Source organism: Bacillus suaedaesalsae (assembly GCF_016890225.1).
GTDB lineage: Bacteria > Bacillota > Bacilli > Bacillales > SA4 > Bacillus_BS > Bacillus_BS suaedaesalsae.
This window is the reverse complement of sequence record NZ_JAFELM010000022.1, coordinates 1-57,671: the sequence shown is the minus strand read 5'-3', so window position 1 is coordinate 57,671 and position 57,671 is coordinate 1. Positions and strand designations below refer to the sequence as shown.

Annotated in this window: 57 protein-coding genes; 16 read left to right on the top strand and 41 right to left on the bottom strand. The window is 36.3% G+C overall.

Annotation, left to right across the window (positions count from 1 at the left end; translation table 11 throughout):
• Positions 1-334: 334 nt before the first annotated feature.
• The 8 genes from JR050_RS07325 to JR050_RS07290 all read right to left on the bottom strand — a co-directional run bounded on the left by JR050_RS07325 (position 335) and on the right by JR050_RS07290 (position 11,224).
• Complete coding sequence (locus JR050_RS07325; RefSeq protein WP_204202866.1) at positions 335-727, bottom strand: FxsA family protein; 393 nt, start codon at positions 725-727, stop codon at positions 335-337.
• A 77-nt stretch (positions 728-804) separates the two neighbouring features.
• Positions 805-2,559, bottom strand: a complete 1,755-nt coding sequence (pyk, locus tag JR050_RS07320; protein ID WP_204202865.1) for a pyruvate kinase — start codon at positions 2,557-2,559, stop codon at positions 805-807.
• Between the two features lie 208 nt (positions 2,560-2,767).
• A complete protein-coding gene (gene pfkA / locus JR050_RS07315) occupies positions 2,768-3,727 on the bottom strand; it encodes a 6-phosphofructokinase (protein WP_204202864.1) in 960 nt (319 codons plus the stop codon).
• 208 nt (positions 3,728-3,935) lie between these two features.
• Positions 3,936-4,913: an acetyl-CoA carboxylase carboxyl transferase subunit alpha gene (gene accA / locus JR050_RS07310; protein WP_204202863.1), complete on the bottom strand. Its 978-nt coding sequence runs from the start codon at positions 4,911-4,913 to the stop codon at positions 3,936-3,938.
• A complete protein-coding gene (gene accD / locus JR050_RS07305) occupies positions 4,907-5,770 on the bottom strand; it encodes an acetyl-CoA carboxylase, carboxyltransferase subunit beta (protein WP_204202862.1) in 864 nt (287 codons plus the stop codon). The genes accA and accD overlap by 7 nt, the downstream gene beginning before the upstream one ends.
• Before the next feature lie 139 nt (positions 5,771-5,909).
• Positions 5,910-6,521 carry a FadR/GntR family transcriptional regulator gene (locus tag JR050_RS07300; RefSeq protein ID WP_346726721.1) on the bottom strand — a complete coding sequence of 204 codons (612 nt, stop codon included), beginning with the start codon at positions 6,519-6,521 and terminating at the stop codon, positions 5,910-5,912.
• A gap of 5 nt (positions 6,522-6,526) precedes the next feature.
• Positions 6,527-7,768, bottom strand: a complete 1,242-nt coding sequence (gene ystJ, locus JR050_RS07295) for an NADP-dependent malic enzyme (protein ID WP_204202860.1) — start codon at positions 7,766-7,768, stop codon at positions 6,527-6,529.
• A gap of 102 nt (positions 7,769-7,870) precedes the next feature.
• Positions 7,871-11,224, bottom strand: a complete 3,354-nt coding sequence (locus tag JR050_RS07290) for a DNA polymerase III subunit alpha (RefSeq protein ID WP_204202859.1) — start codon at positions 11,222-11,224, stop codon at positions 7,871-7,873.
• 167 nt (positions 11,225-11,391) lie between these two features.
• On the opposite strand from JR050_RS07290, the gene JR050_RS07285 reads away from it, so the two are divergent.
• From JR050_RS07285 to JR050_RS07275, 3 genes are all read left to right on the top strand, one after another.
• Positions 11,392-11,733 carry a YtrH family sporulation protein gene (locus tag JR050_RS07285; RefSeq protein ID WP_204202858.1) on the top strand — a complete coding sequence of 114 codons (342 nt, stop codon included), beginning with the start codon at positions 11,392-11,394 and terminating at the stop codon, positions 11,731-11,733.
• The gene (gene ytrI / locus JR050_RS07280; RefSeq protein ID WP_204202857.1) at positions 11,730-12,254 is read left to right on the top strand and encodes a sporulation membrane protein YtrI; all 525 of its coding nucleotides are present in this window, start codon (positions 11,730-11,732) and stop codon (positions 12,252-12,254) included. The genes JR050_RS07285 and ytrI overlap by 4 nt, the downstream gene beginning before the upstream one ends.
• Before the next feature lie 98 nt (positions 12,255-12,352).
• Positions 12,353-12,547: a YtzJ family protein gene (locus JR050_RS07275; RefSeq protein ID WP_239454191.1), complete on the top strand. Its 195-nt coding sequence runs from the start codon at positions 12,353-12,355 to the stop codon at positions 12,545-12,547.
• Positions 12,548-12,919: 372 nt separating this feature from the next.
• Here JR050_RS07275 and JR050_RS07270 read toward each other — a convergent pair whose 3' ends face one another.
• Positions 12,920-13,864, bottom strand: coding sequence for a DHH family phosphoesterase (locus JR050_RS07270; RefSeq protein ID WP_204202856.1), 945 nt, complete (start codon positions 13,862-13,864; stop codon positions 12,920-12,922).
• Positions 13,865-14,004: 140 nt separating this feature from the next.
• On the opposite strand from JR050_RS07270, the gene JR050_RS07265 reads away from it, so the two are divergent.
• Positions 14,005-14,304 carry a YtpI family protein gene (locus JR050_RS07265; protein ID WP_204202855.1) on the top strand — a complete coding sequence of 100 codons (300 nt, stop codon included), beginning with the start codon at positions 14,005-14,007 and terminating at the stop codon, positions 14,302-14,304.
• 231 nt (positions 14,305-14,535) lie between these two features.
• On the opposite strand, the gene JR050_RS07260 is transcribed toward JR050_RS07265, so the two are convergent.
• The 3 genes from JR050_RS07260 to JR050_RS07250 form a co-directional block, all read right to left on the bottom strand.
• Positions 14,536-15,849, bottom strand: coding sequence for a DRTGG domain-containing protein (locus JR050_RS07260; RefSeq protein ID WP_204202854.1), 1,314 nt, complete (start codon positions 15,847-15,849; stop codon positions 14,536-14,538).
• Between the two features lie 73 nt (positions 15,850-15,922).
• Positions 15,923-16,165, bottom strand: a complete 243-nt coding sequence (locus JR050_RS07255) for a hypothetical protein (RefSeq protein WP_204202850.1) — start codon at positions 16,163-16,165, stop codon at positions 15,923-15,925.
• A gap of 89 nt (positions 16,166-16,254) precedes the next feature.
• Positions 16,255-16,932 carry a metal-dependent hydrolase gene (locus JR050_RS07250; RefSeq protein WP_204202848.1) on the bottom strand — a complete coding sequence of 226 codons (678 nt, stop codon included), beginning with the start codon at positions 16,930-16,932 and terminating at the stop codon, positions 16,255-16,257.
• 209 nt (positions 16,933-17,141) lie between these two features.
• Between JR050_RS07250 and JR050_RS07245 the strand changes: the two genes are divergently transcribed.
• Positions 17,142-18,239, top strand: a complete 1,098-nt coding sequence (locus JR050_RS07245) for a M24 family metallopeptidase (protein ID WP_204202847.1) — start codon at positions 17,142-17,144, stop codon at positions 18,237-18,239.
• Positions 18,240-18,418: 179 nt separating this feature from the next.
• On the opposite strand, the gene ald is transcribed toward JR050_RS07245, so the two are convergent.
• Both ald and JR050_RS07235 read right to left on the bottom strand, forming a co-directional pair.
• Positions 18,419-19,540: an alanine dehydrogenase gene (gene ald / locus JR050_RS07240; protein WP_204202845.1), complete on the bottom strand. Its 1,122-nt coding sequence runs from the start codon at positions 19,538-19,540 to the stop codon at positions 18,419-18,421.
• Between the two features lie 245 nt (positions 19,541-19,785).
• The gene (locus JR050_RS07235; protein ID WP_204202844.1) at positions 19,786-20,175 is read right to left on the bottom strand and encodes a hypothetical protein; all 390 of its coding nucleotides are present in this window, start codon (positions 20,173-20,175) and stop codon (positions 19,786-19,788) included.
• Positions 20,176-20,317: 142 nt separating this feature from the next.
• On the opposite strand from JR050_RS07235, the gene JR050_RS07230 reads away from it, so the two are divergent.
• Both JR050_RS07230 and JR050_RS07225 read left to right on the top strand, forming a co-directional pair.
• A complete protein-coding gene (locus tag JR050_RS07230) occupies positions 20,318-21,664 on the top strand; it encodes a purine-cytosine permease family protein (RefSeq protein WP_204202842.1) in 1,347 nt (448 codons plus the stop codon).
• Between the two features lie 33 nt (positions 21,665-21,697).
• Positions 21,698-22,459: a hypothetical protein gene (locus tag JR050_RS07225; protein WP_204202841.1), complete on the top strand. Its 762-nt coding sequence runs from the start codon at positions 21,698-21,700 to the stop codon at positions 22,457-22,459.
• A gap of 433 nt (positions 22,460-22,892) precedes the next feature.
• On the opposite strand, the gene JR050_RS07220 is transcribed toward JR050_RS07225, so the two are convergent.
• Complete coding sequence (locus JR050_RS07220; RefSeq protein ID WP_204202912.1) at positions 22,893-23,369, bottom strand: GNAT family N-acetyltransferase; 477 nt, start codon at positions 23,367-23,369, stop codon at positions 22,893-22,895.
• A gap of 420 nt (positions 23,370-23,789) precedes the next feature.
• Between JR050_RS07220 and JR050_RS07215 the strand changes: the two genes are divergently transcribed.
• The 3 genes from JR050_RS07215 (at position 23,790) to JR050_RS07205 (ending at position 25,987) form a co-directional block, all read left to right on the top strand.
• Complete coding sequence (locus JR050_RS07215; protein WP_204202840.1) at positions 23,790-24,407, top strand: DUF47 domain-containing protein; 618 nt, start codon at positions 23,790-23,792, stop codon at positions 24,405-24,407.
• Between the two features lie 11 nt (positions 24,408-24,418).
• On the top strand, positions 24,419-25,417 hold the full coding sequence (locus JR050_RS07210; protein ID WP_204202839.1) for an inorganic phosphate transporter: 999 nt from the start codon (positions 24,419-24,421) through the stop codon (positions 25,415-25,417).
• A gap of 300 nt (positions 25,418-25,717) precedes the next feature.
• Positions 25,718-25,987, top strand: coding sequence for a hypothetical protein (locus tag JR050_RS07205; protein ID WP_204202837.1), 270 nt, complete (start codon positions 25,718-25,720; stop codon positions 25,985-25,987).
• 54 nt (positions 25,988-26,041) lie between these two features.
• On the opposite strand, the gene JR050_RS07200 is transcribed toward JR050_RS07205, so the two are convergent.
• Positions 26,042-26,191: a hypothetical protein gene (locus JR050_RS07200; RefSeq protein ID WP_204202835.1), complete on the bottom strand. Its 150-nt coding sequence runs from the start codon at positions 26,189-26,191 to the stop codon at positions 26,042-26,044.
• Positions 26,192-26,323: 132 nt separating this feature from the next.
• Here JR050_RS07200 and JR050_RS07195 point away from each other — a divergent pair, with 132 nt between their 5' ends.
• A complete protein-coding gene (locus JR050_RS07195) occupies positions 26,324-26,638 on the top strand; it encodes a hypothetical protein (RefSeq protein WP_204202834.1) in 315 nt (104 codons plus the stop codon).
• Positions 26,639-26,718: 80 nt separating this feature from the next.
• Here JR050_RS07195 and JR050_RS07190 read toward each other — a convergent pair whose 3' ends face one another.
• The 9 genes from JR050_RS07190 to sppA all read right to left on the bottom strand — a co-directional run bounded on the left by JR050_RS07190 (position 26,719) and on the right by sppA (position 34,704).
• Positions 26,719-27,225, bottom strand: coding sequence for a MogA/MoaB family molybdenum cofactor biosynthesis protein (locus JR050_RS07190; protein WP_204202833.1), 507 nt, complete (start codon positions 27,223-27,225; stop codon positions 26,719-26,721).
• The gene (locus JR050_RS07185) at positions 27,212-28,057 is read right to left on the bottom strand and encodes an EcsC family protein (protein ID WP_204202832.1); all 846 of its coding nucleotides are present in this window, start codon (positions 28,055-28,057) and stop codon (positions 27,212-27,214) included. Before JR050_RS07185 ends, JR050_RS07190 begins: the two co-directional genes overlap by 14 nt.
• Before the next feature lie 166 nt (positions 28,058-28,223).
• The gene (locus JR050_RS07180; protein ID WP_204202831.1) at positions 28,224-29,414 is read right to left on the bottom strand and encodes an acetate kinase; all 1,191 of its coding nucleotides are present in this window, start codon (positions 29,412-29,414) and stop codon (positions 28,224-28,226) included.
• A gap of 307 nt (positions 29,415-29,721) precedes the next feature.
• Positions 29,722-30,720 (bottom strand): class I SAM-dependent methyltransferase, encoded by a 999-nt coding sequence (locus JR050_RS07175; protein WP_204202830.1) that lies wholly within the window; start codon positions 30,718-30,720, stop codon positions 29,722-29,724.
• 174 nt (positions 30,721-30,894) lie between these two features.
• Positions 30,895-31,395, bottom strand: a complete 501-nt coding sequence (tpx, locus tag JR050_RS07170; RefSeq protein ID WP_204202829.1) for a thiol peroxidase — start codon at positions 31,393-31,395, stop codon at positions 30,895-30,897.
• Between the two features lie 554 nt (positions 31,396-31,949).
• Positions 31,950-32,408 (bottom strand): GerW family sporulation protein, encoded by a 459-nt coding sequence (gene ytfJ, locus JR050_RS07165; RefSeq protein ID WP_204202828.1) that lies wholly within the window; start codon positions 32,406-32,408, stop codon positions 31,950-31,952.
• Between the two features lie 12 nt (positions 32,409-32,420).
• The gene (locus JR050_RS07160; protein ID WP_204202827.1) at positions 32,421-33,092 is read right to left on the bottom strand and encodes a DUF2953 domain-containing protein; all 672 of its coding nucleotides are present in this window, start codon (positions 33,090-33,092) and stop codon (positions 32,421-32,423) included.
• A gap of 91 nt (positions 33,093-33,183) precedes the next feature.
• Positions 33,184-33,687, bottom strand: coding sequence for an RDD family protein (locus tag JR050_RS07155; protein ID WP_204202826.1), 504 nt, complete (start codon positions 33,685-33,687; stop codon positions 33,184-33,186).
• A 9-nt stretch (positions 33,688-33,696) separates the two neighbouring features.
• Entirely contained in the window at positions 33,697-34,704 is a 1,008-nt protein-coding gene (sppA, locus tag JR050_RS07150) for a signal peptide peptidase SppA (RefSeq protein WP_204202825.1), read from the bottom strand.
• Between the two features lie 135 nt (positions 34,705-34,839).
• On the opposite strand from sppA, the gene JR050_RS07145 reads away from it, so the two are divergent.
• Positions 34,840-35,643 (top strand): NAD kinase, encoded by an 804-nt coding sequence (locus JR050_RS07145; RefSeq protein WP_204202824.1) that lies wholly within the window; start codon positions 34,840-34,842, stop codon positions 35,641-35,643.
• 344 nt (positions 35,644-35,987) lie between these two features.
• On the opposite strand, the gene JR050_RS07140 is transcribed toward JR050_RS07145, so the two are convergent.
• Positions 35,988-36,503 carry a GNAT family N-acetyltransferase gene (locus JR050_RS07140; RefSeq protein ID WP_204202823.1) on the bottom strand — a complete coding sequence of 172 codons (516 nt, stop codon included), beginning with the start codon at positions 36,501-36,503 and terminating at the stop codon, positions 35,988-35,990.
• A 276-nt stretch (positions 36,504-36,779) separates the two neighbouring features.
• Here JR050_RS07140 and JR050_RS07135 point away from each other — a divergent pair, with 276 nt between their 5' ends.
• The gene (locus tag JR050_RS07135) at positions 36,780-38,696 is read left to right on the top strand and encodes a heavy metal translocating P-type ATPase (RefSeq protein ID WP_204202822.1); all 1,917 of its coding nucleotides are present in this window, start codon (positions 36,780-36,782) and stop codon (positions 38,694-38,696) included.
• A 512-nt stretch (positions 38,697-39,208) separates the two neighbouring features.
• Here JR050_RS07135 and deoD read toward each other — a convergent pair.
• From deoD to JR050_RS07115, 4 genes are all read right to left on the bottom strand, one after another.
• On the bottom strand, positions 39,209-39,913 hold the full coding sequence (gene deoD, locus JR050_RS07130; RefSeq protein WP_204202821.1) for a purine-nucleoside phosphorylase: 705 nt from the start codon (positions 39,911-39,913) through the stop codon (positions 39,209-39,211).
• Positions 39,914-40,049: 136 nt separating this feature from the next.
• Positions 40,050-40,232: an SE1832 family protein gene (locus JR050_RS07125; protein WP_430392867.1), complete on the bottom strand. Its 183-nt coding sequence runs from the start codon at positions 40,230-40,232 to the stop codon at positions 40,050-40,052.
• 140 nt (positions 40,233-40,372) lie between these two features.
• On the bottom strand, positions 40,373-41,593 hold the full coding sequence (locus JR050_RS07120; protein WP_204202820.1) for an eIF2A family protein: 1,221 nt from the start codon (positions 41,591-41,593) through the stop codon (positions 40,373-40,375).
• Positions 41,594-41,819: 226 nt separating this feature from the next.
• A complete protein-coding gene (locus JR050_RS07115) occupies positions 41,820-42,500 on the bottom strand; it encodes an MgtC/SapB family protein (RefSeq protein ID WP_204202910.1) in 681 nt (226 codons plus the stop codon).
• Positions 42,501-42,672: 172 nt separating this feature from the next.
• On the opposite strand from JR050_RS07115, the gene JR050_RS07110 reads away from it, so the two are divergent.
• Positions 42,673-43,674, top strand: coding sequence for a DoxX family membrane protein (locus tag JR050_RS07110; RefSeq protein ID WP_204202819.1), 1,002 nt, complete (start codon positions 42,673-42,675; stop codon positions 43,672-43,674).
• A gap of 46 nt (positions 43,675-43,720) precedes the next feature.
• On the opposite strand, the gene JR050_RS07105 is transcribed toward JR050_RS07110, so the two are convergent.
• The 9 genes from JR050_RS07105 to ezrA all read right to left on the bottom strand — a co-directional run bounded on the left by JR050_RS07105 (position 43,721) and on the right by ezrA (position 53,438).
• A complete protein-coding gene (locus JR050_RS07105) occupies positions 43,721-44,491 on the bottom strand; it encodes an alpha/beta hydrolase (protein ID WP_204202818.1) in 771 nt (256 codons plus the stop codon).
• 2 nt (positions 44,492-44,493) lie between these two features.
• On the bottom strand, positions 44,494-45,591 hold the full coding sequence (locus JR050_RS07100) for a threonine aldolase family protein (RefSeq protein WP_346726720.1): 1,098 nt from the start codon (positions 45,589-45,591) through the stop codon (positions 44,494-44,496).
• A 185-nt stretch (positions 45,592-45,776) separates the two neighbouring features.
• On the bottom strand, positions 45,777-46,496 hold the full coding sequence (locus JR050_RS07095; protein ID WP_204202816.1) for a YebC/PmpR family DNA-binding transcriptional regulator: 720 nt from the start codon (positions 46,494-46,496) through the stop codon (positions 45,777-45,779).
• Between the two features lie 61 nt (positions 46,497-46,557).
• A complete protein-coding gene (locus JR050_RS07090; RefSeq protein ID WP_204202815.1) occupies positions 46,558-47,064 on the bottom strand; it encodes a GNAT family N-acetyltransferase in 507 nt (168 codons plus the stop codon).
• Positions 47,065-47,219: 155 nt separating this feature from the next.
• The gene (gene mbcS / locus JR050_RS07085; protein ID WP_204202814.1) at positions 47,220-48,803 is read right to left on the bottom strand and encodes an acyl-CoA synthetase MbcS; all 1,584 of its coding nucleotides are present in this window, start codon (positions 48,801-48,803) and stop codon (positions 47,220-47,222) included.
• Positions 48,804-48,977: 174 nt separating this feature from the next.
• The gene (locus JR050_RS07080) at positions 48,978-49,184 is read right to left on the bottom strand and encodes an alpha/beta-type small acid-soluble spore protein (protein ID WP_204202813.1); all 207 of its coding nucleotides are present in this window, start codon (positions 49,182-49,184) and stop codon (positions 48,978-48,980) included.
• Between the two features lie 93 nt (positions 49,185-49,277).
• Complete coding sequence (thiI, locus tag JR050_RS07075; RefSeq protein WP_204202812.1) at positions 49,278-50,486, bottom strand: tRNA uracil 4-sulfurtransferase ThiI; 1,209 nt, start codon at positions 50,484-50,486, stop codon at positions 49,278-49,280.
• A 5-nt stretch (positions 50,487-50,491) separates the two neighbouring features.
• A complete protein-coding gene (locus tag JR050_RS07070; protein ID WP_204202811.1) occupies positions 50,492-51,634 on the bottom strand; it encodes a cysteine desulfurase family protein in 1,143 nt (380 codons plus the stop codon).
• A gap of 106 nt (positions 51,635-51,740) precedes the next feature.
• Positions 51,741-53,438: a septation ring formation regulator EzrA gene (ezrA, locus tag JR050_RS07065; RefSeq protein WP_204202810.1), complete on the bottom strand. Its 1,698-nt coding sequence runs from the start codon at positions 53,436-53,438 to the stop codon at positions 51,741-51,743.
• 174 nt (positions 53,439-53,612) lie between these two features.
• Between ezrA and hisJ the strand changes: the two genes are divergently transcribed.
• Positions 53,613-54,458, top strand: coding sequence for a histidinol-phosphatase HisJ (hisJ, locus tag JR050_RS07060; protein WP_204202809.1), 846 nt, complete (start codon positions 53,613-53,615; stop codon positions 54,456-54,458).
• Here the strand turns inward: hisJ and refZ are convergent.
• On the bottom strand, positions 54,425-55,063 hold the full coding sequence (gene refZ / locus JR050_RS07055) for a forespore capture DNA-binding protein RefZ (protein WP_204202808.1): 639 nt from the start codon (positions 55,061-55,063) through the stop codon (positions 54,425-54,427). The two genes, hisJ and refZ, sit on opposite strands and share 34 nt — an antisense overlap.
• Positions 55,064-55,264: 201 nt before the next feature.
• Here refZ and JR050_RS07050 point away from each other — a divergent pair, with 201 nt between their 5' ends.
• Positions 55,265-55,696 (top strand): GAF domain-containing protein, encoded by a 432-nt coding sequence (locus JR050_RS07050; RefSeq protein ID WP_204202909.1) that lies wholly within the window; start codon positions 55,265-55,267, stop codon positions 55,694-55,696.
• A 739-nt stretch (positions 55,697-56,435) separates the two neighbouring features.
• Here the strand turns inward: JR050_RS07050 and JR050_RS07045 are convergent.
• Complete coding sequence (locus tag JR050_RS07045) at positions 56,436-57,554, bottom strand: IS110 family RNA-guided transposase (protein WP_204201818.1); 1,119 nt, start codon at positions 57,552-57,554, stop codon at positions 56,436-56,438.
• Between the last annotated feature and the right edge of the window lie 117 nt (positions 57,555-57,671).

The following is a 57,671-nucleotide window of genomic DNA, read 5'->3' as shown; positions in this document are numbered from 1 at the left end:
TCTAAAACGGGGTGAATTCAGTATCATTTTTACTTTTTTATTGTTAAAGTAGACTATAATTTCGCAAAAACATAGTATTTTTCCAACGATTGCAAACGATATTCAATGGAATATACTTAATTCGGCGAAATCATTAAACTTTCCGGCGATTTTTCACATTTATTCGGCGAAATTAAATTTATATTCGGCGAATTCTCTGTATTTCGCTTAATTATCTTTCTTTTCCAACAACACTTTACTCTAATTCAACGAAATATTAATAATTCAACGACTCAACTCTCATTCTCCCTTTTAAAATAGCCCTAACAAAAAAAGCCCCAAAAGGCTTTTTAAATCATCGGCGTATAATCGTAACAGTACGGCGATCCATATAATCACGAATCCATTTTAAAATATACGGCTTCACTACTTTTCGAGAAGCAGGAAAAAGCAAGATAAACCCTATTGTATCTGTGATAAATCCAGGGGTAAGAAGTAATACGCCACCTACTAAAATACATAGGCCATCGATAATTGCTTCTCCTGGCATTTGACCACGGGACATTTGATATCTTACTTGCTCGATGGCACGAATTCCTTGATTTTTTGCTAACCACGCTCCAATAACACCTGTAGCGATGATTAACAATATTGTAGGAATCGGTCCTATTGTTTTACCAGCCATTATTAATATACCAATTTCAAGTGCAGGAACAATTATAATAAATGCGAGTAATAGTCGAAACATCACGTACCTCCGTTCAAAAGAAAATAGAGAAGGGCATGTCCCCTTCTCTACAATATATCATATTTTTTGTTTAGTTATTACAGAACGCTTGCGTGTCCGCTATAAATTGTGCCCCGTGAAGCATCAACTGTCACGTCTTGACCATCCTTTAAGATGCTTGTTGCATCTTCTACTCCAACAATTACAGGAATACCTAGACTTAATCCTACGACTGCTGCGTGACTTGTTAAGCCACCTTCTTCCACAATTAGAGCGACAGCCCTTTCGAGTGCTGCCATCATATCACGGTCTGTACTGTTTGTTACGAGAATGTTGCCTTCTTTCATTTTCTCGTTTGCTTCCGCTCCGCTGTTTGCAACGACAACTTTACCGAATGCAGTTTTTCTGCCTATACCTTGACCTTTTGTGATGATGTCTCCTACTACATGTACCTTCATTAAGTTCGTAGTACCCGTTTCGCCTACTGGAACACCAGCTGTTATGACAATTAGGTCACCGTGTGTAATGAGACCAGTATTCATTGCTTGTTGAACTGAAAGCTCAAGCATTTCATCTGTTGTGCTTGCTTCTTCCCCAAGCTGCGCCATTACTCCCCAAACTAGAGAAAGACGACGTTGTACACCAGAATCAGATGTTACTGCAATGATTGGTGCCTTCGGACGATATTTGGAAATCATGCGTGCTGTATGTCCACTTTCTGTTGGTGTAACAATTGCTGACGCATCTAAGTTCAATGCTGTATGAGCAACAGACTGACCAATCGCATCCGTAATGGTGTTACCGCTAATTTTGCTTCTATTTTGTAATATTTCTTTGTATTGAAGTGCTTGCTCTGCTCGTGTTGCAATATTATTCATTGTTTTCACAGATTCCACTGGATAGCTTCCTGCAGCCGTTTCACCTGAGAGCATAATTGCATCAGTTCCATCAAAGATGGCATTAGCCACGTCACTTGCTTCTGCTCTAGTTGGGCGTGGGTTACGTTGCATAGAGTCTAACATTTGAGTAGCCGTAATAACTGACTTACCTAGTGCATTACACTTTTTAATTAGTTCTTTCTGTACTAACGGTACTTCCTCAGCAGGAATTTCAACACCAAGGTCACCACGCGCAACCATAAGACCGTCTGAAACTTCTAGAATTTCATCAATATTGTCTACACCTTCTTGGTTCTCGATCTTAGGAATAATGGCAATATGGGATGCCTTGTTTTCCTCAAGAAGCTCCCGAATTTCAAGAACATCAGATGCACGACGAACGAAAGATGCTGCGATGAAATCAACACCTTGCTGAATACCAAAGCGGATATCGTTTGCATCCTTTTCGGTCATACCTGGAAGTTTCACTTTCACATTTGGAACGTTAACTCCCTTTTTGTTTTTGATCGTTCCGCTATTTAAAATCTTTGTTTGAATATCAGTATCTGTCTTTCCAATAACCTCTAATTCAATTAGTCCGTCATCTAATAGGATTTTTGATCCTACATGGACATCATCAATTAGTCCGTGATATGTAACTGAAAATCTTTCTGCTGTTCCCACAACTTCTTGCATCGAAATGGATACTTCTTTTCCTGCTACTAATTCAGCCGTTCCGTTTTCGAATGTATTCGTACGAATTTCAGGACCTTTTGTATCTAGAAGGATGGCAACCGTTTTCCCTGTTTGTTTTGAAGCTTCTCTAATATTTTGGATTCTAGCACCATGCTCCTCATAATCACCATGAGAAAAGTTCAATCTCGCTACATTCATTCCTGATTCTATTAATTGAGTAAGCTTTTCAACTGTTTCACTTGCTGGACCTATCGTACAAACAATTTTTGTTTTACGCATGTTTACACTTCCCTTTACCTATTGTTATTACTTATATATCTAAAATTGTGGCTATTTTCGCATAGATTGTGATTTTCGAATTCGAGAAACACGTAAAGATTAAGGATTCGGGGCACCTTTTCGTCAATGAAAAGAATATTTCAATTGTATTGACCTATTAAAGATACACGAAATTTGATTTAATAGCAGCAAAGTTTACGAAAAGAGCCTATATTGATAACTCTTCTGATAATTTGTACATGGACAGATCCAATGTGTGCCTTTGGGAAAGTGCTTCTGAAATCGAAAAATCGACAAGCTTGTTTTCTTTTATTCCAACTGCTCTACCTTTTTTTCCATCTAATAGAAGCTCCACTGAATATGCACCTAATCGACTAGCTAACACACGGTCTGATACTGTTGGTGATCCCCCGCGTTGGATATGTCCGAGAACACTAACGCGTGTTTCTAAATTCGTCGCTTCTTTAATTTGTTTTCCAATTTCAACACCACTACCTACACCTTCAGCTACTACAATAATACTATGACGTTTCCCACGATCATGACCTCTTTTTAGCCTTCCAATCACGTCTTCCATGTCAACTGTAGCCTCAGGAATGAGAATTGTTTCAGCACCTCCAGCTAAACCTGACCAAAGTGCTATATCTCCTGCATGACGTCCCATTACTTCAATAATATATGTACGTTCATGAGACGTTGCCGTGTCCCGAATTTTATCTATTGCATCAATTACAGTATTTATTGCTGTATCAAAACCAATTGTAAAATCAGTACCTGGTATATCATTGTCAATTGTCCCTGGAACACCGACACAAGGGAAGCCATGCTCTGTTAGTTTTTCTGCACCACGGTATGAGCCATCTCCGCCGATAACAACTAAACCTTCTATCCCATGCTTATTAAGCTGTTCGATTCCTTTTTTCTGACCTTCCAATGTCTTGAACTCTTCAGAGCGAGCAGAATATAAAAATGTTCCACCACGATGAATAATATCTCCTACTGAACCAAGCTCAAGTTTTTTTATTTGACCAGTCATTAATCCTGTATATCCTTGGTAAATTCCATACACTTCTACATCATGGAAGATTGCCTTTCTAACTACTGCACGAATCGCCGCATTCATTCCAGGAGAATCTCCACCACTTGTTAAAACTCCTATTTTTTTCATTCCTTCACCTCATCACTTATTCATTCGCTATTTTGATATGTTTTATAAATGTTTTGTGAAAAATCTATCCTAGACATTATGTATAGTATGTGAAATTGGTTATATCTTTCATTCCACCGTAACTAAAATAACACGTAAAAATAGTGAAAACAATAGACAAAAATAGCGAAAACGTGCACCTCCCAAGGGATTAGAGGTGCACGTTTCCTTATTTCAAGCCAATGGTATCGTTTTCAAAGGTAAATTTTCCGATTTTTTTGTATTTTTCATATCGGTGTTCTACTAGTTGTTTTTTGTCATATTCCATTAGTTCTTTTAAAGATTGAAGTAAAAATTGATCGACTAAATTTGTTTGTTCAACAAGGTCTCGATGTGCTCCACCTCTTACTTCAGGAATAATATCATCGATAACGCCTAATTCCTTTAAGTCAGGTGCAGTAATTTTCATCGTATCAGCTGCTTTTTTTGCTAGTCCTGCATCTTTCCATAATAAAGCTGCCGCTCCCTCTGGAGAGATAACTGAATACCACGAGTTCTCAAGCATAAGGACATGATTTCCAAGTCCTATTGCCAGTGCCCCTCCACTTGCGCCTTCACCGATAACGATACAAATAACTGGCACAGTTAAGCCAGCCATCTCAAATAAGTTTTTTGCGATAGCCTCTCCTTGCCCTCTTTCTTCAGCTGTTTTTCCTGGAAAAGCACCTTTCGTATCAAGGAAACAAATAATAGGGCGATTGAATTTCTCTGCCTGCTTCATTAAACGTAATGCCTTACGATATCCTTCAGGGTGTGGCATTCCGAAGTTACGACGAAGATTCTCCTTTGTATCTCGACCACGTTGATGCCCAATAACTGTAACAGGTAATCCATGGTATTTAGCAATACCTGATACAATTGCTTCATCATCCCCATAGTAACGATCACCGTGACACTCAAAGAAGTTCGTAAATAAATACTTAATATAATCAAGAGTTGTCGGGCGTTCAGGATGTCTCGCAATTTGAACTCGATCCCACGGGCCTAGGTTGCTGTATATTTCATTTTCTAGTTTTTCTAATCGCTTTTCTAATTTTTCAATTTCACTAGATAAATCAACATCTGCATTTTTTGTAAACTCACGAAGCTCTGCAATTTTGGATTTTAATTGGTTAACTGGACGCTCAAATTCTAATTCTCCTAGCATTCTAGTTTCCCTCCCAGCCCGTGAATAGCTACAATATTACTTAGTACTTCTCTCATTTCTAAACGACTGACTACTGCATCTAGCTGACCGTGTTTTAATAAAAATTCAGCAGTTTGGAAGTCCTCCGGTAAATCTTCACGAATTGTTTGCTCAATAATTCTTCTACCTGCAAAACCGATTAATGCTCCTGGTTCAGCAAAGTTGTAATCCCCAACGGATGCGAAACTAGCTGTAACTCCACCAGTTGTCGGATGTGTCATCACTGAAATATATAGAAGTCCTTCATCACTAAATCTTTTTAACACTGCACTGATTTTTGCCATTTGCATTAAACTTAATACACCTTCTTGCATCCTAGCACCACCTGATGCTGTAAAAACAATAAAAGGAACACGTAATTCCATTGCATGTTCGATAGCTCTAGTAATCTTTTCTCCTACAGCTGAACCCATACTAGCCATACGGAAAGAAGCATCCATCACGGCAATTACAATTTTATTTCCATCAATTTCTCCTTCACCTGTCAGAACAGCTTCGTTTAAGCCCGTTTTCTTTCTGTCCTTCTCTAGCTTCTCTAGATAATCAGGGAAACCTAATGGGTTTTCGGAGATCATTTGTCTATCATATTCCTGGAATGTACCTTCATCTAATAAGCTATCGATTCTCTCAAACGCAGTCATCGGATAATGGTAGCTACAGTTCAAGCATACTCGAATGTTCTTTACTAACTCTTTTGTATACATGATTTTCTTACATTTTGGACACTTTGACATAATTCCTTCTGGTACATCTTGTTTACTTTGTTCAGAAGGTATCGTTGCGTACTTCTTCTTTTTTGTAAATAAATCTTTTAACAAAATTAAACCTCCCTTATCCATGATGGAAAGCTTCTTCTTAGATGTATTCAATCATTCATATAATTGTTGTCCTATACACTTTACTTAAAATGTCAGGAAGATGGTGTAAAAATTTGTCGTTTGTAATTCGACAAATAATTCATTCGTACATTTTCTGTATTTGTTGGAATGCTAGATTTAAATTCTTTTCTTCAAATGCAGAAAGTAAATTTTCATATATTTCAAGATCCAGTTTATTCTCTAATGGCAATGATGCAATATAGTACTCAGATAATAGCAGCCATATCTTTAATAAAAGGCGATTGTTAGTTGCTAGAAAAATACTTTTCATAAACTCCTTATCACAATGTTCAGGAGCACACTCTATTAAAATTCTAAGTTTCTTTATATGTTCAGTTGTGATTCTTGCCATTGCTAAAGTAATTGCCTGTTCTTCAATGACTCTTTTCGTCTCAACTAAATCGTCCTTCGCTCTTCCAGTTTGAAGAATAAAGCCACCGATTAATTCAACAAGATGGTGACCTCCGAAATCTTTTACGAAGGTCCCCTCTCCTCTTCTTGTTTCAATTAATCCTAAAAGTTCAAGTGCTCTCAAAGCCTCTCTTACAGATGACCGTCCAAAATTTAACCGATCAGCAAGTTCGCGTTCAGATGGTATTTTATCACCAGTTGTTAATTGATCATTTGCGATAATATTTTGTATTTGTTTTATGGTCTCAATATATACCTTAGATTGTGGTTCATTCACCACGTTATTCACTCGCCTTTTCCGATAATAGCCAGATCCCTTGTTTTTTGAGCAACTACTTCTGGATCCATTTGAATTCTCGCTACCCCTGTTTCCATTGCTGCTTTTGCAACTGCTGCAGCAACTGCTGGTGCAACACGTGGATCAAATGGAGCTGGAATTACATAGTCAGCAGTAAGTTCATTTTCAGTAATTAGACTAGCAATTGCTTCAACCGCTGCAATTTTCATCTGTTCATTAATGTGTGTCGCCCTAACGTCTAAAGCACCTCTGAATATACCCGGGAAAGCTAGTACGTTGTTCACCTGATTAGGGAAATCAGATCTACCTGTACCAATAACTTTTGCTCCTGCTTCCTTCGCATCCACTGGCATGATTTCAGGATTCGGATTTGCCATTGCAAATATTATAGGATCAGGGTTCATTTCTTTAATCATTTCCTTCGTTAATGCACCCTCAACTGATACACCAATGAACACATCTGCACCTTTCATTACATCAACTAGTGATCCTTCAATTTTCTCACGATTTGTATAGGAAGCGACTTCTTCCTTCACACTATTCATACCAAAAGTACGGCCTTCATAGATGGAGCCTTTTGAATCACACATAATAATATCTCTAACGCCATAACGATATAAAAGTTTTATAATGGCAATCCCGGCTGCTCCCGCACCATTGGCAACAACTTTAATTTCAGACATTGATTTCCCAACCAATTTTAATGCGTTCACTAGACCTGCAACGGTTACAATAGCAGTTCCATGTTGATCATCATGGAAGATTGGAATGTTTGTTTCTTTTTTAAGACGTTCCTCAATAACAAAACAATTTGGTGCTGCGATATCCTCTAAGTTCACTCCACCAAAAGTTGGTTCAAGGAGTTTCACAGTTTCAATAATTTTCTCTATATCAGTCGTATTAAGACATATTGGGAAAGCATCTACACCCGCAAAGCTCTTAAACAACACAGCCTTTCCTTCCATTACTGGCAGAGCAGCTTCAGGTCCGATATTCCCAAGCCCTAATACAGCAGTTCCGTCCGAAACTACCGCAACCATGTTGCCCTTCATCGTATATTCGTAAACTTTATTCTTATCATCATAAATAGCTTTACAAGGCTCTGCTACTCCTGGAGAATAGGCTAAGCTTAAATCCTTTGCATTACGTACTGGGATCTTAGATTGTGATTCTAATTTTCCTTGATGGATTCTATGGATATGTAATGCTTCTTCCTTTAATGTTGACATTCTATTGTTCACTCTCCTAAAAATTGTTACCAGGTCTCAAAGTGGTCTGACCACGGTAACTATTTTACAATCATATCAAAAATTTAAAAGTTGTAAAGAACTTTATCGTGATTTTAGTACAACATTCTTCTCCCCTATCACGTCACGAATTTTGCTCATACATTGTTCTGTAGGCGTTACATGAAAGTTTTTAGGAAGTTTAATTGTTTTTTGATTTTCTTCATAATACATTACAACTTCAGTATCACCATGATGCTGTGATAATAACTGTTTTAATGTAAACAAAGTTTCTGAATTCTCGTATTTCGGCTCAATTTTAATAAATAACACCTGTTCTACATACGTTTCCTTCAATTCATCCATCGTTTTTGCATTCTGAACTACAAATTGAACAGAATTATTTCTCGTTTCAAATTTCCCTTCTAACAAAACGACATTACCTGCTTTTAAAATTTTGAAATATTCTCTGTGTTTATTTGGAAAGACCGTTGCTTCTATTTCACCACTTTCATCACTAATGACGAGAAACGACATTTGTTCTCCTTTTTTCGTACGTATCGTTCTTTCATTTGTTATGAGTGCGACTATATGGACCTTCTTACTAAGATAGCTCCCAGCCCCGTCCTGAATCGTAATGGGTTTGTAGCTTCTCCAATATTTTTCATAGGCAGTAGTTGGGTGGCTTGATAAATAAAAACCAATTGCCTCTTTTTCAAATTTCAGCTTATCTTCTGCTTTTAGTGGCTCCACTTGTATATATTGAGGCTTAAGTAAGAGTTCTTCATCAAAGGAAAAATCAATCTGGTCTTCACTTTCAGGCTTAACGAGCTCTGCATAATCAAGAGCCACATCAATACTTGCTATTAACGTAGAACGTTCTTCTTTAAACTCATCAAAGCAACCAGCAAATATTAATGATTCAAGTGTCTTTCGATTTGTGCTTGTTCTTGTGCAGAACTCAAAAAGGTCTTGAAAAGGTCCTTCTTTCCTACTTGCCGAAATTTTACGCAATGTTTGAGCACCCACATTCTTTATCGCAGCTAAGCTGAACCTGATTGCACCATTTTGAACGAGAAAGGCAAAGTGACTTTTATTGATAGAAGGTGGCAGTACATCAATGCCCTTCCCCTTCGTTTCTCGAACATACCCTGCAACTTTGTCTTCATTTCCTATCACACTTGTTAATAGCGCTGCCATGAAAAAGATTGGAAAATTCGCCTTTAAATAGGCAAGATGATAGGCTACTAAACTATAAGCAACAGCATGACTTCTGTTGAAGCCGTAATTTGCAAATCGAACGATTAAATCATATACCTCATGTGCTACAGCTTCGTTATAGCCTCTTCTAATGCAGCCATCTACAAAGTGTTTACGCTCGGAATCTAGAACATCCTTTTTCTTTTTACTCACAGCTCTTCGTAGTAAATCTGCTTCTCCTAGAGAGAAACCTGCCATTTTCGACGCAATCTGCATAATTTGTTCTTGATATACAATAACGCCGTTTGTTGGCTTTAAAATCTCCTCAAGGTGTGGATGAAGGTACGTTACCTTAGAAGGATCTTGTTTATTTTCGATATAAGTGGGGATATTTTCCATTGGACCTGGTCTATACAGAGCATTCACAGCTACTATATCTTCAAAGTGTGTCGGCTTTAATCGTTTCAACACACTTCTCATCCCAGAGGATTCTAGTTGGAAAACACCTGTCGTGTCACCTTTACTTAAAAGACTAAATGTTTTCTGATCATCTAAGGGTACATCTTCTAGATTAATCGTCAGCTTTTTTTCATAACTAATCATTTCTAAAATTCTCTTGAGTATCGTTAAGTTACGTAAGCCTAAAAAGTCCATTTTTAAAAGACCAATTTCTTCTAATATATCCATTGAATATTGTGTCAAATATACACCTTGTCCACCATCTTGAATTGGAACAATGTCTGTAAGAGGTATGTCACTAATAATCACACCAGCAGCATGTGTCGATGTATGTCTCGGAAGACCTTCAAGCTTTTGCGCAACATCAAACACTTTTTTAATAATAGTAGATTCATCTATATGCTTTCTAAGTGCTTGTGATTCCTGATAGGCTTCAGATAGTGTAATTCCAAGTCTGGATGGAACTTTTCTAGCAATCGCATCTGATTCTTGGGGCGAAACTCCTAATACTCTTCCAACATCACGAAGAACTGCTTTGGTAGATAACGTACCGAACGTAATAATTTGGGCTACATGAATAGCACCATATTTCTGTGATACATACTGAATCATTTCATCTCTTCGATCGTCCGGGAAATCAATATCAATATCAGGCATTGATATTCTTTCTGGATTTAAGAATCTTTCAAATAATAAATTGGATGGAACAGGATCGACATTTGTTATACCAAGTACAAAGGAAACAAGAGATCCTGCTGCAGACCCACGGCCAGGTCCTGTTAATATTCCTTGATCATGAGCATATTTCATAAAATCCCAAACAATTAAAAAGTAATCACTAAAGCCCATCTGCTTTATAATGGTTAGTTCGTATGAAAGACGCTCTAGGTACTGAGTGTTCTCTAGTTTTCTATTCCTCAAACCTTCATGGCAAAGTTCTTCTAGATAAACGTGTGCATCCTTTGTGCTTGGGACTGGATACTTTGGTAATAACTTTTGTCCAAACTCTATAGAAATATTACACTTGTCTGCTATCGTTTTTGTGTTGTGTAATGCAGATTCGTATCCCTTAAATTGGATTCCCATTTGTTCTTTAGATTTCAAGAAAAACTCTTCACTTGGAAGCTTCTCTCGAGTCATATCTGATAGCTTTGTTCCATTCTTGATTGCTAACAAGCACTCTTGAACGAAAGCATCTTCTTTATATATGTAATGAACATCATTTGTCGCCACAAGTTCAATTCCCAGACTTTTATTCCATTCTATCAATACATTTCTAATAGTATTCTCACCTTGTAAACCATGATTCTGAATGGAAAAGTAAAACTCATTATGGAAAATTTGTTTGTATTCTAACGCAACTGCTTTCGCCTTTTTATGTTCATCCTGTAAGATGAGCTGTTCAATTTCTCCTTTAATACCTGGAGATATCGCAATAATCCCATCACTATAGGCCCGTAACCATTTCTTTACGATCGCATCACGATTCATTGTTAGTGCTGTACTGCTAATCTTAATTAAATTTTTATAGCCTTTGTTATTTCTCGCTAGTAAAACTAATGGATAACTTACTTTTTGTTCCTCATCTTGATAGACAGAAATCGTTAAACCGATAATCGGTTTAATTCCCTTTGCTTTACATGCTTTATAAAACGGAATTGCACCGTATAAATTATTAACATCCGTGATCGCTAATGCTTGAAAGCCTAAATCGGCTCCTCTTTGTACAAGTTCCTCGATTTTACAGCTACTAGATAATAGACTGTATGCACTCTTCACTTGGAGGTGAATAAATTCCATGTTTTCCCCACCTTCCTTCTATAGATAAACGCATGGTTCTTCTTCCTTAACCGATTGTTTGTTCGTTTCCTTCTATCTCTCATTATAGTTAAGCAATAATCGCAAATCAAAACATACTTATGAAAGTCTGTCCATATAATTGATAATAAGAGAAAGGGTGACAACAAATGGGTGTTAAAGTAGGATTTATTGAGTATTTTTTCACAAGTTATTTTATTGCTCTGGGAGTTATTCTTGGTGGATGTATTTTAGGTGGATTAGGTGCGTTTTTCATAGGAAATGCCCCGCTACTTACGATGTATCGTTTAGCAGGAAACTTAAAAATTTGGGCAATCGTTGCAGCTATAGGTGGTTCATTTGATGTTTTTTATAGTTTTGAACAAGGGATTTTCCAGGCAAATACTAGAGGTATTATCAAACAGATTTTTGTTATATGCTCCGCAACCGGAGGAGCTCAAACAGGTGCATTAATCATTTATTGGTTAACTCAGGAGAATCCAGATATATGAGAATTCCACCTTATTATGAAAAAGGCAGTTGGCAGCGTTTCTTTGCAGGTTGTGTCTTTGGTGCCATCTTCAGCTGGATAGCCTTTGCTTATATGTTTGGTGTTTACCAAGACACTCAAATTAAGCATATTTCGAAACAGGCACAGGAGATTAAAAATCTAAGTGAAGACATAGAAATATGGAAAGAGGACTATAAAAAGCTAAATGAAGAAAACCAAAAAGGTTTAACTCTACAAGAAGTAAAAGTAAAGCTTATAAACGCAGAAAAATATAAATTTGATGGGTTACGAGAGCTTACGCTTGAATCAGAGGCTCGAAAGGATATAAGTCATTTAATCGCAAAAGAAATATCGATGATATACGAGAGTAAGGAACTTATTCGAAAAACAATAGAAAATAAAACATTTACAATCGACGAAAAGGACTACCAGCTTGAAGTACGTGGAATTTACTTACTTTATACTGAGTTAGAGGTTCAAGTATCAATGAAGTTCAAAGATGATAAATCCAGGGAATTGTGAACAATTTATTATATTATTCAGAATCGTTAGCAATTCTCTTCCTTAGCGTATACAATAAGATGAGGCAATATATCACGCATGTTAAGGAGGGAACGATTGTGATTATTAATCGGAAACAATTAGTACGTGAAAAGGTTCAGCAAGTAATTGCCGGTTATTCTGCATATGCAGAAACAAAAGAAGTAGCCTTAATGCTTAAAAAGGAACTTCAATTATTAAATATTGATGTTCACGAAGATATTACGAATATGGGTTCTTGGTTTATCCCAGTTAAATCCGAAGTTATTAATTAAGGCTAAAATTTTCCCGCAAATTTCCTACAATAATACATCATTTATCATTCATTTTTTACTTCCTCAAGTTGAAGGACATAAACTAATTTGTTGAAAACTAAGCAACTACCGAGTCCTTAGAACTTGGGAACTGCTTAGTTTTTTATTTAGTCAGTTTTCGCATACTATGTTGTTTTAAGGTCGGTATTTTTCGTTCCATTTCGCTACAGACACTTGCTTTCCGCGGGGAGAAAGTCGAGCCTCCTCGGCTTCGCCTGTGGGGTCTCGACTTTTTCTCCACTTCCCGCAGGTTTCAAGTGTCTTTCGCTCCATTGCACTAAAGAAATTTAAATTATATCCAAAAGCAACAATCTTTACGAAAACAGCCAATATTTATCTTTCTATTGGATCGCAAAGTTGTTCAAGATCTGCCATTACTTCTTCTGCTTCTTCCCAAGAATAGATAGAAGCACCCGCAGCCATAGGATGACCTCCACCTCGATATTTCGCTGCAATCTTATTGATAACTGGCCCTTTGGAACGGAGTCTTACACGAATTTGATCTTCTTCCTCTACAAAGAATACCCATGCCTTAATACCACTAATACTTCCTAAAGAACCAACTAGCCCAGAGGCAACACTTGGTGTAACATTGTATTTTCCAAGTATATCTTTCTTAATTACCATAGATCCAACGCCGTTTGGTGAAAGTGTAAAGTTTTGTAGAACGTAGCCACTTAAATGGGCTACATTAACCTTTGTCGTATACAAGTTCTCATAGATGGAGGTGAAATCAAATCCATATTCCACTAATTCACCTGCATATTTGAACGTATGAACATTCGTGCTAGGAAATAAAAACCTTCCAGTATCTCCTACAATTCCTGCATAAATCAGTCTTGCACCCTCTTGATTCAATGTTAACCCTTTATCTTTACCGTATAAATAAAATTCATAGATCATTTCACTTGCTGAACTTGCATTTGTATTAACCCAAAGTATGTCTCCATACGGATCTTCATTTGGATGGTGATCTATTTTTATTAGTAAACTTCCTAAGTGGTATCTGTTATCACAAATTCTTTCTTTATTTGCTGTATCACAAACAATTACTAATGCACCCTCATACATATCATCCGTGACAGTGTCCATCGTTTTTAAAAATGATAGTGATTCTTCTTCCTTACCAACAACATATATGGATTTCTTCGGATAAGACTCCTTTAGAATCTCAGCCAAACCAACTTGTGAACCGTAAGCATCCGGATCTGGTCTTACATGTCGATGAATGATAATCGTATCAAATCGCTCTATTGCCTCTAAAATTTGTTCTTTCATTTACGTCACCTTTTTCTAATTATTACCTTTATTTAAACATAAAGTGCCACTCTTGGAAAAGCAATCGAATAGCTAAAGTGGAAATTACTCAAAAAAAGCTATACAATAGGTTCTGTAAGTCAATTAACTGGAGGAATTATATGCCGATATTTGTTATTATCATCATTTTGTCATTAGCGTTTTATGTATATACAAAAATTAAATATGTACGTGTAAAAGAAGCGATGCATCGTAAGTGGATTTCTGCAAAATCAAGTATCTCTTTAGGTGTTTTCGTTGTTGCATTCTCCCTAAATCAAATGATTATGCAAACAACAACAGTATCTTTGATCATAGGAATAATCCTTCTATTAGTTGGTTGCGGCAGCATTTGGGCTGGTATTAAATCCTATAAATATTATTTACCAAGAGTAATAGAAGAAGCAGAAAATAAAGCATAAATATAAACTTTTCTCCATAGATATGTGTTTTTTGAACAAGCCTTGGTGCTACGGGAGCCTCCGTCGCTATGCTCCTGCATGAGTCTCACCTGTCTCGCTTCTCCCGCAGAAGTCTCGCACCTTCCATTACAATCACATATAACTAAAATCAACAATGTACTTTAACAGAGCCAAATAGCAAAAAACAGGTGTGATACCTAGGTAATAGTACTATCACACCTGTTTTTTATTTTATCGATCGATTAATTGAACCATCATCATCGCTTTCCCTACAATTACTCCATTATTGTATATCGCTACGTCTACTTTACCGAACTTCCGACCTACCTCTAGTACGGTTGGCTTGATCACCATAATACTCTCTAACTGGACAGGTTTAATAAAGTAGATTGTAATATTTTCTACAACTAATTCACCTTTTTTATACGACCTAAGAGCACGACTTCCCCCTTCTGTTACAAGTGTGGTAAATACTCCATATGAAATCGTACCAATATGATTTGTCATTTGTGGTGTTACTTCACATTGGTACACCATTTCTCCTGAAGAATCCATCGTTTCTATGAACTGATTGATGACACTATCATCGATTGTTTGTCCTACCTGTGGTTGTCTTTGAATGACTTGCAGTGCTTTTAGGACATCCTGACGACTAATAATTCCTTTTAGCTTTTGATATTCATCGGTAACTGGAAGAACTTCAATTCCTTCCCAAATCATCATATGAGCTGCTGAAGCTACCGACGTTTTTTCATTAACTGTCATCGGATTTTTCGTCATAATCTTCTCAATGAGAGTAGAACGGTCCACTCCTAATACATCCTTCCCTGTAACCATACCATGCACTTTAAAATTATGATCAACAACTGGGAATCGACTATGTTTTGTTTCACCATTATTCTCATACCATGTATCTACTGTATCATCCATCTTTAAATACACAGTTTCTTCAATTGGCGTTAAAATATCCTCAACAACCACAATTTCTTTCTTTATTAATTGGTCATAAATGGCACGGTTAATCATTGTTGCAACTGTAAAGGTGTCGTAGCTTGTGGAGATAATCGGCAACTTCACTTCATCCGCAAGTTTCTTTACCTCATCATCAGTATCAAAACCACCAGTTATAAGTACTGCAGCCCCTGCTTCTAATGCTAATTGATGAGCATTGGTTCGATTCCCGACAATCAATAGATTGCCAGCACCTGTATATTTCATCATCGCTTCAAGTTTCATTGCACCGATGACGAACTTATTTAACGTTTTGTGAAGACCTTCTCTACCTCCTAAAACAGTACCGTCTACAATGTTAACAACTTCTGCATATGTAAGCTTTTCTATATTTTCTTTTTTCTTTTTCTCAATACGAATTGTTCCTACTCGCTCAATACTACTAACATATCCTTTGTTTTCTGCTTCTTTGATTGCACGGTAGGCAGTTCCTTCACTCACATTTAATTCTTTTGCAATTTGCCTTACAGAAATTTTATGCCCTACTTCTAAATCATCAATATATTGTAAAATCTGTTCATGTTTCGTACTCAAAGATCATCCACCCTTACTTTTTCCTACGTGCCTAAATGGTTATACCTATTATAAGGGTGAATGACCGTCTGTTTCAATGCTCCGCTACAAACTTGCGAACTTTTCGGGCACGTTCCAGGCGTAATTGGATTTTTTTCTTCTTCTTTTCACTATAAAGGAACCCCGCTAAGTTCCCACCAATAACGAAAAAGGCAAGTAGAAACCAGGAAAAAGCAAAGACTCCATCAATACCTGAAAAGTGAATCGTTAGCCTTGGAACAGCGTAATATAACATCACTGCACAGATTAGTAAGCATAGTATTAATCGATTTCTCATTTCCATCCCTCCAGAGCTTGTTCCATAAATATGTATGCTCCGAATCAAAAAAAAGAAGCAAATGAACGAAACATTTGCCTCAAGAAACACTATAATTCTATTGCTTCACCTGGAGTTAAAACTTTACCAATTCCAGATGGTAAACTACCAACAAACACTTCAGGGTCCTGGCTAATAACAGGGAATGTGTTGTAATGAATAGGTACAACAGTTTTTGCGTTTAGCCATTTTGCAGCCAGTAGGGCGTCTTCTGGTCCCATTGTGAAATTGTCTCCAATTGGAATAAATGCTACATCTATTTGATTTAATTCCCCTATGAGTTTCATATCAGAAAATAAAGCTGTATCACCTGCATGATAAATTATCTTTCCTTCAATTGTTAAAAGGATCCCACTAGGCATACCTGTGTAAATAAATTGCCCATCTTCTTCATAAGCTGAACCATGAAATGCAGGAGTGAGTTTTACTTTTCCAAAATCAAATTGATGAGCACCTCCAATATGCATTGGGTGAACATTTAACCCCTTCCACCCTAAAAATTCCGCCAATTCAAATGGTGCCACAACAAGTGAATGATTTTTCTTCGCAATAGAGAAAGTATCTCCTACGTGGTCATTATGTCCATGAGTAAGTAAAATCACATCTGCTTTCACTTCATCTGCTACTAAATCTGTTAGGGAATTCCCTGTAATAAACGGATCAAACAATATTGTCTTATTTTCTGTTTCGACCTTCACAACAGAATGGCCATGATAAGATACTTTCATTACACACTCTCCTTTTATCACAATTATCGACTATTCCCATCTTGTCAAATTTCTTATGTAGCCCATAACCGATTTAATACATATTATAAATTTTTATTCAAAATAATGAAACTAGTAACCACGCTTTATGTAATTTCATAGAAGTTTACACAATCTGTTTACACTGATAAAGTAAAGAATAACAACTCGTATGAAGGAAGTGGATAATAATGAGTAATCAACGAATTCAACAATTTATTAGCTGGATGAAGGCCAAAAACATTTCTGCAGGATTTATCACTTCAAAAGCAAATATCTTTTACTTAACAAAGTTTTACACAGATCCACACGAGCGATTAGTAAGCCTACTTGTCTTTCAGGATGAAGCACCTATTCTAGTTGCACCGAATATGGAACGCGAACAAATTTTGGCTTGTGGCTGGGATAACGAAATTATTGGATACTCTGATACTGATAATCCTTGGGAATTCATTAAGAAGGCTGTTGAAAAGAGAGGAATTTCAGTTCAAACGCTTGCAATAGAAAAAGAGCATATGATTTACCAACGAGCTGAAAAAATTAATGAGATCTTTACTCATCCTACATTCATTTCAGCAGAAGAAAAATTACACGAGCTTCGCATGATTAAAGAATCAGAGGAAATTTCCATATTAAGAGAAGCAGCAAAGCTCGCAGACTACGGTGTAGAAGTTGGGGTTAATAGCATTAAAGAAGGAAAAACAGAATTAGAAGTACTCGCTACAATTGAATTTGAACTAAAGAAAAAAGGCATCCGTGAAATGTCATTCTCTACAATGGTACTGACTGGAGAGAAGACAGCTGCACCTCATGGTAAACCTGGCCTAGAAACAATTAAAAACGGTGACTTTGTATTATTCGATTTAGGAGTTGTGTTAGAGGGATACTGCTCTGATATTACTCGTACAGTCGCACTTGGAAATGTAAATGACAAGCAACGTGAAATTTATGAAACCGTACTGAAAGCTGAGCTTGATGCTCTAAACATCTGTAAACCAGGTCTTGAAATCGGAACAATTGATAAGACAGCTCGCAGCATCATTACGAATAAAGGCTATGGTGACTATTTCACTCACCGTATCGGCCACGGACTTGGAATTGATGTTCATGAATTCCCTTCCATGACTAGCACGAATACAAATACATTAAAAGCCGGAATGACGTTCACAATTGAACCTGGTATTTACGTTCCTAAAGTTGGTGGGGTACGAATCGAAGATGATGTTCTCATTACCGAAAATGGGTTTGAAGCACTGACGAAATATCCGAAGGAACTACAAATTTTATAATTTTCTTGTAAGGTTAGGGGGCCAAACCCTTCTATCCTTTTGTGATCATGGGTTAGGCGCTTGGTTGATGTTGTGGGAGTTATTGTTATTCTGGAAGTAGGAATTACCGAAAGTCTGAAGGGATTACTCCTCTACTACCACAAAAAAAAAGGATGCGAACATCGCATCCTTTTTTCATGTTATAGGTACATTAACGTTTCGCGTGCATCAGCATACTCAAGTCCATGAGACTCCGCTACTGCTTTATACGTAACAAATCCGTTTAATGCATTTATACCTTTTAATAAAGCTTCATTTTCTAAACAAGCTTGCTTGTATCCTTTGTTCGCAATTTGAACTGCGTAAGGAACAGTTACATTTGTTAATGCCATTGTCGAAGTACGTGGTACCGCTCCTGGCATGTTCGCAACTGCATAGTGTAAAACTCCGAACTTTTCATAAGTTGGGTCATCATGTGTTGTGATACGGTCTGTAGATTCGAAAATACCACCTTGGTCGATAGCAATATCTACCACAACAGAACCTGGTCTCATTGACTTGATCATTTCTTCTGTAACTAGCTTTGGAGCTTTTGCACCAGGAATTAATACCGCACCGATGACTAAGTCAGACTCAGCGATTTCTTCTGCTAAGTTTAATGGGTTTGACATTAATGTTGTTACGCTGTTACCAAAAATATCATCCAATTGACGTAGACGATCTGGGTTTACATCTAGAATCGTGACATGTGCACCTAGTCCAACTGCAATTTTCGCTGCGTTTGTACCTGCTACTCCACCACCAATTACTGTTACTTTTCCACGACGAACACCAGGAACACCACTTAATAAAATCCCCATTCCGCCCTTTGGCTTCTCTAGGTATTGTGCACCAATTTGCGCAGACATCCTACCTGCTACTTCACTCATTGGTGTAAGTAATGGCAGTGATCCGTTTGCTAATTGAACTGTTTCATAAGCAATGGCAACTACTTTATTGTCAATTAAAGCTTTTGTTAATTCCGGTTCTGGAGCTAAGTGTAAGTATGTAAATAAAATAAGTCCTTCTTTAAAATAACCATATTCACTTGGAATTGGTTCTTTTACCTTCATGACCATTTCCATTTCCCAAGCTTCTTTTGCTGTCTCTACAATTCGAGCTCCAGCTTCAACGTATTGCTCATCAGTAAACCCTGAGCCCATACCTGCATTCTTTTCTATAAATACTTCATGTCCAAAATTAACAAGGTTTACAACCCCTGCAGGCGTCATCGCGACACGATTTTCATTGTTCTTGATTTCTTTTGGTACCCCAATACGCATCTTTCATTCCTCCTACTATATATAACTCTTAAACCTTTGAAAGACTTGGCTAGCGCCCTATTCTTTCTTAGCTAAAACAAACCGTATTAAATATAACATCAAACGACAATTTATGAAACTATTTTCTCACCAATCATGTAAGTGCTTACAATACTTAATCTTGTCTACCTAATCATTTTTGACAAAACTACTATTTTTAAACAAAAAAAGAGACCGTTCCTACTTGCCCGGCCCCGTCGTATACACTATTGTTGCGTGATATCTTCACTTTTGTCCCAATGCCACGTAAACAAATTTCCGTTTGGGTCAATCCATTTCACAACAAATTTATCAATGGAGGAATAACCATAACGCTCTAGACTTTCCTTTAACTCTTCAACTGTTGGATTTGATGTGACGTTTAGTTCAGCAAAAACCTGCTCAACTTTCTTTTTTGCTTCTTCCCCTTTTGTTACCTTTGAACCAACTTCCCACTCGTAATGGGTTGGATTTTCATATTCATATTCTATTTCTTCTCCTTTATTCTCAAGCGTCACTTTGAATAATAAACTGTTTGTATAATCAGCAGCCATCGTGACATGTTCAAAAAACACAAAGTGCATTGCCAGCATCAATGTTAGCATTACGATTCTCATTTGAATCACCTCAATATTATCTTGAGATGAAAATTACATTTCTATACACACTGTTAGGAAAATATTGGTGTAGTTTGATTATCTACAAAAATAGTGAATGTCGTTATAATAACAAGTAGACAAACACTTTAGGAGTTTTGATATGGAAAAAGAGATAAAGAAGCAAGATATATTTGAACGGTTTGGACTTGAACCTGTTCCGGCAGAATTACTTACAACAAGTTGGTTTGAATATTTCTATATTCAAGTAGCCTTTTCAGTTAATGCAGGTAACTTTTTAGTACCCGCATTAGCCGTGCTCGAAGGAGGATTAACCTTTTCACAAGCTGTATTAAGTACCGTTTTAGGAGCCATTTTTGCATTTTTCTTCGTTTCTTGGCTCAGTTTTCCAGGAGCCACTAACGGAATTCCTGCACAATACGCGATCCGATCTATTATAGGAATGAAAGGGGCTCAGTACATTTCATCACCGATTCGCACACTTACTTCTTTATACTGGTTTTCCGTTCAAACGATTGGTGGAACCTATTTAGTAAAAGAAATGGTAGAACGATTATTCCAAATCTCAATCCCCTTTTACCTTATATCTTTTCTTCTTGCTGCAACTATGTCAATTCTAGCTCTTGTTGGATTTGATTTAATAAAGAAATTAACAAGATATTTTATCCCAATTTTGTTACTAGGGCAGATTACTATTTTTTACTTATTAGTTACATCCGCATCCCCTGTAATTTCAACTATGCATGCTAGTAATGCCTTTTCAGTATCTAGCTTTATCTTTTTCTCAGGATTAACATTCGTTCAGTATGTATCCGGGGTTAGTGCATCATCGGATATGGCTCGCTTTTCAAAATCAAAAAAGCACTCCTTTTGGGGTATTTTTACCGGAAATGTCACAGGATTTACATTAACAGCAATATTAGCGGCTTTTACAGCGACCCGATTCCATGATGTTAATCCATTTGTCGTTTCAACGACGTTAACAAATTCTTATAGTATCCTACTACTAATTTCAGTAACGGCCATTATATCCATGCTTTCTATCAATATGAATAATGCGTATACAGGTGGGTTTAGCCTATTAAATAGTATTCCAAGGCTAGGCAGAATTAAAAGTGCCATAACTTTTGGTGTTCTAGGAATTACATTAAGCTGCTTCCCAACCATTGTGACAGAAGCAAAACAATATATTACTTTATTAGGTGGATTCATCATTCCGCTTTCTGCTGTTATTGTCACAGAGTTTATTATATTTAAGAAAAGTAAAATGGATATAACTGACTTAGAAACCATGTATAAAGAAAATTTCAATTTTAATAAACAAGCTATGATTGCCATCATTCTCGGCATGATTCTCTATTTCTTACTTGAAGAAGCTTACTCACCTGGGATTTTAGTTTTCATGATTACATCTGTTTTTTACACACTATATAAATATGCTAGTATTAAATTTATAACGAAAAAACAGAAATCACCTCTTTCTATGTAAAAGAGCTGATTCACGCAAAAAGGAAGTGACGGAATGAAAGAAAAAGAAACAACATTTTACATACCTCCAAAAGGAGCATTTGAAGAGTTCCAAGATGAAGACCATTATGCAGAAAAGGTTCGAGAATGGGGATTATGTACGACGAAAGAAGTAAAAAAAGAGTTTTGGTATAAAGATCGAATTCACCAGAGGCAAGTAACGATTAAAGGATATGAAGTGTTCGGTGACACATTAGAACAAAATACGATTGTCATCGAATTTCAAGACGGGAATCTTTCATGCATTCATCCCGCCTACTTAAAGGAAATGCAAACATCTAGCTTCGGGAAAGAGCTGATTAAGCTAGATGAGGACGCGATTGATAAATCTGATCAACCTACAATCAAAGAGAAACAAAAAAAATCTACTAGTACGAATGAAACAAAACAAGTCACTAAAGTAAAAAAGGAAAAACCGGCAAAGCTTGTTTTACCTGAAGAAAAGGTACACTTTACAGCAAAAGTGAAACAACTTGCCTTAAGCTGGAATCACTTTAATGAAGAAAACGATGAAGTCATCGTACTAGAGGATGTTCGAATCGAACAAGATGAGCCAATTGAAGTTGGACTAGCATGGTGTAGTCATAGTAAAACATTGAAGAAATTCGAGCTAACAACTGGTCAAGAAATTGAGTTTGATGGAAAAATCGTCAAAAAAAGCTTACCTAAAGGAAAAGATGTAGAAGATGAAAGCCTTCTATTAGATGTAAGTGTCGGTTACAAAGTTAATAACCCTTCTAAAATCGTAAAAAAGTAAGAGAGGCTGGGACATCAGTATTTCAGCCAATGATAAACCCGAACTATTAGGCGATATATTAATGAATCTTTCACCTAATAGTTCGGGTCTTTATTTGTTGCTTTCAATAGATTTTGTTTGATTTTGCATACTATTTATTTTTACAGTATAAGATAGCATAAAATTTTCGAGGGTATCTTACATATAAGTGTATTATTAATCTAGCTCCAGCGCCCAGCCCGCCTGAGGTCAAATAACCCGGAGAGAAGAAAAGGTAAAGTGCACCCTTTTCTTCTCTCCGGAACATTTGCTGTGCCTAAGGCAAAACGGGGCGCTTCCGCCTTTTGTTCTAAACTAGTGGAATGGAGCGGAAGACACTCGACTCCTGCGGGAAGTAGAGGAAAGCGAGTGTCTGCAGCGCAATGGAACGAACTTGTTTTTCTAGCTTAACTGATTAACTTTGTAATTCTTTATAATAAAGAACGGTTGGATGCAATTGGCCCTCTGCAGACATTGCAAACTTCGGTATCTCCCCAACTCGCTGATAATGTAACTTTGTATACAATAAATTGGAGGGATCTCCAGCTCTTGTATCGAGTACGATCAACGTTCTTTTTTCTTCAACCGCTCTCTTCTCCGCATGATTCATGAGCAGGCGACCAATTCCAAGTCGTCTATACTGTGTATGTGTCATTAATTTTGCTATTTCAGCTCTATGTAATCCATTTTCCTTCATGACTAAATGTAATTGAATACTCCCCACAATTTGATCGTTTATTTTGGCAATATATAGAATAACGTTCGACTGCTTTTCTACTTCCTCCCAATAGTTCAATGAAGTCCCTAAAGAAAGTGGTGGTAAAAATCCTATCGAAGCCCCTTCTTCCACAACGTTAATTAATAGTTTACTTAACTCTTCTTTAACATCCATAATATGGACGATCTCTGAAATTTTTATCTCACTTTGCAACTCATCTCCCCCTTACTGAATCAATATACCATTTATATTTGGTAGTTGGTATATAACCTTTATATTCCTTTGTTATACAGGAAGTACCAAGAGTTACATAGATAACTAACACAGTCTTACACAAAATTCGATTCTAATAATCTCCTCCTCATAAGATAATATTTTCAAAAAAACGAAAGTATTAACCAATTGTAAAGAACGTAAAATTATAAACCGATATATTGTTAAGAATTTGTAAATTTTCCACACAAACTCTATTCATCACTTCAATTTTGCGCTATGATTATTTCGTTTGCTAAATTCAATTTAACTGGGCAGTATACATACTAGTATTCTGACAATGCCTTGTAAAATTAGATAACTTATTCGGGGGTATTATTCATGGCTTTCAAAAAGAAAGACAAGTTTGCAGTTCATCTTAGTGAAATTTCAGTGAACTTAAAAGAAGGTGCAAACTTCTTTGCAGATTATAAGTTAAATAATGTTGGAGATCTTAAAATCTTCTCAGAAAAAATGAAAGAAATTGAAACAAAAGGTGATTCATTCGTACACGAAGTTATTAAAGACCTTAACAATGCATTTATTACACCAATTGAGCGTGAGGATATTTTAGCTCTAGCCATGAGTATGGATGATGTGTTAGATGGATTAGAACATACTTCTGCTATGTTCGAAATGTATTCGATCACTCAAGCTGACGAATTCATGTTAAAGTTTGTAGATGCAATCCGTAGTTGTGCTGATGAAATCGTTCTAGCTGTTGAGTTACTTGCTTCAAAAAAATTATTAGAAATCCGCGAGCACTCAATTAAAATCAAAGATTTAGAATCAAAATGTGATGGCATTTTGCGTCAGGCCATTAAGCATTTATTCCATGCTGAAAAAGATCCAATTCGTATTATTCAATATAAAGAGATTTACGAAGAACTAGAAGAAATCGCTGACTACTGTCAAAAAGTTGCGAACACGTTAGAAACTATTATTATGAAGAATGCGTAAGGAGCTTATCCATGGATACAATACTTATTTTAACTATATTAATTGTCATTGGAGCCTTGGCATTTGATTTCATTAACGGGTTCCATGATACGGCAAATTCCATCGCTACTTCAGTCTCGACAAAAGCTTTAAAACCGAGACACGCTATTATCCTAGCAGCGGTTATGAACTTTGTTGGGGCAATGGCGTTTACAGGTGTAGCAAAAACGATTACTAAAGACATTGTCGATCCCTTTACACTTGATAATGGTTCTCTCGTTATATTATCAGCATTATTAGCTGCCATTGCTTGGAATTTAATTACTTGGTATTACGGAATCCCCAGTAGTTCATCCCATGCGTTAATCGGTTCCATTGCAGGTGCAGCAATTGCTGCCGCAGGATTTAATGCTTTGAACTATTCAGGTTTTTTAAAAATCCTACAAGCACTTATCATTTCACCATTACTTGCATTTGCAGTTGGTTATATCGTTTATAGCATTTTTAAATTAGTATTTAAAAATAATAACTTATCTAAAACAAATCGTAATTTTAGATTAGTACAAATCGCAACAGCTGCCCTGCAATCATTTACACACGGTACTAACGATGCACAAAAAGCTATGGGGATTATAACTATGGCATTAATCGTTAATGGTTATCAATCATCTGATGATATTCAAACATGGGTACAAGTCTCTTGTGCGCTAGCAATGGGTCTAGGTACTTCTGTAGGTGGTTGGAAAATTATTAAAACTGTCGGTGGGAAAATCATGAAGATCCGTCCTGTTAACGGAGTTGCAGCTGATTTAACTGGAGCTGCTGTTATTTTTGGGGCTACCTTCATCCATTTACCAGTTAGTACAACACACGTTATCTCATCTTCCATCTTAGGGGTAGGTTCTGCTCACCGTTTAAAAGGGGTTAAATGGGGTACTGCTCAAAGAATGTTAATTACATGGGTCATTACGTTACCAATCTCAGCTACTTTAGCAGGTCTTTTCTACTTTATATTAAATTTATTCTTCTAAACTAAAGAGTCAGCTTGTCTGACTCTTTTTTGTTCTTTCTTCTACCCCTTTATCATATATTACTTTTACACCCTTTTTAAGGATCGATAAAATGGTAAAGGAGGTACACCTGTGACAAACTTAGAGATTTTTGCATGGATTATCATCATTATGCTAGGCGGTGCCTATATCACATCTATTCTTCTTCTCATTAAAAAACCTAAAATGAAACAAAGAGATGATGATAAATAATCTTTTTATTTGTTCAAGTTATTCACCTAACAAAAACATCTGTTAAAATGATAGTGGAGGTGAATGAACTTGATTCATTTTGAAGAAATATTTATCAAAAAATCAACGTCATTGGGTGGCGGTTCTAAAGAACTGGTAGTTCATGCGAAAACCGATACAGATACATTTGAATTTATTATGTTCCAGCCTGCTGAAGGTGCAGAATGGTTGTTAGATGAACTGGCTTATATATATTATAAAAATGATGAAAGCAACGCTTTGCAAATTTTTATACAACCAAATCAGTTCAAAGAATACCAAGCATACTTAGTAAATCATCCTATCGTCCATAGTAGCTAAAACTAACAAAATGAGAAACCAGCTTATCCCCTGTGATAAGCTGGTTTTTTGATATCATTTAATTTCTTCATGTTGCGGATCATGTTCCCCAGTTACTGTATAATCATACCCGCTTTGATACGCATTTGTGATTTGATCCATAATTTCTTTTTCCCCAGCTTCGTCATAATAAAATGAAAACGTATCTTTCTTCTCTTTACTCATGATGATCACTCCTTTCTATTATTGTTTGCACAGCAGCTTCTGATATGCTCTACAACTATCGGAAATAGATGGTATTAGAAAGTAGTAAGATTTTTGTGTAAAATGGATGTATCGGGATATGGGGGAATAATCATGACAAAATATTTTTTATTAGATAATCGCCTTGGAATAGAGCTACCACATTTTGAACAGACGTGGGAAGAATATAGTGATTCGGAGCAACAAGAGATATTAACTAACTGGGAAACAATACGCGGTAAGATTCCTGATCGTATCGCAGAGCTAGAATCCATTATAAATGAAAAACAGCATCAGCTTGGGGAAGAAGATGACTTCATTCAATCATGCATCCTAAATTCAGAGATATCTGATTTAGCTTCAATAATAAATGATTTATGGTTATGGTATCGACTTAACCAAAACGTTACAGGTAGAACACACTTCTAAATATAAAACGGCCAGGATTTTCCTAGCCGTTTTTTTATATTTTGACTTTGTTTTTAACGAAGGTTACTTGTTAACACAGCCTACTTTTTTAATTCTCTTACTACATGCTGTAATTCTGGCAAGACTAATTTTTGCATCGCAAGCCTTACAGCACCCGTAGAGCCTGGCATTGCAAAGATACCAGTACGGTTTCTTGTACCTGCAACTGCACGAGACATAATCGCTGCAGAGCCGATATCTTCTGTATAGCTTAAATGTCTAAAAATCTCACCAAATCCTACGATTTCTTTATCAAATAAAGGAACAATTGTCTCAATCGTAACATCTCTTTGAGAAATCCCTGTGCCCCCATTTAGTAAAATCATTTCAACATCTTCAGCCTTACTTCCACTTATAACTTCATCACGGATTTGGCTTACCTCATCTTTTACAATTACATGATTTACAATTTGATGGCCAGCATCAAGTAAAAGGTCTTTTATTAAATGTCCACTTTTATCTGTTTCCAATGTTCTTGTATCACTTACGGTTATAATTTTACACCTAACAAATTCAGGTGCTTCTGTTTTATGTTCAATCAAACTCATCCATGTCATCCTTTTCTGTTAAGTAACGCAGCTGATAAAAGTGATGTGCAAACTCAGTTACTTGTTTTGTAAACGAATAATTGACTCCTGCTCCAATGCCGATTCCGACTAACGGAATACCCTGTATTAACTTCCTTTTTGCCAATAGAATAAACAAGCCTTTTGCTACTTGTTTTAAAGGAAGGCCAAGCCATGTTTTGTCAGTAATGACTTCATGCTCGTCGTGCCAGAAATACGTATCTTTATTTACCTTAATTCCTTCTAATAATTTTCTCCATTCTTTTCCTTGTAAATGTTTTGGTAGCGTAGAGATATGAAACACTTTAAAAGATATCATCATTTCATACGGACTATTTACCTCATATCCATATATAACCGATAACAACTGGACAATTCGCAGGTTGATGGCGATGATAAGAGGTAGATCAGCAGCCATAAAGAAGATACCCCCTGATCCTGTTAGCCCACCTTGTGTGAAGGAATATAAACGATGCTTCGCAATTTCCTGTTCAGCATAATAAATTAAGCTCTCAATCGGTAGTGACCTCAAATCTTGAATCTCTTGGATATAAGGATAGCTTGCTTGTGCTGATTTTACTATTCTTTCTTTTGCCTCTTTTTGGACACTAGTGCTCTGGATAATGGCATGTAGATGAAACAACAAGCTATCTAGTGTGGCATAGAATATTTTTTGTTGCCGCTCAGGAAGCTTATCAAATGTATAATCAATCCACTTCTCGTAGGAACGATTGATTTCTTTTTCTTGAAGGTAGAGCTTGTTCTCCCATACGCGAATCTCCTCTAATAAATGGCGTTCTCGTTTGGTAAGCATGAAACTCCCTCCTTCATCATTGATTAGTATATCATATGGCTTTATTACCCAAAACTTACCGGTATTAATCTTTGTAAAGGTTGAAAATGAGCGATTCCTCAATTATTAGCTTATGTCATGAAACGAAGTCATTAAAAAATGGGCCCGTTTCTAGGACCCATTGTCTCTATACTCCTGTTAATCTAGATACATCTCTTGCAATCATCACTTCTTCATTTGTTGGGATAATTAATACCTTAACAGGCGAATGTGGATAGTTAATAAACGCTTCTTCTCCACGGACTTTATTCAATGTTGGATCCCAATAGACGCCCATGAATTCTAATCCTCTTAGCACTCGTGCACGAATGACATCACTATTTTCACCAATACCCGCGGTGAAAATAATCGCATCTACTCCATACATTCTTGCTGCATAGGAACCAATATACTTATGGATTCTACTAGCAAATACCTCTAATGCTAGCTCAGCTCGTTCATTTCCCTTTTCTGCTTGTTGTTCGATATCTCGAAGGTCGCTTGAGAAACCTGATACCCCTAAAATTCCACTTTTATTGTTTAGGATCGCTAACACTTCATCTGCTGTATTCCCGGTTTTTTCCATAATAAAAGGAATTAAGGCAGGGTCAATATTTCCTGATCTTGTTCCCATTGCAACGCCAGCAAGTGGTGTAAAGCCCATTGATGTATCAATTGATTTCCCTCCTTCAATTGCCGCAATACTTGCCCCATTTCCTAAATGACAAGAAATTAATCTTAGCTGTTCAATTGGTCTACCTAATAGATCAGCAGCTCTTTGGGATACGTATTTATGTGATGTCCCGTGGAATCCATATTTACGAATTCCGTACTTCTCATAATACTCGTAAGGTAAGCTATATAAAAATGACTTTTCCGGCATTGTTTGATGAAATGCTGTATCGAAAACGGCTACTGCTGGTACATTTGGTAGCACTTCACGGAATGCTTTAATTCCTGTTATATTAGCTGGGTTATGTAATGGTGCAAGCTCAGATAAATTATCAATTTTATCTAGTACTTCATTCGTTATTCTTACACTATCACTAAATTCCTCTCCTCCATGCACAACACGATGACCAATTCCGTCTATTTCATCAAGGCTATTTATGATTGATAGACTAGTTAATTTATCTAATAACAACTTAACTGCTACTGCATGATTTGGAATATCTGTAACTTCTTGATTCTTCTCACCATTAACGGTGATTGTAAATACACTATCAGGCAATCCTATTCTTTCAACTAATCCCTTTGTCACAACAAATTCACTCGGCATTTCAAAAAGTTGAAATTTTAACGAAGAGCTACCGGCATTAATCGCTATAATTTTAGACATAAAATTGATACAACTCCTTAATTTATCTTTCTGTGCATAACTATGTATTTTGTCTTAGGTTTTTCATTAACACCAACATTTAAACACCGAATAAATAAGTTTTCAATGTTTATCTATTATTGGTAACGCTTCCTATATAAAGTAATTATATTCAGAACAATTGTATAGTTTTATTTATTAAAAGAGCTTGGCTTGCACCAAATTCTTGTGCGCAGGCGATAGCCTAGTATTTTTTAAGCAATCAGAATTCGGGATATAAATTCTGATAAGCCAAAAAAGGTCCCACCAATGTGAGACCTTCGAAAGGTTAGTTTAAATCTTCAGTTGCAAACCATTGATCAATTCTCTGAACCATTCCTTCCATTGCCTTCATATTTGAAAATGACGGAAGCTCAGCTAAAAGTGCTTGCTTTGGCAATTTAACCTCTGGACCTTGCTTTTGTAGAATAAGGATACTTTTTGCATGTTGCTCTTTTTTGAACATCGTTAAAGGCAATTGAAGCATACCTATTATGGCAGCATGCTTTTTGATAAATTCATGCAACTTAGCCGCCTGTTCCCCTTCAAATAATGAATTAGGGATGAGGAATACAAGCTTTCCTCCTGGTTTTGTGTAGTACACACTTTGCTCAATAAATAAATAGTGAGCGAATGAATGTCCCTCTTCACTATGTAAACCGAACTTTTTTGCTCCTATATCATTGGGATAGTAACCTACAGGTAAATCGCATACGACTAGGTCAACTGGATCGACAAACAAGTCTTGCAGGGCATCTTTTTTAAACAATTCAATGTGATGTTCTTGCAAGTTAGCTTGAATAAAAGCAAGTTTCACAAGTATATCATCTACTTCCACTCCAAATGCTTGTACCTCTTTATTCGGTATGTGATTCATTACGGCAGTTAATAAATTTCCTGTTCCAATAGCTGGATCTAAAATAGTTAGATTGTCCTTCTTGCCCACAAGTTTATTTACTAAATATCCTATAAATAAAGAAACGGCATCTGGTGTCATGTGATGATGAGCTTGAGTCGCTTCCTTCATACCTTTTAAGACAGCAAGCTGAAATCCTTTACGGATTTCTTCTTTAGACAAATCATTAAGGTTAATTGAACTATATTCTTTTTCAATTCTTTTACAAAGTACTTCGTTATGTAAAATGTCTTCTTGCATGACTTGGCCTTCAAACAGATTATCTCCAGTAAACCCTACAGCTTCAAGATATGAAGTTTGAAGTTCTTCTTGTAGTAATGTTGCTGATTGGTTGATCACTGTAAATAATTGTTCTACCTTTGTTATTCCCATTGTTCTTCCTCCCCGAAAAAACAGTATGTATAGCACAGACTTATAATTATTGTTTGATTCTTGATATATCAGACATGTTATAGATGCACTATTTCTTTTTTCATACAACTTTAAACTATGTAAAAAACGCCCCGTTAGCCGAGGCGCAAAACCGATTGCATGGCATGTATCAATTTACTTTGCAGCTTTAGCTGCCTCAATTGCAGTTTCATAGTTAGGGTGATTTGTTGCTTCACTAACATATTCAACATGCGTCACTATGTCATTACTATCAACAACAAATACTGCTCTAGCTAATAGTCTTAGTTCTTTAATATGTACTCCATATGCTTCACCAAAAGATAAATCACGGTGGTCAGATAATGTTACCACATTTTCAAGTCCACTAGCTCCACACCATCTCTTTTGAGCAAACGGAAGGTCCACGCTTATTGTTAAAACCTTTACATTGTCAATTGTAGAAGTTTCCTCGTTAAATCTGCGTGTTTGTGCATCACAAACTCCTGTATCTACTGAAGGAACAACACTAATTAATCGAACAGATCCTTTAGTATTCTCTAGAGTAACAGGTGACAAATCATTGGCTAACACGGTAAAGTCAGGTGCTTTATCCCCGACACGAACTTCATTTCCTACTAACGTAACCGAATTTCCTTTAAACGTAATAGATGCCATGAACAATTCCTCCCTAAGTTTGCTTAGATTCATACCAATTCTACCCACAAAATTAAGGAATTGCAAATATATGAATCACAAAATAATAAATATTACATGCTGTAAAACATGTTTATGATATGCACTCACTGATGTACTTTTACAGAAAGCGTGTGTTCCACGCCTTAGCCCGGGATATCTATTTTTTAAGAAGAGCTTCCTCTTCGTTACCTCCTAGTGCGTGAGTATCCTTCTCCCCACTTTCAACATACAAATCGCAACTTTCTGCTTCATTTTGCTTGTTTTACTTTCTTCACAGATCAATTCCTATTACATTCTGGAATGAATTCGGATTTCTTATCGGCGATTTGAATACTTTTCCGGCGAAATTTACTCATTCAGGCGATTTTCGAGAGTTTATCGGCGAAATTCAATCGTTTATCGGCGAATTCTACGAAATTATCATCGATTTTGATCTTATATCAACTTTTACATTTCTTTTTCGGCGATTCCATCCTCTTTTCAGCGAAACGTCACTTAACAAAAAAATAAGTTAACCCAGAAGGTTAACTTATTTAGAAGTCTATATTTTGTTTTTGATTATCGTTGTTTTGGTAATCATTTTTTTGATTACCATTATCTTGGTTATTCTTTTTGAACATTTGTTGGATTTTTTCTACAGCTTGTGGTGCAACTTCTAAAATCTTTTCATATAAATGTGTGCTTTCATCTAAATGAAGCATCTTCACTCCTGAAGCATTCACAATTAAGAAAGCAATTGGTGTAATGGAAACTCCTCCACCACTACCTCCTCCGAAAGGAAGTTTAGGTTTCTCTTGGTCTCCTTTTCCGCCACCTTCAACAGAAAATTCACTACCACCCGCTGCAAAGCCGAAGCCTACTTTAGATACAGTTAAGATTACACTTCCATCTGGTGTTTCCACTGGATCACCAATAATGGTGTTTACATCAATCATCTGCTTTAAGCTTTCCATCGCAGTTTGCATTAGACCTTGGATTGGATGATCAGACATAATTAATTCCTCCTACGACAATGATTTCTCAGTATTTTTCGCTTTCAGAATGGATGGACCATTGTTAAGTGTCGGTTTTCCACCCTTCCAAAATTTAACGATTCTAATTCCTGCTAGAATAGCATTCCCGATTCGAAAAGAAATGATACACTTTATTTGAGTTTGAGAGTAAACTTGCAGAAACAATGGTGTAATGCTCATCTCTGGCACTTCCTTTAGTCTCATATATCGACTAATGAGTCCTATAATACTACCTTTAAGAGCCCAACCTGCTCCGACTAGCACCCCTGTTAATGCCGCATCTCCAATACCAAAATTCGTATGCCACTCGAGTTTATGTACCCTTACTTTACTAAAGAACTTACTGACGATTCTATGTAGTGAAATAACGTGCTGCAAGATTTCTTTTGTATCTTTGAAGCTATTTAATATTTCTTGAGCTGTAAATTGCTTAGATTTCGGTTCCTCTTTTTCTTTCTTTTTAGCAACGACTATACTATTCGTCTCTTGGTCTACACGAATTAAAGGGATATTCAAGGTATAACGAAATAACCATACACGAAACTTAATGGTTAGTTGGTCATCATCCTTCTTATGTGAAAAGGAAATTGTAATATGTAATTTGGAGATGAGAAGTAAGATTAGAAATAGGAGAAGTCCTCCAACAATATATAGCCAAATCAACTAAGATGCACCTCGCTCGGTACTCAGTATCACCTACCACAAAAAAAATAAACCTATTCCTGAAAAAATATGGAATAGGTTTATTTTGTCGTTAATTATCACTAAATCGTTCTAATACAACACTCGTATCTGCAAACATATCATGAATACCTTGGTTTTTCGTGCTAAAGGCAACAACTAGAAAACCGATAAAGAAAATGGTCTTCGATATAAATTTCCCGACTACCTCTCTAAAGATCACGGTAGACCAGCTTAAAGTATCATGTCCTTTTAAATCGACAACTTTTAAACCAAACAGCATCTTTCCGAGAGTTTGTTTAAAAAACTTTGTTAAGAGTACGAAATAGATATACATAGTTAATGCCGTTAATATGGCAATCGGTGCAAACATACTTGTTTTCTCTAGCGGAAAATCGAACAACTTAAATATCGGATAAATCAATATTTGATTAATGCTCGCAACGACTAATAAATCTAATAAATATGCCCATAATCTCATCCAAAATCCAGCGTAAAATAGCCTTTTTTCTATGGGATTGAACTGATCAGTTTTCTCTGTTTCATTTACTTCATTCGTATAAATAGGTGTAACCATGTTCTCCCCCTATTCTTGATACATATACATTGGTCTAGGAGCATTAGGCTGACTTAATAGCTTTGTTAAACCGATTAGTTCTATATCATCTGAGAATATTTTTTGTGCACTCATCGTTAGGAAGGAAGAGAAGCTTGTTCCTACTTCATATTGCACAACAGATGCATCTTTTAACTTGTAGTCTTTCTTTAATCCTTCAAGGGCATCATCCCAGAAACCATGTGCATCAATTAAACCTAGTTCTAATGCTTGTCGTCCATCATAAATACGTCCATCTGCAATCTCACGTACTCGGGCATCTGAAAGGTTTCTTCCCTTTGAAATGACACCAACAAAGCCGTCGTAAGAGTTGTTTATCATTTCTTGAAGTATTTGTCGTTCAGGTTCTGTCATTTCGCGAGTAGGGTTCATAATATCCTTGTACGGTCCACTTTTCACCGTATCATATGTCACACCATATTTCTCAGCTAATCCGCTATAATTTAAGCTTTGAAAAATAACGCCTAATGAACCTGTTAATGTTTCAGGACTTGCATAAATTTTATCGGCAGGTGCTGAAATATAATAGCCACCAGATGCTGCCATGCTTCCCATTGATATGTATATTGGTTTCTTAAAATCCTTTTTAATATCTGTAATGCGGTCATGAATTTCTGCGCTTTCTACAACACCACCACCAGGTGAATTAACGCGTATTAAAATTCCCTTTACAGAGTCATCTTCTCCAGCTTGATCAAGCATTCGTAAAAAGGCCTTATGGTTGTAGCCTGCTGTTTCAAAAATGGACGATACATCCCCAGTATCCATAATGGCTCCATTCACATCCAGAACGACAATCTTCTTATCTAAGCTTTTACCTTTCTCTATAACTGTCTCTACGTAAGTATCATCCATTGCGAACAAATCATTCGAAAATGGCATGTCACCAAATGCAACCGTTGTTGCCACTTCAATAATTGCTGAGAAGAAAAACAACCCTACAGCAACTCCAAGTGCTATCCAACGTTTACTACTCATAATAATTCCTCCTTCTCGGGCAAACTATCTCTAGTTTATAATGATTTTCCATTTTGATTCATAACTAAGCATATAATATGATGCAGAAATTTACTATTATTTAACTATTGACTGAATATATTGGGGGTTAACAAAATGGCTTTAAATCGTCGTAATATCTATCTTTTTTATAAGAGAGAACCTGAACTACTTCCACATGTAGAACAATTGAAAGAATTAGCTTTATCACATAATTTCTCTATTGTTAAAAGCCATACAGAAGCTAACATTATTGTCAGTATTGGTGATGACGGAACATTTCTACAAGCTGTCAGACAATCTGGATTTCGAGATGACTGCTTATACGTTGGACTAACAACACACTCAACATTGAGTTTATATTGTGACTTCCGTATTGAAGAAAAAGAACAAATGATCTTTGCTATGACAGAGAAACAAGTAGAAGTCAGAAGATATCCAATCATTGAGGTTTCCGTTGATGACTCTACATTCTTTTATTGTTTAAATGAGCTATCGATCCGATCAAGTATTATTAAAACATTTGTAATGGATGTATGGATTGATGACCTTCACTTTGAGACATTTAGAGGAGATGGGATGATTGTTGCAACTCCGACCGGTAGTACTGGTTACAATAAATCGGTAAATGGCTCTATCGTTGATCCAATGCTTCCCTGCCTTCAAGTGAGTGAGCTCGCATCTGTAAACAATAATAAATATCGCACGTTAGGTTCACCCTTTATTTTAAGTGAAGCTAGAACTCTAACTCTAAAAGTCATTCAGGATGGCAATGACTATCCAATTATAGGTTTAGATAATGAAGCACTAAGTATTCAACACGTTGAACAACTAGTCGTCAAACTGTCCAATAAGCGAATAAAAACCGTAAAACTTAAAGATAACTCCTTCTGGGAAAAAGTTAAACGTACATTCTTATAAGGTACTTTCCGTAAGCATGGTTGCTATTTATTAAATTGTGGACATTATTAATTGTGGCTATTTTCATAAACATGTTGCTATTTACCAATCTAATTACATTTAAAAATTCATATGTGATATTCATTGCTTTGACGAAAAGCTGCACCATAACCTATCTAAAATTTCGTAATTCTTGACTTGTTCAAAAACCAACAAGCAGTTCGAAAACAACCTTAATTAATATTAACGACTTGATTCTTGACTAGCTTTAAGCAAAAACAACCTTTATAACAGGTAAGAAGCACTGAAAATACGGTGCTTCTTTTTTTACGAATGAAAACTTATATGGTTTCATCTAAAATTCATTATTTAAAAAACGACTCTGGATACAACAATTCTCCGCTTACCTTCAATAAATCACCTTCTCGTAATTCCTTCACCATAAAAACGTCATTTGGCACGTTATATTGCTTCAAATCAAACTGATAATCTCGTCCAGGCTTAAATCCAAATCTCGGATAATATGACGGATGACCAATTAAAAAGACTAAACCATATTCTAATTCCTTACTTCTCCTTAATCCTTCTTCTATCAGAGCAGAACCTATACCGGATTTTTGCATTTCAGGATTGACAGCAATAGGGGCTAAAACTAATACTTCTGTCTCTTCATTACCATCCTTTAACGTTGCCTTACTAATTAATAAATGGCCAACAATCTTTCTATCCAGTTCAGCAACGAGTGATAATCCGGGGATGAAGTTATCTGATTTTCGAATCCTCTCAATTAAACGTGATTCATCTTCTCTTTTACCAAAAGCTTTGTAATTCAAGTTAAACACCTCTTGATGGTCATGTGGATGTTCTGTTCTAATCTTCATTTTTTCGCTCCCCCATTAATAGTTGATTTCATTTTAACATTCTTCTACTAATAATAATCGCCCAATTGATAACGAGAATCATTATTATAATAAATATTAAATTATAATAATTATTATTTAGTTTTCAGTTATTATATGTTACCATTGATTTAACAGAGAAATACCCCCTATTTAAACTGGCATTTATAAACCTAAAAGGTATTACAGATGAATAACATTCTCAATTACTAGTTTATTAATTGAGAATAAGTTTCACTAACTAAGGAGGTTTTAACGTTGCATACCGAGACAAAATTTCTAAAAGAGCAGGTTCATATAGAGTTCTCAGTATTTAAAAAACTGAAAGAGCATATTGAATTATTTGCAGCATTGTTAAGCGGATTGCTAATTTTGACTGGATGGCTTTTAGCAAGCAATCAAATGGAGACTAGTTCTGTTATTACTTACATGGCTGCATATATAATTGGTGGTTACGCAAAGGCAAAAGAAGGAATTATTGATTCAATAACAAAAAAAGAACTTAATGTTGAGTTACTTATGATACTAGCTGCCATTGGATCAGCAATAATAGGTTATTGGACTGAAGGAGCTATTCTAATTTTCATTTTTGCAATAAGTGGAGCTCTTGAATCTTATACGATGAGAAAAAGTCATAAGGAGCTATCTTCGTTAATGGAGTTACAACCAGAAGTAGCGACAATTATCAAACATGGAATTGAGCGTAAAGTACCAGTTTCTGAATTACTTATTGGCGATACAATTATTATCAAACCAGGTGAACGAGTACCTTCAGATGGAACTATTATTGATGGCCATACGTTTATCGACGAAGCTGCCATTACTGGGGAGTCCATTCCTGTTCATAAATCGCTTCATACAAATGTTTTTGCAGGAACGTTCAATTTGCGTGGAACCATTACAGTTGAAATTACAAAGCCGAATAGTGAAACTCTTTTCCAGAAGATCATCGAACTTGTCCAAAATGCGCAAAGTGAAAAATCACCATCACAACAATATATTGAACAGTTTGAAGGTCGATATGTGAAAACAGTTCTAATTATTGTCGTACTGATGATGTTTGTTCCTCATTTTGCTTTAGGATGGAGTTGGACCGAAACATTTTATCGAGCAATGATTTTACTTGTTGTTGCCTCTCCCTGTGCTTTAGTAGCATCGGTTATGCCGGCAACCTTGTCCGCAATTTCAAATGGTGCTCGAAATGGAATATTAGTTAAAGGTGGTGCTCATTTAGAAAATCTCTCAAGGCTAAAGGTCATAGCATTTGATAAAACTGGGACATTAACAAAAGGGGAACCTGAAGTTGTAGATGTAATTACACGTGAAGATTTAAACGAAAAACAATTTTTATTTCATGTAGCTTCTATTGAAAAATACTCAAATCACCCACTTGCTTCTGCGATTGTCAAGTACACAACTGATAAAGAAATTCTACTTGTAAAACCAGAACAAATGGAGGACATTGCAGGAAATGGAGTTCAAGCAACGATTGAACAGAAGCGGTGGAAGGTTGGAAAAGCTGATTTTGTTGGAAAGGAAGATGCTCATAAGTTTAACAATCAAATCTCATCTATCTACGAAAATGAAGGTAAGACAGTAGTGTTTGCAAGTGATGAAGATGGAATTGCAGGAATTATTACGTTAAAGGATACCATCCGAAGGGAAACTGTTAGCGCAATACAAGCATTAAAGAAGCAGGGCATCATACCTGTGATGTTAACTGGTGACAGTGAAAAAACGGCTTCTGCTATAGCTTCCGAAAGCGGTATTGATATATATATTGCAAATTGTCTTCCTGAAACAAAAGTAGATGAAATTAAAAAACTAAACCGAAAATATGGAAATGTTGCGATGATAGGTGATGGCATAAACGACGCTCCCGCTATTGCAACAGCAACTGTCGGCATTGCAATGGGTGGAGGAACAGATGTTGCTCTTGAGACAGCTGATATTGTACTAATGAAAAACAACTTAACAAAGATCTCAAAAGCTATTAATCTATCACAAAAAATGAATCGGATTATTAAACAGAACGTTTATTTTTCCATAGCGATTATTCTTCTATTAATTGCTTCTAACTTCCTGCAATCCCTCGCATTGCCTCTTGGTGTAATTGGTCATGAAGGGAGTACAATTCTTGTTATATTAAATAGTTTACGACTTCTACGATCATAAATGAAAGAGGCTTGGCCATAAGTATTTCAGCCAATGATAAACCCGAACAATTAGGCGATATTTTAATGAATCTTTCACCTAATCGTTCGGGTCTTTATTTGTTGCTTTAGATTTGTTTGATTTTGCATACTCTTTATTTCAGTATAAGAAAGTATAAAATCTTTGAGTGAATCTTACATATTTGTGTATAATTAATCCAGCTCCAGCGCCCAGCCCGCCTGAGGCTAAACGTGGTGCCCCGAGACTTTTGTTCTAAACAAGTGAAATGGAGCGGAAGACACTCGACTCCTGCGGGAAGTAGAGGAAATTCTGAGACCCCGCAGGCGCAGGCGAGGAGGCTCAGCTTCCTCCCCGCGGAAAGCGAGTGTCTGCAGCGAAATGGAACGGACATCATTCTAGAATTAACAATTTATATTCTAGTAGAAATAAAACGAGGCTACCCAAAAGTCATTATTCATGGCTTTTGGGTAGCCTCTTTATGTTTCCATAGGATCTTTATTACATCTAACTTATTAAGATGTTGCTGATTGAAGGGCAATTTGAATCATATCATTAAATGTTGTTTGACGCTCCTCAGCAGTTGTTTCTTCTCCTGTAAAGATGTGGTCACTTACAGTTAGGATTGCTAATGCATTCACACCATACTTTGAAGCTAAGGTATATAGTGCAGTTGTTTCCATCTCAATAGCAAGAACTCCGTAAGAAGCTAATTTTTCAACAAGCTCCATGCTATCACGATAAAATACATCAGCTGTTAATACATTCCCCACTTTTAAAGATAAGCCTTTCTCTATTCCAGCATCATATGACTTCTTCAATAAGTCAAAATTGGCAGTTGGTGCAAAATCCACACCTGGGAATGTTAGACGATTTACATTTGAATCAGTTGATGCAGTCATAGCTAATATAACATCTCTTACTTTTACATCTTGTTGAATAGCACCACAAGTTCCAATGCGAATAAGATTTTTTACATTATATTCACGAATTAATTCATTCACATAAATAGAGATTGATGGAATTCCCATCCCTGTTCCTTGTACGGACACTCTCTTCCCATTGAATGTTCCTGTGAAACCTAACATCCCTCGTACTTCATTATAGCAATGCACATCCTCTAAAAATGTTTCTGCTATATATTTTGCGCGAAGTGGGTCTCCTGGTAATAAAATACTTTCTGCTATTTCACCTTGTTTTGCACCAATATGAATACTCATGCATGAACCATTACAATTACTCGAATTGTAACGGTCTCACCTCCTTATATGTTTTATTGCAATACTATAGCTTGTCCATCCTATAGCTTTCTAAATACTCTTATATGTACAAGATCAAACCTATAATAAGTAGGAACTAGCTCAGCTTACGTAATTGTTGATTCAATGTACTTAACTCATCTTCAAGTTCAACTAAACGTTTTTCTAACGGTGCTATGTTCCCGTTTACGTACTCTAATTTTTCTAGATTATGTTGAAGTTGTAGATATTCGTCTTTTAACTCGATAATTTTGGTTTCTATCTCCTTTTTACCCATCATTACCAACTCCCACAATTAGTTTATCATGTTCCTAAAAAAATTTCTCTAATTAAAGTTACAGACCTAATTTCTTTGTTAAATGTAAAGAGTATATACTATTATTATAAAAACAATCACTTCTCATTTCAGTGATTGTTTTTCTACTTCTTTACGTGAAATAACGCTGGTGGATAATCAACATCCGCTATCCATTTGTACTCTTTACCTTCTAACCCTTCCTTTACCCATACATCGCCTTTATATTCTTCGGCATCTCTTCTATACCATGTAATAGTGCTTCCGAAAACTAGAGGATCTTGATCAATTTCAGTTTTCATCGGGAATGTAAGTTGTTGTTGTTCATTTGTTTTTATATTTACAACAAATAGCTCTGTAAACATCGTGGGAACTGGCCCTTCATTCCAGTCCTTATTTTCCTTAGCGCGCGCCACAATTATTTTAGAGGGAGAAAACCATTCTAAATCAAGATCTACAAATCCTCTAGGCGTGTATTCCTGTTGTTGATTAGAAATCGGAATATCTGCAACTGTCGTTTTCTTATTTTCTACGAAAAATCTACCTTCTCCTGATATATAAGCTAGCTTGTTTTCTAAAGGCGACCATTTCATCCAGTCTGCATACCCAAGCATCTTCCCTATTACTTGAAAATCCTCTCCTTTTGAGGATAATACAAAAAGTGTATTGCTGTCATTGGACCAAGATGCTGTTGGAATACCTAAAAAGCTAACCCACTTTCCATCAGGACTCCATTTAAAATAACTGGCACCAATCGCAAACAAATCAGTGGTATTCGTCTGTACTGTATAGAAGTGTTTCATTTTTTCTGGATTTAGATTTGCATCTACAGGAATACGATAAATTGGAATCGGTCCCCACCCAGTTGGTTGTAAACACGATGTAGAAGATACGATTAATTCCTTTCCATTTGGAAACCATCCAAAATCACTTGCTCCTAATGAGACATTTTCAAAGCCATGTGGACGATCCCTTTTCATTTTCGTTACATTCAAAACACGTCCGGAAATGTAAGCTAGTTGATTTTTAACAGGTGACCACTTAAATAAAGACGTTTCAATTGTCTTATATGGCTGATAATTTACTTTTTCTATCGTATCATATATAAACAAATTGGACTTTTCTCCTCTTTCATCTCCATCTATATAAGCGATAAATTTCCCATCATAAGACCATTTAGGTGTATGTACATAACTTCCAGTTGTCAACTGGGTTTCTTCACTTCCAACCTTTAGCCATAGCTGATGATTTCGGATAAATGCTGCTTTCAGTGGTACTTCAGCTTTTACTATCGGTGTAGCTACTAGAAAACTAAATAACAGTAAAACAACTAGTTTGTCTCTCATAGAACATCCCTCCTAGAAATAGAATGTCCGATTAAGCAAAAAAATTCACGGGCGTGTTATCCCATGAATTTTTTAATATTGCCTTTTACATTTCTTCTTTTCTCCATACATTGCCGTACACTCTCTATGTACTCTTCCTAGCAGATCCATTAGCTAAAAAAAAAATAACGTTTACCATACAATGTAATTCATTTACATCATTATAATTGCCCTTTCCTGTTTCTAGCTATAATAACTCTACCTCTACAGAATCAATTTCCTTTATTGTTTTCACATCTTCGTATACGTCAGAAGTGTATCGTTCTTGATGGACTGCAATTTGTAAATCTGCTTGCCTGTAATTATTATCTTTTTGATCTTTAATACGAATTCGTTCTATTTTAATGTCTAAGCTTCTAATTTGTAGAAAGGTTTCTTTTAAGGAGTGTTCTTTGCTTACTTCAATCTTCAATCTCAATTCTTTTTGGCGTAATGCCTTTGGTCCGATTCTCTTTAATAATGGACTAAGCATTTCAACAGCAACAAGTAATAAGACTGTAGCTAAAATTGCCTCGCTGTAAAAACCTGCCCCTACTGTGATACCAACACCAGCTGCCGCCCAAATCATCGCAGCTGTCGTCAATCCGCTAATTACATCATTGTTTCTACGTAATATGGCTCCTGCTCCTAAAAAACCGACTCCTGATATGATTTGAGCTGCAAGGCGTAATGGGTCCATCGGCTTCTCATAAGCAACAGCATATAATTCTGTTGCTTCTATCGATACAAATGTTAGTAAGCAAGAGCTAACCGAGATGATGATCGTTGTTTTTAATCCGAGTGGTTTTTTCTTTAATTCACGCTCTATTCCAACCGCTGCCCCAAGAACTAGAGACAAGATCAGCTTTTGCAGCAAACTGTAATCTATTGCAATCTCCAAATTTCCCACTCCTTTTTGGATGTAAATGTTATGTTGATAATATTATTAGTAATGCTTCTATTCTAGAATGTTACCTTTGATTCCTTCTATACCTGTAATAAAGGAATAATCTATGTGAGTCGGAAGAAAAATAAAAGTAACGCGTCTTTTAGGAGGAATTATGATTAAGTTAAACAGGATTTTACTATTGCTTTTCCTATTGTTAATAAGTTCACCGCTTATCATCGGCGCCCATGTAAAGTGGTTTACAGAAGTCGCAGCAGAAAAGGCTTTGATTGAAGATATTTTATCACCTTTTTTTATTGCTCTATCACTGTTAATAGCGTTGTTATTAGCTATTTTAACACAGCTACTTCCGTATCTTGATAAGGTCCAATCATTAAAGAAAATTGATCATACGTTAGATCATTATCGTAAATCCTCACGATATATTTTGAAATATGGTACAGCATTGGCACTTGTCATTCAAATTTTTTCAGGTAGTCTGTTTGCTCCGGAGTTTACAATTCCTAATCAAGCCGTGGTACTTATTATGTGGGCAATTACAATCTTATTGTTTATCCCACATCATTTGGCTACGAAAGCCGGTGCCATCACACTATTATGTTTGTTTATTTATCAGCTATCGATAAGTGGAACCTTCCATATGCTAGATTACGGTTTTTACTTAGCAATTATTGCGGTTCTATTACTTGAAAGAACTGATCTTGAAGAATGGGGCTTTCCCTTTTTATATTTAGGAACAGGGTTATCCCTTTGCTGGGTAGCAGCTGAAAAATGGGTGTATCCAGCCATGAGTATCAACATCATTGAAAACCACGGAGTTCCTACTTTTGGATTCCCTCCTGAGACTTTTGTTGTGTTAGCGGCATTTATCGAGTTTGTGGTCGGCTACTTATTGATTGTTGGGATATTAAACCGTCTACTAGCTTTTGTGCTAACTTTGATTTTCATCTCTACCACCATGTTATTTGGCTATACGGAAATAGTCGGGCATTTTATTATTCACATCATTCTTGTTATCTTTATCATTGAAGGGGTTTCGTTTTATCAGCCTCCAATTAGAATACACAAAACCAAAGTGGATCAAATCATTTTTGTTTTTTTAAACTTTATCTTCGTTCTCTCAACTTTTGTATTAATTTACTATCGTTTTGCCTAATGTTGTGCAAAGACACGTATCAACAAGTTTACGTGTCTTTTTTTTATTATTTATACAAATATGTAAAAATAGCAGGTACTCGTTCTCTCCAGGCTAACTCGTTATGAACAGCGTCTTCTACAATTTCGAATTTACAATCCTTCACGTTCTCTTTTAAGAGGAGATATACTCTTTCGCTCGATTCAATATAACGTTGGCTATCTACTTTTTCAGTTGCTTCATTTGTTCCCACATCTAAATAAAATTTTTCGATTTTGCATAAATCTGATTGAGTAATAAGGTCTTCTATTTCTTCTTGATTAAACCAAAATGCAGATGAAAGTGATGCAACTTTACGGAAGATATGAGGGTATGTACTAGCAGCATAAGTTGAAATTAACCCTCCCATTGAGCTACCTGCTATTGAAGTATCATTTACCTTTGTCCGATATTTCTCATCAATGAACGGCTTAAGCTCGTGAACAATATAATCAATGTAGGCCTTCCCTTCACCGCCGATTTCTCCTTCCAATGAAGGCAGCTTTTCTCTTATGGCCGTACTTACCCATGGTGAGTATTCATCAAGGCGTTTGTAGCCTTCAGTATTACAATCAATTCCAACAACAATCAATTCAAGCCCGCTTTGTTCTAAATAATCTGAGATGCCCCAAGACATCCCATACCCAGCATCTTCATCATTATACAAGTTCTGTCCATCATGCATATATAGTACTGGATAACATTTTTCGGAGTCGGTTTTGTAGCTATTTGGCACATACACTCTAACGATTCTTTCTCGATTAAACGGAGTAATATTCACTTCAAAGTGTTCAAACATTACTACTCTCCTTTAGTTGTCTGTATTTTTTCATGTAGTTCATTAAGAGCCTTTTGTAGCTGGTCTTTCGGTACTAATGGATAATTGTCTCCAATGCTTACTTCATAATAACAAGCTTCGTCAGTTACATCTTTAAGATGGCTTGTCAAACCTATTCCCGTTTTTTCGAAAAGTTCCACTAAAAGAGGCTCAAGCTCTCGCTTCGGAAGATCAATATGAACATGAAACATATTCGATACTGGAACAAGAGGCTTTGTTGTAATCATTTCAACGGAATTATATAACTCTGCTAATTCCTTTGCATTCTCATAATATTGCTTCATCTTATGTAATCGTAGATCAAAATTATAATCCGCGCTCAAGATGTATGGATATAAACTAATTAAGTCTCCACCATGGCGTCGTTTCCACACTTTCGATTCTTGTATAAAATCTTTTGGTCCTGCTAGTATTGCACCTGCAATTCCACCAATCCCCTTGTAAAAAGAAATATATACACTATCAAATAATGCGCAAATTTCTTCTGCTGATTTTTCATAGTATGGAAGAATTTCATACAATCTAGCACCATCTAAATGAAGTTTAATTCCGTTATCTTTACAATATTTCGAGATGTCTTCTAGAGTCTCAAAACTTGGTAGTTGGCCTCCAATTTCACGTTGAGGTAGTTCTAATAGTAAACAAGCTATGTCGTCTTCTAACTTTTTTACATCTTCTAACTCAATTACACGGTCTTTCTCCGCCAGAAGGATGGGTGTAATTCCGTGTAGCTTTCTTAGCCCATCTTCCTCATGTATTTCAAGATGACTTAATGGATGGTACGCTACTGCTTGAACATCTCTCTCGTCACACCAAATACGTAAGGCGATTTGCTGAGCCATCGTTCCACTAGGAAAAAACACAGCCTCTTCTTTACCTAAAAAGGAAGCTATTTTCGCTTGGAAATTCTCAATTACTTTCCCTGTACCATATATATCACTTTCTACGTAACCATCTATTTTTTCAAAAACCTCTTTTAATACTTGTACATTTCGATTTCCATGTCCAACTAGTTGATAGGATGTATTTTTAAATGCCTCAATTAATGTTTTTTTACTCACAAATAACACTCCCTTCTCTCTTACTATTAATTCGATAAACGAAACATAATTCCTTTTTATGTGAAAAAGTGCTTTCTCCATTCAGTTAGGAGCATAGCACTTAATTAGAATTTATAATTTCCTAAACAATAATAAAATAAGCAGACCTTTCTGTTTTTCAAGGTCTGCTTCTCGTAAGATAGTAATTATTCACCTAGGTCCACGTTATGGTACACTTGTTGGACGTCTTCTAGATCTTCTAATGTATCTAATAATTTTTCGAATTTAGCTTGAGCATCTTCAGGTAAAGTTACATCATTTTGCGCTAACATCGTTAATTCTGCAACAGTGAATTCTGTAACCCCTGCAGTTTTGAACGCTTCTTGTACTGCATGAAATTGATCCGGCTCTGCGTAAACAATGACAGAATCATCTTCTTCTAATATATCTCTCACATCAACATCAGCTTCCATAAGTAGTTCAAGTGCCTCATCAGCAGTCTTGCCTTGAACACCAATTACGGCAGTTGCATCAAACATATAAGCAACGGAGCCACTCACACCCATGTTGCCTCCGTTTTTATTGAAGGCTGCACGAACTTCAGCAGCTGTACGATTTACGTTGTTCGTTAATGCATCAACAATGACCATTGATCCATTTGGACCAAAACCTTCGTAACGAAGCTCATCAAAGTTTTCTTCGGTGCTGCCTTTTGCTTTTTCAATTGCGCGATCGATAATATTTCTTGGTACATTGTAAGTTTTCGCACGTTCTAGAACAAATTTCAAATTTTGGTTGAGTTCCGGATCGGGCTCACCCTGTTTTGCTGCAACATATATTACACGTCCGAATTTCGCATAAATACGACTCGTATTTTTATCTTTTGCTGCTTTCTTCTCTTTTATATTGTTCCATTTACGGCCCATTATTGAACACTCACTTTCGTTTTAAAAACATTCTAGTTATAAACACAAATAATATTATACATTAACTTACACAATTGTTAAAAGAGTAATCACATAATCTTTTAACGAGTTGTAACTCATCACGAATAGGAATTCCATTGTCAGCTTTAAGTGGAATCGTAGACTTTAGTTTTCTTGCCTTCTCAACCGCCTTCGGAAACAATGCTTCTAGCTCGTAACCTCTTTTTTGATAAAAGCTTAATGCATGTAAATTATCATTTGTCGTCACTAGTTTAATACGATTAATTTGCCTAGTTTTACAATATTCTTCTACCGTTTGAATTAGTGAGCTCCCTATACCGTTATTTTCAATCCTACTATCAAGTGAAATAATTTCACATTCACTACCATCTTCAATAAAGGTAATTAATCCAATGATTTTACTTTTCTCATCCGTTACTGCATAACCATCTAGTTCGTCACAATGATATATCCCGCTAGAAACCACCATTTGAGGACTACCCCAATGTGAAGTAAAAAAATCGGTAACCTTTTGTTTATCAATACCCTTTATATCAATGATCTTCATTTTCAATTCCTTCCTTTTTCATTCACCTGAATACGATTTATCATCTACAATTTTATAATCTATCTTGTTCACGTTGTATGAATCCTTTCACCAAACCTCTAATTCTTACTTCTGTTATTTCTCAAAAGAAATAGTAGCCCTAAGGCTACCACTTCCTAAGCATTCGCGCGATGTGTTTGTTCTAATTGACGTAATTCAATTCTTCTAATTTTACCAGACGTGGTCTTTGGTAAATCAGTTACAAACTCAATCTTTCTTGGGTATTTATATGGTGCTGTTAATTCTTTTACATGATTTTGTAATGTTGGAATTAATGTCTTATCGTTCGTATCCACATTGTCTTTTAACACAACGTACGCTTTTACTATGCTTCCTCTAATCTCATCAGGACTTGCGACAACTGCACATTCCTTAACGAATGGATGTTTTACTAGTGCGTCTTCTACTTCGAAAGGTCCTATTGTATAGCCAGAGCTAATGATGATATCGTCTCCTCTACCTTCAAACCAGAAGTAGCCATCTTCATCTAAACGAGCTTTATCACCTGTTACATAGTATTCGCCTCTAAATTGTTTCGCCGTTCTTTCTGGGTCTTTGTAATACTCTTTAAATAATGCTGGAGTTTCAATATGAACAGCAATATCACCTGTTTCACCAGGCTTCACAGGGTTTCCATCTTCATCAATAATATCTACTCGGTTCCCTGGTGTCGGCTTACCCATTGAACCAGGTTTAATTTCCATTCCTTTTAACACACCTACAAGTAGTGTATTTTCTGTTTGACCGTATCCATCTCTTACTGCAATATTGAAGTGCTTATTGAACGTATCAATCACTTCTCGATTTAACGGTTCTCCAGCAGATACGGCACTATGTAAATGAGGAAGCTCATACGCACCGATGGTTTCTACTTTCGCCATTAGTCTGTATTCTGTTGGCGTGCAGCACAATACGTTCACTTCATGTTTTTGCAATAAAGATAAATACTTTTCTGGCTCAAACTTTCCGTAATAGACAAAACCAGTTGCTCCTGTTCCTAACGTAGCAAGAAACGGACTCCAAATCCATTTCTGCCATCCTGGTCCTGCAGTTGCCCAAACCGTGTCACCTTCACTAATATCGAGCCAGCTTGAGGCAGATGTTCGAAGGTGGGCATAGCCCCATCCATGTGTATGAACGACTCCTTTTGGATTTCCTGTTGTACCTGAAGTATAAGATAAAAAGGCCATGTCTGAATTTTGTGTATCTGCCATTTTCAGCTCATCACTTACAGTATTGATGCTAGTCTCAAGTGACTGCCAGCCATGCACTTGGTCTCCAACAGAGAACAAAGTTAAGTTCTTTAGATCAATTTCCTCAAATGAATTGGTATAAGAGTGATAGCATACAACTGCTTTTACCTCACCATGAATAAGTCTATATTCAATATCTTTTTTTCTTAGCATTTCAGAACTTGGAATAACAATGAGTCCAGTTTTTAATGCAGCCAAGTATACCTGGTAGGCTTCGATTAATCTTGGCATAATAACGAGAACTTTGTCTCCTTTTTTCAGTCCACTAGCTAAAAAAGCGTTTCCAATTTGGTTTACCCGTTTCATTAATTGAAGATATGTAATTTCTTTCGTACATCCTTGTTCATTTTCCCATTTAAGTGCGACTCTTGTACTGTCACTTGCAAATTTCTCAACCTCTTGTACGATGTTGTACTGTAATGGTGCTAATAATGTAGTCTTGTCCATGAAATTACCTCCTTCTAACGCATTGTCTTCATTATATCAAATTATATGAAAATTATGAATAAACGAAAGGGGATTTATGGATTTTATGTATAACGAATATCTTGCTAATAAATTTATCACAAATAAAAAGGGCGGGTATTACCCCGCCCCTGTAGCCATGTTATAAAGTTGTGATTATTGTTGGAATCCGCCACCAAGTTGTTGTTCAGCCATAGAAACTAAACGCTTAGTGATTTCTCCACCAACTGAACCGTTAGCACGAGAAGTTGTATCTGCACCAAGGTTTACACCAAACTCGTTAGCGATTTCATATTTCATTTGATCTAGAGCTTGTTGAGCTCCTGCTACTAGAAGTTGATTGCTGTTGTTGTTTTGTGCCATGTGTATCACCTCCTTGTGATTATAGAGTGTGTTAAAACACATGGCTTCATTCAAATTATTGATTGGTAATTGTTAGAAGTGTTTGACCATTTTCTAAAATAGATCATCAAATGATTCTTTCGTTGCTGTGTGGTCAGCTCGAACTTGTACAACTTGAGTATGATTAACGGCTTCTTCAATTAATTGTGAAAAGTCGTAAGCTCCTTCAAAACGATTTGCCTTTTCTCTTCTCGGTCTTGTCGCAGGTGAGGATGGAGTAAATATCGTACAACAGTCTTCATACGGTCTAATTGAAATCTCATACGTATCAATTTTATGAGCAACATCAATGATTTCCAACTTATCCATTGTAATGACAGGACGAATGATCGGAATGTTTGTAACCTCATTAATTGTATTCATACTGTATAGTGTTTGACTTGCCACTTGCCCAAGACTTTCACCAGTTGCTAACGCTAAAATTTCATTGCGCTCTGCTATTTTTTCTGCAATTCGCAGCATCATTCTTCTCATAATCGTCATTGAATAATTACTTGGTATTTCTTTATGAATGGTCGTTTGTATTTCAGTGAATGGAACCATATGAATATTAATTTTCTTACAATGAACGGCAAGCTTTCCTGCTAAATCAATTACCTTTTGTTTAGCACGTTCATTCGTGTAAGGAGGACTTTCAAAGTGGATCGCATCAATGGCGACTCCTCGTTTCATCGTCAAGTATCCAGCAACCGGACTGTCGATTCCTCCAGATAAAAGTAATAACACCTTCCCACTAGATCCAACCGGCATTCCACCTGCTCCCATACGGGTGTAGCAGGAAATATATGTTGCATGTTCTCTCACTTCAACTCGAACTTCGACATCAGGATTCCGCACATCTACCGTGATGTCTTCCGAGTTCGTCAATATATACGCTCCAAGCTCGTGATTTAGTTGATGTGTATCTAATGGAAACTGTTTGTACGAACGTTTTACAACAACTTTAAATGTCTTGATTCCTTCTCTCGCCTCATTAAACGCAAAGAGAGCACCAGTTTTTATTTCTTCTAAATCGGTTTCCGTTTTCAGGGCAAGGCTATAGGAATGAATACCAAAAACTGTTTCAAGCTCATCCATAATTTCTATATGTGGTTCACCATTTAGTGTAATGAACATGCGATCTCTCGTTTTTTCATATGTTAATTTAGGGAACCTTTTCAGCTTGATTTGGATGTTCTCTTTAAGAGCGTCAATAAATCTGTTTCGGTTTCTACCCTTTGTTGTTATTTCACCATATCGGATTAATATTTGATCATACTGCATTTTTTCTACCTCTTAATTACAATTTTTTTCGTTAAAATTTCTTTTAGTGCAAGACAAAATGCGTCGATTTCCTTCTCTGATGTATGTGCAGACATACTGACTCGTATTGCACTTTTCGTTACCTTCTCTTCTTTTTGCATTTCAATTAAGATTCGGCTTGCTGAAGCATCTTTTGACGAACACGCAGATTTTGTTGAGACGTAAATGTTGTATTCCTCAAACAGGTGAACAAGTGCCTCTGGCTTTGTGCCTGGTACTGAGAAGTTCACGATATGTGGAGCAGAATCGTGCACAGGAGTGTTGATGACCACTTCAGTCATTTGACTCAAAAAGTTCATGAGTCGTTGTTTCAACTTCTCTAATTCAGAGATATTTTGTTCAATATTTTCTAGTGTCATTCGTAATGCTCTGGCCATCGAAACGATTCCGGGTACATTTTCCGTCCCCGCACGCAACTGACTTTCCTGTGAGCCTCCTGTAAATAGAGGCTCTAATATAAGTCCTTTGCGAACATACAAAAACCCTGTTCCTTTCATGCCGTGGAACTTATGACCAGATGCGGTAAGTAGATCAATTTTCGCTTCACGGATTGATAATGGCACTTTCCCAATACCTTGTACATAATCAACATGGTAAAGAACTTGCGAATGTTGTGCGAGCATCTCACCTATTTCCTTCACAGGTTGAATACTTCCAACTTCATTGTTTACATGGATAATCGATACTAGGATTGTATCTTTTCGTATTGCTTCTTTAACTTGGTCAACTGTAATATGCCCATCTTCATTAACCGGTAAATATGTAATATCATACCCGTTAGCTTCTAATTGTTTGAAGCCTTCATGAATCGAGGCATGTTCAATAGAAGTTGTAATGATATGCTTTCCTCTTTTTCTATATTTAAGGGCTGTCCCTTTAACTGCTATATTATTTCCTTCAGTTCCGCCAGAAGTAAAAATGATTTCACGTGGGTGAACAGACATTAATGTCGCTATGTTTTCTCTTGCTTGCATAATTAATCGTTCCGCTTCACTTCCAAGTGCATGAACGGAGGATGGATTCCCAAAATATTGAGTTGCAACTTTCGTAAAAGACTCAATAACTTCAGGATATGGTCTTGTTGTTGCACTATTATCTAGATAAATCATGACATATACCTCCTTTAAAACCCTTGCAATTTCTTATGTTAACATAACCGCACACAATACAAAAGAATGTCGAATGAGCAAAAAAATAAACACCCTTATTGGGTGCTTATTCTACTTCGTCCTCTTCTAATAAGCATTGAATTCGTTTCAGTGCACCTGGCTCGATTTTTTCAAGCGCAGTCGCAGCTTCTTCAAGAGCACGAGAGTATTCAAAATTACGGAACGCTATTTCAGCTGACAAAAGCTTTTCAGATAATTGCAGGTATCGACCACGATATCGATTACCATACTGAATGACATGTTCTGCAAGATATGCTTGTTCAACAATATCCTCTGTGTTAATAGTAAGTTTCTCTACGTCTCTCATTGCTTTTTCAAGCATTTGCGAAAGAATCGGAACATGAAGCGGCTTTTCAATAAGCTTCTCGGCAATTTCAATGATTTGTTCATTGCAAGCTTGAATTTCAACTAAATAACTTTCAGGCAGACCAGGTAAGTTACTTTTTCTAACAAGCTGCTTCGCTTCAATCATCATTCGTCTCATCACATCTAATTGTTCTTTAACATATGTTTCGTCTTTACGAAGTGCTTGGAGCATATGAATGAATTCTTGATGCGATTCTTTAATTGCTTCAATTTGAACTTTAATATCCTCAAGTTCATTTTTGATAATCGAAAAAGCAATATCGCTATCTTCAATTGACATCTTTACATTTGTAAAACGTTTAATTAACGTGTTAATTCGATTTTCGATATCCTTTTGAGCTTCAATATCTTTATCAAGTAATCGATAGCTTAATTGAACTTGTTCTGTTTCTACTTTAGTTTCTTTTGTTTCTTCATACAAAATATTCATAGATACATGAATTGCGTCTACTTCTTTTTGTACGAAGTGCTTGGATAATACTTCTTTTTCCAACTGATCGTAGAAGCTCTCAATTTTCAATTGAAGTTCCGCAATTCCCTCTTTTACAGGTTCAATGTCTGCATTTTCGATATGTAAGAGGTACTCGGATAATTTACTTTGTATATGCCCAATTTCTTTTTCAATTTGAAGGTGTGAAAGAACAAATCCTTCTTCCTTCATTTCTTTTACTCCTATAAGAAGCTCATCTAACTGATTCGGAATGGTTTGACCGCACTCTTTTAATAGGCTAGGTACTTCAGCAATTAAAATTTGCATTCTAGCTAATCGCTCTTTAATAAATAAAACGATTTCGCTGCCGACTAGCACATTTCCATTTTCAATAGCTTCTTCAAATTCTATAAACTTCTCGTTTGCTTCATCAAGCATTGACTCCATCTTCGCTTCAGCTTTTCCAAATGTATTGCTATGAGCAAGAAGAGACCTGCGAACATCACGGTATAATTGCTGTAATTCTTCAATCTCAACTCTATTTTTTTCTTCACTACCGACTAACTCTTTTAACTCTTCTAAAATCATTTTAATGGAGTCTTCAATTTTTTGAAGACGGTCGTTTAATTCAGTAACGAGCTGTTTTGCTTTTCGGATACGATATTTGTCAGCAGTTTCTTCGATGTCGAATAAAGCTTCCTCTATATCCGGAAGTTCTGTTGTAACAATCTCGTCCCACTGATTACGCCATTTTTCAAACAGTTCTTCTGTTTGTCCAACCATGTTTAAACTTTTTACCATCGTGAGTTCGTCTGTTACTGGACGATTCATAATGTCTATTTTCCAAGCTTCCAGGCGGTCAACCTCTTTATATACTTTTTTTCTTATCGTCACTCCAAATAGTAGGAATACTACTATTAACAAGATTAAAGCGATGATGAATTCCATAAAAAGCCCCTTCCTCTGCTACGCTCACCATCTTATATATTTAAAAGATGTCATATTTTTTTTAGTTTGATATGATTACATATAGTTTTATTAGCTTAATGATACCATGTAAACGACAATTTTTGACCAATTTTTTTAAAATTTTTACAGATAGTCGAAAGGAGACGATTTTGTTTGTTAGCTGACGGTCATATCCATTCTCCGTATTGTCCACACGGCACCAAAGATTCATTTGAGAAATATATTGAAAAAGCAATATTTCTGGGGCTAGAGGAAATTACATTTACTGAGCATGCTCCTCTGCCGTCTACCTTTGTAGATCCAACGCCTTTAAAGGATAGTGCAATGAGGCTAGAGTATCTTGAAAACTATTTTAAAGAAATAACAATCTTAAAGGAAAAATATCATTCTAACATTAAAATTAATAGAGGTTTAGAAGTGGATTACATAGAGGGATATGAATCTGAAACTCGTAGGTTCTTACAAGATTACGGGTCTTTTATTGACGATAGCATACTATCGGTACATTTTTTAAAACATAAAGATGCTTATTATTGTGTAGATTACAGTCCAGAAGCTTTTTCTGACATGATTTCGATATTTGGAGGTATTGAAGCAATCTACCAAAAGTACTTTGAGACACTTCTTATGTCTATTAAAGCTGATTTGGGTCCTTTTAAACCAAAGCGTATTGGTCATATTACGTTAGTTCATAAATTCCAAATAAAATATCCTGTCCAAAAAAGCTTTGAACAGGATATCAAGAACATATTGACTGAAATGGCAACTCATAACTTACAATTAGATTATAATGGTGCAGGTACTGCAAAACCTCTATGCAAGGAGCCTTATCCACCCCTTTGGATTATTGAGGAAGCCATTAAGATAAATATCCCAATTGTTTATGGTTCTGATGCCCACCAGGCGAAGGACATGGGACAAGGGCTTGATGTGATGAAAAAGGATATATTATTGTCTCCTACTTCCTATAATAATGCTGCTTTCAATGAAGGTGTATAATCAATACATATTGAAAGATCAATCCATTTTTGCAACTCAGTTACATATTGTTTATAAAAGTAATCTTCGTATGGAATGACATGTAAAACCTCTGTCAAATATTGGGGTTGAATAAACGGCATGATAAGCATTCCTTTTAGTTGAGCAATTGTTGACGAAATTGATACTTTTCGGAATTCCTTTGTACGAATACCAGTATCTAATAAATGCTTGATATAATATTTTTCTTTCGCTAGATAGGTTGTCATGACCTCTCGTGTTAACACATTATCTAACGTCATTTCACGAAATACAAATCGTGTTAAATGTTTATTTTCCGTTTGGAAGTTCATGATTGCTTGTACAAGCTGAAATAGGCTTTCTCTAGAATTTTGAGATTCCGCTTTTTTCATGACTCTTTCAATTACTTGAATGTATTGATCCATATAGGAAGAAATTAAATACTCTAACAAGCCTTGCTTATTTTTAAAATAGTAGGAAACATTCGCTATATTTACACCAGCTTTAGAAGCAATATCACGGATCGATGTACCGTCAAAGCCTTTTGTGTTGAATAATGTTATGGAAGCTTCAATAACCTTATCTTTTGCAGATGTTGAATTCATTTCGAATCACTCCAATGATCAAACTTCTCTTCTGTTACAAAGTTCTAGGTTCACCTAAAGTTATCCTTTAAGTTTTCATCGACAAATCCGTGCGTATTCCTACTAAATTTGCTATTATTATACTAATTTACATTCAAAAAAAGGGGGATTATCGTGTTTAAGGTCGAAAAGTACGATGAATCAAGAGAAAAGAATTACGAGATGTTACTTAAGCAGTTAAAAGCACTAATTGAAGATGAAACGAATCCAACTGCAAATTTAGCCAATGCTTCCGCCCTTTTAAATCAATTCTTAAATGAAATCAACTGGGTTGGATTTTATATGACGATTGATAACGAGCTTGTATTAGGTCCCTTCCAAGGTCTACCGGCTTGTGTGAGAATCCCGTTTGGGAAAGGTGTTTGCGGAACAGCTGCTTCTACAAAAGAAACTCAACGTATTGCAGATGTCCACCAATTCCCTGGTCATATTGCTTGTGATGCAGCATCAAATTCAGAAATCGTTGTTCCTTTAATTAAGAACAATGAAGTAATCGGTGTATTAGACATTGATAGCCCGATTAACGATCGCTTTGACGAGTTGGACCAACACTATTTAGAAAAGTTTGTAGATGTATTATTACAACACATTTAAAAGAGCTGGGACATAACTAAATAAATCATCCTCAAAGGCGAATAATATCTAAATAATTCTACCTATTCATTTTTTATTTATTAATCAGTTAATCTGGAAGAACAAGTTCGTTCCATTGCGCTGCAGACACTCGCTTTCCTCGGGGAGGAAGCTTAGCCTCCTGATATGAACGAAACTGTCAAGGCTCCCACTCTTCACCAGGTTTGGATTGTCTTTTGACCAACTCTAAGAAGAGAAGCTATTTACGGCTTCTTTTCTTGATTTTGTTAGTTAGCAAGCCATTCTGGCTAGAATAGCTCCTTCTTTAGCTTACTGACCACTTCTCACTTCTTTGTATGTCTGTCAAGTGGTCTCCTTGACTGTCATACAAAGAAGTGAGAGACTCCATTAAGCTATAGAAGGAATCTGTTCCTTTCTCCTTTTTTTGACTTGAATAGAAGTTAAGAACACGGCACGAAGGCAAAAATCTCTACTGCGGTTTACGCTCTGATATCCGTGGGTTTTCACATTTTATCTTTCCGTATAAAGGACTAATCCACTAACTCGGCACGTGCGTTAATCTATTTAGATATAGCACAGAGGAGGCCACGTGGGTTTTCCTTTCCGGTTTTTTTCTTTGCCTTCGAGCCCTGTTCTCAATCATCTATCTTTCTTCGTAAATTATTCGTGTGAAATTAAAGCCATACATAAAAAATGGATCAATAATACCTATATCACCGTAACATGACAACTTGTAAGATCAAAAACTAGCGTTTTTTACTTCTTCTACCTCTTGTGTAATAGCCCAAATAAAACCAGCTAATTCTCTGGCAACTGCAGTAATTGCTTTTCCACTTTCTTTTCCTCTTGATAATAATCGGTAATACTTTTTATGAAGTCGGTTTTGTGCTTTCCAGGATATCGCTTGAATAGTGGGGGACTGTCCATTTTGTCGTCTCATCAATTCTCCTTTAACTGACGGTTGATAACGATAACTCCATGCAGCTTCTACTAATAAGCGTCGTACATGACGATTCCCTGTTTTTGTGATGCTCCCTTGTATTCTTCTTTCACCACTTGAGTATTCACTTGGTATTAAACCAATATAGGCCATTAATTGTGTTGGTGATGAGAAACGTTTGAAAGAACCTATCTCCGCTACAAGACTAGTCGCAGTAATAAGAGCTACACCTCTTAGTGATTGTAAGGCTTGAATGGTTGGGGCGTGTACGCCCTCCGTTGCCTGAACTCTAATTTCTTCCTCTAGTCTTAAAATTCGTTGTTCTAGCTCTTTCAATTGATGATAATATTCTTGAAAGACCACACGTAGTTTGGAGCTTTCAAATTTTAATGCATCCAGCCATCTACGATATTTGACCGTCCATTTGTTCACACCTGACGGTGGCTTAATGTTATTACGAAGCAAAAATTTACTCAAACGGTGCCTTGCCCTAAGTTCATCTTCTTTTGCATCTTCACGACATCTTACAAGATCACGGAGAGCTTCATCCTCTTCGTTTGGAACATAGATGTTAGTTAATTCTCCTGCTCGATATAACTGAGCCAGTCGAATAGAGTCTCTACGATCTGTCTTAATACGTTCACCTGGTCTTTTAGGTATGAGAGATGGGGCTATCACATCACAATGAACACCTAGGGAAAGTAATAATCTATATAGTGGGTATCCAGTTGGACCGGCTTCATAACAGACTCGAAGAGTCTCGGTGTTTCCAAGTTTATTTATTAATTTCCTAACTGCTTCTGGTGTGTGAGGAATTACTCCCCAGTATCTCGGCTCTTCTCGCCCCTCATCCGCGATCGCAACTGCAATTTTTTCTTTTGATACGTCTAAACCTACATATTTTATGGTATCCTTCATAATAACTAGCTCCTTCCGTAATGTAGCTCTGATTTGGTTTGTTTTTACCAGTAAACATTCTAACCAAATTAACCTACGATGTTACGAGTAAGGAGCTAGTTTCGTTCATGATAACTC

What these genes read in the sequence shown, in the direction of transcription:
- JR050_RS07195 (WP_204202834.1), top strand. Translation starts at nt 26,324, where the DNA reads ATGACAAAATATTTTTTATTAGATAATCGCCTTGGAATAGAGCTACCA.
- JR050_RS07220 (WP_204202912.1), bottom strand. Translation starts at nt 23,369, where the DNA reads ATGGATGTTAAAGAAGAGTTAAGTAAACTATTAATTAACGTTGTGGAA.
- JR050_RS07270 (WP_204202856.1), bottom strand. Translation starts at nt 13,864, where the DNA reads ATGAAAGAACAAATTTTAGAGGCAATAGAGCGATTTGATACGATTATC.
- JR050_RS07110 (WP_204202819.1), top strand. Translation starts at nt 42,673, where the DNA reads ATGATTAAGTTAAACAGGATTTTACTATTGCTTTTCCTATTGTTAATA.
- JR050_RS07145 (WP_204202824.1), top strand. Translation starts at nt 34,840, where the DNA reads ATGGCTTTAAATCGTCGTAATATCTATCTTTTTTATAAGAGAGAACCT.
- JR050_RS07250 (WP_204202848.1), bottom strand. Translation starts at nt 16,932, where the DNA reads ATGAAAGTATCTTATCATGGCCATTCTGTTGTGAAGGTCGAAACAGAA.
- JR050_RS07210 (WP_204202839.1), top strand. Translation starts at nt 24,419, where the DNA reads ATGGATACAATACTTATTTTAACTATATTAATTGTCATTGGAGCCTTG.
- JR050_RS07245 (WP_204202847.1), top strand. Translation starts at nt 17,142, where the DNA reads ATGAGTAATCAACGAATTCAACAATTTATTAGCTGGATGAAGGCCAAA.
- JR050_RS07095 (WP_204202816.1), bottom strand. Translation starts at nt 46,496, where the DNA reads ATGGGCCGTAAATGGAACAATATAAAAGAGAAGAAAGCAGCAAAAGAT.
- JR050_RS07285 (WP_204202858.1), top strand. Translation starts at nt 11,392, where the DNA reads ATGGGTGTTAAAGTAGGATTTATTGAGTATTTTTTCACAAGTTATTTT.
- ald (WP_204202845.1), bottom strand. Translation starts at nt 19,540, where the DNA reads ATGCGTATTGGGGTACCAAAAGAAATCAAGAACAATGAAAATCGTGTC.
- JR050_RS07255 (WP_204202850.1), bottom strand. Translation starts at nt 16,165, where the DNA reads ATGAGAAATCGATTAATACTATGCTTACTAATCTGTGCAGTGATGTTA.
- JR050_RS07235 (WP_204202844.1), bottom strand. Translation starts at nt 20,175, where the DNA reads ATGAGAATCGTAATGCTAACATTGATGCTGGCAATGCACTTTGTGTTT.
- JR050_RS07230 (WP_204202842.1), top strand. Translation starts at nt 20,318, where the DNA reads ATGGAAAAAGAGATAAAGAAGCAAGATATATTTGAACGGTTTGGACTT.
- mbcS (WP_204202814.1), bottom strand. Translation starts at nt 48,803, where the DNA reads ATGGACAAGACTACATTATTAGCACCATTACAGTACAACATCGTACAA.
- JR050_RS07045 (WP_204201818.1), bottom strand. Translation starts at nt 57,554, where the DNA reads ATGAAGGATACCATAAAATATGTAGGTTTAGACGTATCAAAAGAAAAA.
- JR050_RS07200 (WP_204202835.1), bottom strand. Translation starts at nt 26,191, where the DNA reads ATGAGTAAAGAGAAGAAAGATACGTTTTCATTTTATTATGACGAAGCT.
- pfkA (WP_204202864.1), bottom strand. Translation starts at nt 3,727, where the DNA reads ATGAAAAAAATAGGAGTTTTAACAAGTGGTGGAGATTCTCCTGGAATG.
- JR050_RS07125 (WP_430392867.1), bottom strand. Translation starts at nt 40,232, where the DNA reads ATGATGGGTAAAAAGGAGATAGAAACCAAAATTATCGAGTTAAAAGAC.
- JR050_RS07175 (WP_204202830.1), bottom strand. Translation starts at nt 30,720, where the DNA reads ATGGGAATAACAAAGGTAGAACAATTATTTACAGTGATCAACCAATCA.
- thiI (WP_204202812.1), bottom strand. Translation starts at nt 50,486, where the DNA reads ATGCAGTATGATCAAATATTAATCCGATATGGTGAAATAACAACAAAG.
- pyk (WP_204202865.1), bottom strand. Translation starts at nt 2,559, where the DNA reads ATGCGTAAAACAAAAATTGTTTGTACGATAGGTCCAGCAAGTGAAACA.
- JR050_RS07120 (WP_204202820.1), bottom strand. Translation starts at nt 41,593, where the DNA reads ATGAGAGACAAACTAGTTGTTTTACTGTTATTTAGTTTTCTAGTAGCT.
- ytrI (WP_204202857.1), top strand. Translation starts at nt 11,730, where the DNA reads ATGAGAATTCCACCTTATTATGAAAAAGGCAGTTGGCAGCGTTTCTTT.
- JR050_RS07325 (WP_204202866.1), bottom strand. Translation starts at nt 727, where the DNA reads ATGTTTCGACTATTACTCGCATTTATTATAATTGTTCCTGCACTTGAA.
- JR050_RS07140 (WP_204202823.1), bottom strand. Translation starts at nt 36,503, where the DNA reads ATGAAGATTAGAACAGAACATCCACATGACCATCAAGAGGTGTTTAAC.
- deoD (WP_204202821.1), bottom strand. Translation starts at nt 39,913, where the DNA reads ATGAGTATTCATATTGGTGCAAAACAAGGTGAAATAGCAGAAAGTATT.
- JR050_RS07225 (WP_204202841.1), top strand. Translation starts at nt 21,698, where the DNA reads ATGAAAGAAAAAGAAACAACATTTTACATACCTCCAAAAGGAGCATTT.
- ezrA (WP_204202810.1), bottom strand. Translation starts at nt 53,438, where the DNA reads ATGGAATTCATCATCGCTTTAATCTTGTTAATAGTAGTATTCCTACTA.
- accA (WP_204202863.1), bottom strand. Translation starts at nt 4,913, where the DNA reads ATGCTAGGAGAATTAGAATTTGAGCGTCCAGTTAACCAATTAAAATCC.
- JR050_RS07215 (WP_204202840.1), top strand. Translation starts at nt 23,790, where the DNA reads ATGGCTTTCAAAAAGAAAGACAAGTTTGCAGTTCATCTTAGTGAAATT.
- tpx (WP_204202829.1), bottom strand. Translation starts at nt 31,395, where the DNA reads ATGGCATCTATTACGTTTAAAGGAAATTCGGTTACGTTAGTAGGAAAT.
- JR050_RS07070 (WP_204202811.1), bottom strand. Translation starts at nt 51,634, where the DNA reads ATGATTTATCTAGATAATAGTGCAACAACAAGACCATATCCTGAAGTT.
- sppA (WP_204202825.1), bottom strand. Translation starts at nt 34,704, where the DNA reads ATGAGTAGTAAACGTTGGATAGCACTTGGAGTTGCTGTAGGGTTGTTT.
- JR050_RS07265 (WP_204202855.1), top strand. Translation starts at nt 14,005, where the DNA reads ATGCCGATATTTGTTATTATCATCATTTTGTCATTAGCGTTTTATGTA.
- JR050_RS07180 (WP_204202831.1), bottom strand. Translation starts at nt 29,414, where the DNA reads ATGTCTAAAATTATAGCGATTAATGCCGGTAGCTCTTCGTTAAAATTT.
- refZ (WP_204202808.1), bottom strand. Translation starts at nt 55,063, where the DNA reads ATGAATTCAACATCTGCAAAAGATAAGGTTATTGAAGCTTCCATAACA.
- ytfJ (WP_204202828.1), bottom strand. Translation starts at nt 32,408, where the DNA reads ATGTCTGATCATCCAATCCAAGGTCTAATGCAAACTGCGATGGAAAGC.
- JR050_RS07190 (WP_204202833.1), bottom strand. Translation starts at nt 27,225, where the DNA reads ATGAGTTTGATTGAACATAAAACAGAAGCACCTGAATTTGTTAGGTGT.
- JR050_RS07105 (WP_204202818.1), bottom strand. Translation starts at nt 44,491, where the DNA reads ATGTTTGAACACTTTGAAGTGAATATTACTCCGTTTAATCGAGAAAGA.
- JR050_RS07185 (WP_204202832.1), bottom strand. Translation starts at nt 28,057, where the DNA reads ATGCTTACCAAACGAGAACGCCATTTATTAGAGGAGATTCGCGTATGG.
- ystJ (WP_204202860.1), bottom strand. Translation starts at nt 7,768, where the DNA reads ATGTCAACATTAAAGGAAGAAGCATTACATATCCATAGAATCCATCAA.
- JR050_RS07050 (WP_204202909.1), top strand. Translation starts at nt 55,265, where the DNA reads ATGTTACTTAAGCAGTTAAAAGCACTAATTGAAGATGAAACGAATCCA.
- JR050_RS07155 (WP_204202826.1), bottom strand. Translation starts at nt 33,687, where the DNA reads ATGGTTACACCTATTTATACGAATGAAGTAAATGAAACAGAGAAAACT.
- JR050_RS07090 (WP_204202815.1), bottom strand. Translation starts at nt 47,064, where the DNA reads ATGAAGATCATTGATATAAAGGGTATTGATAAACAAAAGGTTACCGAT.
- JR050_RS07080 (WP_204202813.1), bottom strand. Translation starts at nt 49,184, where the DNA reads ATGGCACAAAACAACAACAGCAATCAACTTCTAGTAGCAGGAGCTCAA.
- JR050_RS07290 (WP_204202859.1), bottom strand. Translation starts at nt 11,224, where the DNA reads ATGGAATTTATTCACCTCCAAGTGAAGAGTGCATACAGTCTATTATCT.